The 57,671-nt window shown below is 45.0% G+C and carries 56 protein-coding genes and 1 pseudogene (1 of these 57 running past the window's edge); 34 read left to right on the top strand and 23 right to left on the bottom strand.

The features are described 5' to 3' along the window. Positions 1-155: 155 nt before the first annotated feature. Positions 156-920, bottom strand: coding sequence for a hypothetical protein (locus VC182_RS06635; RefSeq protein ID WP_323484892.1), 765 nt, complete (start codon positions 918-920; stop codon positions 156-158). Positions 921-1,028: 108 nt separating this feature from the next. On the opposite strand from VC182_RS06635, the gene VC182_RS06640 reads away from it, so the two are divergent. Then, complete coding sequence (locus tag VC182_RS06640; RefSeq protein ID WP_323484893.1) at positions 1,029-1,376, top strand: hypothetical protein; 348 nt, start codon at positions 1,029-1,031, stop codon at positions 1,374-1,376. Beyond that, positions 1,319-1,879 (top strand): hypothetical protein, encoded by a 561-nt coding sequence (locus VC182_RS06645; RefSeq protein ID WP_323484894.1) that lies wholly within the window; start codon positions 1,319-1,321, stop codon positions 1,877-1,879. Before VC182_RS06640 ends, VC182_RS06645 begins: the two co-directional genes overlap by 58 nt. A gap of 4 nt (positions 1,880-1,883) precedes the next feature. Here the strand turns inward: VC182_RS06645 and VC182_RS06650 are convergent, their stop codons facing one another. After that, positions 1,884-2,450 (bottom strand): site-specific integrase, encoded by a 567-nt coding sequence (locus VC182_RS06650; RefSeq protein WP_323484895.1) that lies wholly within the window; start codon positions 2,448-2,450, stop codon positions 1,884-1,886. A gap of 439 nt (positions 2,451-2,889) precedes the next feature. Next, positions 2,890-4,224, bottom strand: coding sequence for a VCBS repeat-containing protein (locus tag VC182_RS06655; protein ID WP_323484896.1), 1,335 nt, complete (start codon positions 4,222-4,224; stop codon positions 2,890-2,892). A 231-nt stretch (positions 4,225-4,455) separates the two neighbouring features. On the opposite strand from VC182_RS06655, the gene VC182_RS06660 reads away from it, so the two are divergent. Then, positions 4,456-4,653 carry a hypothetical protein gene (locus VC182_RS06660; protein ID WP_323484897.1) on the top strand — a complete coding sequence of 66 codons (198 nt, stop codon included), beginning with the start codon at positions 4,456-4,458 and terminating at the stop codon, positions 4,651-4,653. A gap of 178 nt (positions 4,654-4,831) precedes the next feature. On the opposite strand, the gene VC182_RS06665 is transcribed toward VC182_RS06660, so the two are convergent. The 4 genes from VC182_RS06665 to VC182_RS06680 all read right to left on the bottom strand — a co-directional run bounded on the left by VC182_RS06665 (position 4,832) and on the right by VC182_RS06680 (position 8,724). Beyond that, complete coding sequence (locus VC182_RS06665; protein WP_323484898.1) at positions 4,832-6,046, bottom strand: tyrosine-type recombinase/integrase; 1,215 nt, start codon at positions 6,044-6,046, stop codon at positions 4,832-4,834. Positions 6,047-6,434: 388 nt separating this feature from the next. After that, entirely contained in the window at positions 6,435-6,695 is a 261-nt protein-coding gene (locus VC182_RS06670) for a hypothetical protein (RefSeq protein WP_323484899.1), read from the bottom strand. 60 nt (positions 6,696-6,755) lie between these two features. Further along, positions 6,756-8,129 (bottom strand): autotransporter outer membrane beta-barrel domain-containing protein, encoded by a 1,374-nt coding sequence (locus VC182_RS06675; protein WP_323484900.1) that lies wholly within the window; start codon positions 8,127-8,129, stop codon positions 6,756-6,758. 154 nt (positions 8,130-8,283) lie between these two features. Next, positions 8,284-8,724 carry a DUF6641 family protein gene (locus VC182_RS06680; RefSeq protein ID WP_323484901.1) on the bottom strand — a complete coding sequence of 147 codons (441 nt, stop codon included), beginning with the start codon at positions 8,722-8,724 and terminating at the stop codon, positions 8,284-8,286. 144 nt (positions 8,725-8,868) lie between these two features. On the opposite strand from VC182_RS06680, the gene VC182_RS06685 reads away from it, so the two are divergent. From VC182_RS06685 to VC182_RS06695, 3 genes are all read left to right on the top strand, one after another. Next, positions 8,869-9,183, top strand: coding sequence for a hypothetical protein (locus tag VC182_RS06685; RefSeq protein WP_323484902.1), 315 nt, complete (start codon positions 8,869-8,871; stop codon positions 9,181-9,183). A 431-nt stretch (positions 9,184-9,614) separates the two neighbouring features. Continuing rightward, positions 9,615-10,004: a hypothetical protein gene (locus VC182_RS06690; protein ID WP_323484903.1), complete on the top strand. Its 390-nt coding sequence runs from the start codon at positions 9,615-9,617 to the stop codon at positions 10,002-10,004. Positions 10,005-10,237: 233 nt separating this feature from the next. Continuing rightward, the gene (locus VC182_RS06695; protein WP_323484904.1) at positions 10,238-10,915 is read left to right on the top strand and encodes a site-specific integrase; all 678 of its coding nucleotides are present in this window, start codon (positions 10,238-10,240) and stop codon (positions 10,913-10,915) included. A 124-nt stretch (positions 10,916-11,039) separates the two neighbouring features. Here VC182_RS06695 and VC182_RS06700 read toward each other — a convergent pair whose 3' ends face one another. The 9 genes from VC182_RS06700 to def all read right to left on the bottom strand — a co-directional run bounded on the left by VC182_RS06700 (position 11,040) and on the right by def (position 20,602). Continuing rightward, complete coding sequence (locus VC182_RS06700) at positions 11,040-11,726, bottom strand: hypothetical protein (RefSeq protein ID WP_323484905.1); 687 nt, start codon at positions 11,724-11,726, stop codon at positions 11,040-11,042. Between the two features lie 43 nt (positions 11,727-11,769). Next, positions 11,770-12,984, bottom strand: a complete 1,215-nt coding sequence (locus tag VC182_RS06705; RefSeq protein WP_323484906.1) for a tyrosine-type recombinase/integrase — start codon at positions 12,982-12,984, stop codon at positions 11,770-11,772. 338 nt (positions 12,985-13,322) lie between these two features. After that, positions 13,323-14,006: a response regulator gene (locus VC182_RS06710; RefSeq protein ID WP_323484907.1), complete on the bottom strand. Its 684-nt coding sequence runs from the start codon at positions 14,004-14,006 to the stop codon at positions 13,323-13,325. A gap of 2 nt (positions 14,007-14,008) precedes the next feature. Then, positions 14,009-16,318 (bottom strand): sensor histidine kinase, encoded by a 2,310-nt coding sequence (locus VC182_RS06715; RefSeq protein WP_323484908.1) that lies wholly within the window; start codon positions 16,316-16,318, stop codon positions 14,009-14,011. Further along, positions 16,315-16,896, bottom strand: a complete 582-nt coding sequence (locus VC182_RS06720) for a DUF4390 domain-containing protein (RefSeq protein WP_323484909.1) — start codon at positions 16,894-16,896, stop codon at positions 16,315-16,317. Before VC182_RS06720 ends, VC182_RS06715 begins: the two co-directional genes overlap by 4 nt. Then, positions 16,893-18,209 carry a 16S rRNA (cytosine(967)-C(5))-methyltransferase RsmB gene (rsmB, locus tag VC182_RS06725; RefSeq protein ID WP_323484910.1) on the bottom strand — a complete coding sequence of 439 codons (1,317 nt, stop codon included), beginning with the start codon at positions 18,207-18,209 and terminating at the stop codon, positions 16,893-16,895. Before rsmB ends, VC182_RS06720 begins: the two co-directional genes overlap by 4 nt. Position 18,210: 1 nt before the next feature. Then, positions 18,211-19,077 (bottom strand): zinc metalloprotease HtpX, encoded by an 867-nt coding sequence (htpX, locus tag VC182_RS06730; RefSeq protein WP_323484911.1) that lies wholly within the window; start codon positions 19,075-19,077, stop codon positions 18,211-18,213. 2 nt (positions 19,078-19,079) lie between these two features. After that, the gene (gene fmt, locus VC182_RS06735; protein WP_215321235.1) at positions 19,080-20,078 is read right to left on the bottom strand and encodes a methionyl-tRNA formyltransferase; all 999 of its coding nucleotides are present in this window, start codon (positions 20,076-20,078) and stop codon (positions 19,080-19,082) included. A gap of 8 nt (positions 20,079-20,086) precedes the next feature. After that, positions 20,087-20,602: a peptide deformylase gene (gene def, locus VC182_RS06740; RefSeq protein WP_215321236.1), complete on the bottom strand. Its 516-nt coding sequence runs from the start codon at positions 20,600-20,602 to the stop codon at positions 20,087-20,089. 71 nt (positions 20,603-20,673) lie between these two features. Between def and dprA the strand changes: the two genes are divergently transcribed. After that, positions 20,674-21,348 carry a DNA-processing protein DprA gene (gene dprA / locus VC182_RS06745; protein WP_215321237.1) on the top strand — a complete coding sequence of 225 codons (675 nt, stop codon included), beginning with the start codon at positions 20,674-20,676 and terminating at the stop codon, positions 21,346-21,348. A gap of 220 nt (positions 21,349-21,568) precedes the next feature. After that, entirely contained in the window at positions 21,569-24,241 is a 2,673-nt protein-coding gene (locus VC182_RS06750; protein ID WP_216190673.1) for a DNA topoisomerase III, read from the top strand. 59 nt (positions 24,242-24,300) lie between these two features. Here the strand turns inward: VC182_RS06750 and mnmC are convergent. The 7 genes and pseudogenes from mnmC to rpmH all read right to left on the bottom strand — a co-directional run. Next, positions 24,301-25,302 (bottom strand): annotated as a pseudogene (gene mnmC, locus VC182_RS06755) (FAD-dependent 5-carboxymethylaminomethyl-2-thiouridine(34) oxidoreductase MnmC); the annotation flags it as partial. 37 nt (positions 25,303-25,339) lie between these two features. Next, entirely contained in the window at positions 25,340-27,205 is a 1,866-nt protein-coding gene (locus VC182_RS06760; RefSeq protein WP_072582030.1) for a phosphoenolpyruvate carboxykinase (GTP), read from the bottom strand. Between the two features lie 90 nt (positions 27,206-27,295). Then, positions 27,296-28,657, bottom strand: a complete 1,362-nt coding sequence (gene mnmE / locus VC182_RS06765) for a tRNA uridine-5-carboxymethylaminomethyl(34) synthesis GTPase MnmE (RefSeq protein WP_323484965.1) — start codon at positions 28,655-28,657, stop codon at positions 27,296-27,298. A gap of 43 nt (positions 28,658-28,700) precedes the next feature. Further along, the gene (gene yidC / locus VC182_RS06770; RefSeq protein WP_323484912.1) at positions 28,701-30,368 is read right to left on the bottom strand and encodes a membrane protein insertase YidC; all 1,668 of its coding nucleotides are present in this window, start codon (positions 30,366-30,368) and stop codon (positions 28,701-28,703) included. 6 nt (positions 30,369-30,374) lie between these two features. Beyond that, on the bottom strand, positions 30,375-30,617 hold the full coding sequence (gene yidD / locus VC182_RS06775) for a membrane protein insertion efficiency factor YidD (protein WP_323484913.1): 243 nt from the start codon (positions 30,615-30,617) through the stop codon (positions 30,375-30,377). Then, positions 30,618-30,935, bottom strand: a complete 318-nt coding sequence (gene rnpA, locus VC182_RS06780; protein ID WP_323484914.1) for a ribonuclease P protein component — start codon at positions 30,933-30,935, stop codon at positions 30,618-30,620. A gap of 8 nt (positions 30,936-30,943) precedes the next feature. Next, positions 30,944-31,078, bottom strand: a complete 135-nt coding sequence (gene rpmH, locus VC182_RS06785) for a 50S ribosomal protein L34 (RefSeq protein WP_011903922.1) — start codon at positions 31,076-31,078, stop codon at positions 30,944-30,946. Positions 31,079-31,300: 222 nt separating this feature from the next. Between rpmH and dnaA the strand changes: the two genes are divergently transcribed. The 26 genes from dnaA to priA form a co-directional block, all read left to right on the top strand. Beyond that, positions 31,301-32,728 carry a chromosomal replication initiator protein DnaA gene (gene dnaA, locus VC182_RS06790; RefSeq protein WP_323484915.1) on the top strand — a complete coding sequence of 476 codons (1,428 nt, stop codon included), beginning with the start codon at positions 31,301-31,303 and terminating at the stop codon, positions 32,726-32,728. Positions 32,729-32,992: 264 nt separating this feature from the next. Continuing rightward, positions 32,993-34,108 carry a DNA polymerase III subunit beta gene (gene dnaN / locus VC182_RS06795; RefSeq protein WP_072582033.1) on the top strand — a complete coding sequence of 372 codons (1,116 nt, stop codon included), beginning with the start codon at positions 32,993-32,995 and terminating at the stop codon, positions 34,106-34,108. An 11-nt stretch (positions 34,109-34,119) separates the two neighbouring features. Beyond that, positions 34,120-36,618, top strand: a complete 2,499-nt coding sequence (gene gyrB, locus VC182_RS06800; protein ID WP_323484916.1) for a DNA topoisomerase (ATP-hydrolyzing) subunit B — start codon at positions 34,120-34,122, stop codon at positions 36,616-36,618. Between the two features lie 3 nt (positions 36,619-36,621). Continuing rightward, complete coding sequence (locus VC182_RS06805; protein WP_323484917.1) at positions 36,622-37,116, top strand: SET domain-containing protein; 495 nt, start codon at positions 36,622-36,624, stop codon at positions 37,114-37,116. Positions 37,117-37,127: 11 nt separating this feature from the next. Further along, complete coding sequence (locus VC182_RS06810) at positions 37,128-37,343, top strand: DUF3717 domain-containing protein (protein ID WP_323484918.1); 216 nt, start codon at positions 37,128-37,130, stop codon at positions 37,341-37,343. A 106-nt stretch (positions 37,344-37,449) separates the two neighbouring features. Beyond that, positions 37,450-38,217, top strand: coding sequence for an ABC transporter ATP-binding protein (locus VC182_RS06815; RefSeq protein WP_323484919.1), 768 nt, complete (start codon positions 37,450-37,452; stop codon positions 38,215-38,217). After that, positions 38,214-38,918, top strand: a complete 705-nt coding sequence (locus VC182_RS06820; RefSeq protein WP_215358808.1) for an ABC transporter ATP-binding protein — start codon at positions 38,214-38,216, stop codon at positions 38,916-38,918. The genes VC182_RS06815 and VC182_RS06820 overlap by 4 nt, the downstream gene beginning before the upstream one ends. A 22-nt stretch (positions 38,919-38,940) precedes the next feature. Then, on the top strand, positions 38,941-40,164 hold the full coding sequence (locus VC182_RS06825; protein ID WP_072582039.1) for an ABC transporter substrate-binding protein: 1,224 nt from the start codon (positions 38,941-38,943) through the stop codon (positions 40,162-40,164). 16 nt (positions 40,165-40,180) lie between these two features. Continuing rightward, a complete protein-coding gene (locus VC182_RS06830) occupies positions 40,181-41,101 on the top strand; it encodes a branched-chain amino acid ABC transporter permease (protein WP_072582040.1) in 921 nt (306 codons plus the stop codon). A 2-nt stretch (positions 41,102-41,103) separates the two neighbouring features. Further along, positions 41,104-42,033 carry a branched-chain amino acid ABC transporter permease gene (locus tag VC182_RS06835; protein ID WP_323484920.1) on the top strand — a complete coding sequence of 310 codons (930 nt, stop codon included), beginning with the start codon at positions 41,104-41,106 and terminating at the stop codon, positions 42,031-42,033. Positions 42,034-42,145: 112 nt separating this feature from the next. Then, on the top strand, positions 42,146-42,883 hold the full coding sequence (locus VC182_RS06840; RefSeq protein WP_323484921.1) for a TSUP family transporter: 738 nt from the start codon (positions 42,146-42,148) through the stop codon (positions 42,881-42,883). 106 nt (positions 42,884-42,989) lie between these two features. Next, positions 42,990-44,912 (top strand): tRNA uridine-5-carboxymethylaminomethyl(34) synthesis enzyme MnmG, encoded by a 1,923-nt coding sequence (mnmG, locus tag VC182_RS06845; RefSeq protein WP_323484922.1) that lies wholly within the window; start codon positions 42,990-42,992, stop codon positions 44,910-44,912. After that, complete coding sequence (gene rsmG / locus VC182_RS06850; RefSeq protein WP_323484923.1) at positions 44,905-45,573, top strand: 16S rRNA (guanine(527)-N(7))-methyltransferase RsmG; 669 nt, start codon at positions 44,905-44,907, stop codon at positions 45,571-45,573. Before mnmG ends, rsmG begins: the two co-directional genes overlap by 8 nt. Before the next feature lie 17 nt (positions 45,574-45,590). Then, positions 45,591-46,361, top strand: a complete 771-nt coding sequence (locus VC182_RS06855) for a ParA family protein (RefSeq protein ID WP_323484924.1) — start codon at positions 45,591-45,593, stop codon at positions 46,359-46,361. A gap of 23 nt (positions 46,362-46,384) precedes the next feature. Beyond that, positions 46,385-47,278 (top strand): ParB/RepB/Spo0J family partition protein, encoded by an 894-nt coding sequence (locus tag VC182_RS06860; RefSeq protein ID WP_323484925.1) that lies wholly within the window; start codon positions 46,385-46,387, stop codon positions 47,276-47,278. Positions 47,279-47,300: 22 nt separating this feature from the next. Further along, positions 47,301-47,789, top strand: a complete 489-nt coding sequence (locus tag VC182_RS06865) for an ATP synthase subunit I (protein ID WP_072582121.1) — start codon at positions 47,301-47,303, stop codon at positions 47,787-47,789. Between the two features lie 31 nt (positions 47,790-47,820). Beyond that, entirely contained in the window at positions 47,821-48,711 is an 891-nt protein-coding gene (atpB, locus tag VC182_RS06870; protein ID WP_072582047.1) for a F0F1 ATP synthase subunit A, read from the top strand. A gap of 42 nt (positions 48,712-48,753) precedes the next feature. Then, entirely contained in the window at positions 48,754-49,020 is a 267-nt protein-coding gene (gene atpE / locus VC182_RS06875; protein WP_028818346.1) for a F0F1 ATP synthase subunit C, read from the top strand. Between the two features lie 63 nt (positions 49,021-49,083). Further along, positions 49,084-49,554: a F0F1 ATP synthase subunit B gene (locus tag VC182_RS06880; RefSeq protein ID WP_323484926.1), complete on the top strand. Its 471-nt coding sequence runs from the start codon at positions 49,084-49,086 to the stop codon at positions 49,552-49,554. Position 49,555: 1 nt separating this feature from the next. Beyond that, positions 49,556-50,092, top strand: coding sequence for a F0F1 ATP synthase subunit delta (locus VC182_RS06885; RefSeq protein WP_323484927.1), 537 nt, complete (start codon positions 49,556-49,558; stop codon positions 50,090-50,092). A 45-nt stretch (positions 50,093-50,137) separates the two neighbouring features. Next, on the top strand, positions 50,138-51,679 hold the full coding sequence (gene atpA / locus VC182_RS06890) for a F0F1 ATP synthase subunit alpha (RefSeq protein WP_072582050.1): 1,542 nt from the start codon (positions 50,138-50,140) through the stop codon (positions 51,677-51,679). A 17-nt stretch (positions 51,680-51,696) separates the two neighbouring features. Then, the gene (atpG, locus tag VC182_RS06895) at positions 51,697-52,566 is read left to right on the top strand and encodes a F0F1 ATP synthase subunit gamma (protein ID WP_215321258.1); all 870 of its coding nucleotides are present in this window, start codon (positions 51,697-51,699) and stop codon (positions 52,564-52,566) included. Between the two features lie 55 nt (positions 52,567-52,621). After that, complete coding sequence (gene atpD, locus VC182_RS06900; RefSeq protein WP_072582052.1) at positions 52,622-54,022, top strand: F0F1 ATP synthase subunit beta; 1,401 nt, start codon at positions 52,622-52,624, stop codon at positions 54,020-54,022. A gap of 12 nt (positions 54,023-54,034) precedes the next feature. Next, entirely contained in the window at positions 54,035-54,451 is a 417-nt protein-coding gene (locus VC182_RS06905) for a F0F1 ATP synthase subunit epsilon (protein ID WP_323484928.1), read from the top strand. Positions 54,452-54,460: 9 nt separating this feature from the next. After that, positions 54,461-55,579, top strand: coding sequence for a uroporphyrinogen decarboxylase (gene hemE / locus VC182_RS06910; RefSeq protein ID WP_323484966.1), 1,119 nt, complete (start codon positions 54,461-54,463; stop codon positions 55,577-55,579). 265 nt (positions 55,580-55,844) lie between these two features. Further along, a protein-coding gene (gene priA / locus VC182_RS06915; RefSeq protein ID WP_323484929.1) for a replication restart helicase PriA crosses the window boundary here: on the top strand, positions 55,845-57,671 show its 5' portion. It continues 300 nt past the right edge of the window; the window shows 1,827 of its 2,127 coding nt (coding positions 1-1,827); the start codon lies at positions 55,845-55,847; its stop codon lies beyond the right edge, outside the window.

Raw genomic sequence — 57,671 nt, forward strand, 5'->3', positions numbered from 1 at the left:
CGTCTAAACAACTGGGTGCAAATAAGGACATAGTCCCTCCTATATAAGAATAAAAAAAGGGGGCTATGTCGCCATAGCCCCAAAGGTTAGTTAAACAAGTTCAGCTTCTGCTGCTTCTGTTTCAAATACATTGTTAAAAGCCTCAGTTACTTTAGCTACTCGCGCTTTTTAGCCTGTGCCAGCGTGTAATACGCTGCCAGCGCAGTATTCACAGCGCCGTCATGACGAACCACAGCGTTGACTTCAAATTCGCCTGTAGGCAAGTAAGTAGCCACAAACACCACTTGCTTGTCCACCCAGTCTGCATTGGCTTTAACTATCTCAGCGTCAAACTTCACCTTACTGATCACAGCTTCGCTTACCTCGGCTTTAACTAGCTCGGCTCGCTTAGTGGCTGACAAAGGCTTAGTGCCACCCATACGAATTTGCTCAACACCACCGTTTTCTTGCATAAAGACGATTAAGTCTTTTGCCCCAACCTCTTGACGCAAGGCTTCACGCAAAGCAATTGAGTAAGCAGATACACGACGACGATCTACGCCAAATACACACTTAACAACACGAGTCATATCGTGTGTTGTGGCGCCAAAGCTATTGGTATAGCCCTTGTCAGCGATAAATGCTTCCATCGCCTCTAACTTAACTTTACGCACTTCTTTATCAGCGTCTTGCTTCATAACTAGATAAAAGCTGTAAGCCTGCTTCAAAATGCTATACAAGCGATTATTAGACTGAGCAAGCTCAACTGTTTCCCAGCTGATGCGGGCTGACTCCAAAGACTTCAATTGCTCAAATGCGCTAGGCTGAGTAGCAGGTGTCGTGTTTGACACGACAACATTGCTAGGCACGCCAAGGGCGGCTAAGTTGATGGATGGGTTTACTGAGTTTGCTACAGTAGAATCAATGATCAAATTTGTCATGACTTGTTACCTTTCTTATTAGCGCTTCCGTATTTGCAATATGCTTTTGGTCGCGTTAAATAAGATGATCAAGCCAATCTGAGGCTTCTTTTTAGGGTTTTGAAGAAAATGGAACTACCTAAATCACCCGCAAAACCACCCATCAAGAAAACGCCCAAACCCAAGGCTGGTCAAGCACAGTTGTTCTTCAAAGGGTTGCCTGAGGATGTGCGCTTTAAGAGCCACAGCATTCCTGAGTCACTAGAAAGAGCTAAAGGAACGCTATACGAAACTTGGTTTAATGCCCTGCAGCTATCACCGCACTATCAATTACTTTGTGAAATTAATGAATTCCCCAGTGATGAAGCAAAACGCACATTTGAATTATTTGGCGACTTACGCAATGTCGTATTTGACACATGGTGGATAGAAGTGGGCTATGGCATCTTTGCAGAAAAAAGCCTTTTAATAAAGTAGCCGTAAACAATCAAACAGATGACTTTGGTGAGGATGTCAAAGTGCTGCATTTGGAAATTCCGCTCAATGTCTCGCCCAAAACATTGCGAGCGCAGTTTGATAATCTATTAGAACTACACCACCCACATTACAAAGACTTTGATCGCTGGCAAGCCAGCACAGCACCTGTGCGCATGGAGTCCCGCAAGCTCACCTCAGTCTCACTCAATATTTGCTTGGATGTTTATCGCTTGTTTCTCGAAAAATCTAAGCAAGGCGAAGCACTACTGTATGAAATAGGGGAAGAGCTGAGAATTAACCCCAAGCTCAATGTAATCCATTCAGATAGAGCTATTGAGGTCAACGAAAAACGCATAAAAATGTCTTCTGCAGTGAGCGAGTATTTAGAAAAAGCCAAGAACTTAACGGCGCACGCTACTGAAGGGCGATTTCCTTGCACAGACAATCATCCGTGGATAGAGCGACAAACCAGATCAGCACGCAAATCCCGCTACGGTGATTGAGTGCTCATATCAGTTCAACAGCCGCTCTTTTCATATCGTCGTTCACATCAATGTATTTCTGCGTTACAGCAATACTCTTATGTCCCGCTAAGCTAGCCAAAATACGCACAGAGATGCCCTTATTTGCCAAGGTCGTAATAAATTGCCTACGACCACTGTGGCTACTAGCACCCGCAATACCCGCTTTCTTATAAAGCCAAAAGAAGTGCTGGCATAAGGTATTGGGTGTCCAGCCCAAACGCTTAGATGTGTGGAATAAGGGAATATCAGGCATAGTGATATGTCGAGTTTTGAGATACACAGCTAATTCTTCTTTTAGCTTTGCTGGCAAGAATACCGTTCTGCCATCATTACCTTTAGTTTGCTGTGCACTTAAACGAATTTCACTTTTAATCGTGCCATCTTCATTTAATACATCCCCCATTTTTAATTGGGCAATTTCTTTAACGCGAAGTCCCGCCCAATATCCCATGAGCAACATTACGCGATTGCGTTCTGCATAAGTTGTGCTGCTGATATAGCGTAAGACTTGTTCTAATTCTGCTGTGGTGAGTGTTTTTGCTTGAGCCATTTTTGTCCTTTAGATAAATAAAACTGTGTATGCAGTTTGTATTCTTTTGCTCCAAAGGACGACCAAAATGTGTGATCAATAATCTTTCCAAGAATCAATGACTTAACATTTAGCTCCGCCAAAGAAAATAGCAATAATCTTTGGTAGGGCTAAATGTATTTATTAAATCTGTGGGATAAAGACGACAAAACATGGGGCACTAGTGTCGTGTTGCACACGACGGCTCAAATCAGCCCTATAGCGTTAAAACGGGGTTCTCAGCAGTAGAGCTATTCGGCGCGCCGAACTAACTGTTTTTAGACGGTTTTTGAGGGGGCTGTAGTGTCATGCTTAACACTACAGCCTTTATTAGCTAATTTTTTCAAAACAACAATGTAATATCCACCCCTCCAGCCAGTTCAAATGTGGCATGGGTTATTGCTTACAACATAGAGGTTTATTACATTCGCTCTGTATACCAAACACCATTAAGCAACTGAAGCATGTAAGGGTTTCCGTTATTTTGATAAACGATCGAACTACCTACAGCATAATTAATCGTCGTTGGGCTTGAAATGCCAGCCTGTATTGCCATATCCGTAAATCGTTGCTGTTTGTAAGAAACGAAAGCACCATTAATAAGCTGATATAACATTGCTTGATCATTGCTACCCGAGAAAAACACAGCAGGATAGCCGCCAATTGTAGAAGTGGAGGTGAAATACAAGTTTTCAAATTGACTATCAATAGTAGTGGAATAAGTGTACTGACCCGCACCCGTCCATAGCAATATTCTTTTTCCAGCAATATCTCCTGTAAATGCTGGGGTGCCATTTGCACCAAGCATATTGTAGATACCAATAAAATCTTTTTTGCCATCACCATTGACATCAATTGCAAGCATGTCGATCAAATCCGAACCTGTGGTGCTGTGACCATTTGAGTCCACCGGATTAACACCGGTATTAGACAATAAATTTAAATTACTATCAAACACCGCGATATTATTTCTGTAACCAGATACCGAGCTTGTGTTGCCAAAGAAGATGTCAATATTGCCATTGCTCTCATGACTAACAGCACATGCCGCAAAGAAATTTCCACCAGTGGCATTGAATAATGCGGTTTGATTGAGCGTAAAGGTATTGTTACGATTGTTTATGTAGATCCCACCAACGCTACCGCCAGGACCGCCGCCTACTAGAACATCAAGGAAACCATCACCATTAATATCATCAACGCATGCACCGTGGCTCATGGTTAATTCGGGCAGGTTGACCCTAGCGAAGGAAGTTCCGTTATTCCACAACACTACGCTGTGCTCAGGATATTCAGTGGCGCCATCATCAAAACCCGGAAAGAACACATCCATTTTTCCATCATTGTTGAAGTCGGCAATAAACACGTGCTGGCTTCCACCATAAGTATTGTTAGCGACCCAATTAGCGGTTTGATCCGTTAACGTACCATCTGTATTTTGAATCAAAATGGAGAATTTTGCTGTTGGCGCATCTACATTCCAACCCCCAATAACAACGTCATCCAATCCATCGCCATTTAAATCACCAACGGCTAGATTCTGAACCTGATTATTGGTTGTACCCTGACTCATAACTTGGGCAAGTGTTGTAACTGCTGGGGCTGAGGAGTTACCGCTGGAGCTCGAGGAAGTGCTGCTTGGGCTGGAGCTAGCCGCAGGAGAGGACCCACCCCCACCACCGCAGGCAACAATACCTGCACCAATGATTAATGCAATGATTGTAAGTAATATGCGCTTGCCCATAGAATTTCTCATAAGTTGGTTGATGTAACTGATTATTGAATTTGATACAAATTTTCATATATTAATAGCAATTTATTAGTTTTGTCTATAGGTAACATAAAGTTGTAGAAAATCATCCAGCCCCCATAGGAAGAGATCATTAGTACATCGTAAAAATTTAACTACTAACTTCGTAGCTTAATTTCGTAGGAAATTAGGAGTGCTGAAACTACAGTAACTACATGTCTACTTACTGTATGAAATGTGGAATTTGAGCAGCGCCTGCTGATGGTTAATTTGCTTGGCAATATTCGCCTACAAACCTCCAGCCATCTGCCAATTGGGCACTCATTTATCCCTTACGATATTTTGATTGCCGTCATTAAAAGCTATATTACTAATGAAGTGCTTACTGTAAAGGCACTGTTTGCTAGCTTGCCCTATAGCGATATGGGGCTTTGACATCACTTTCGCAGGCTAATTGAAACTGGCTGGATTGAGCTACACGCTACCGATATTGATGCGCGGGTTAAACAAGTAAAGCCCACAGAAAAACTTACCAGTCGCTTTGATAACCTTTGTGACTCCATAACACCCTTGCTGGCCTGTCGTGTTAAACACGACACTCCCGCCCCCTCATTTAAGCAAGCTTCTCCGCATTCATCATTGGGGTGATTTTGCTGTAATGCCGCTCAATCATATTCACGCTAGTTCCCATTTGCTTAGCAAGCGTATGAATATCAATACCACTTGCTAACGCAAAAGTAGCGTAGGTATGACGCAAGCTATACAGCGTTCGGTTTAAGCCACCACTATCCTTACGCATACTGCTTCGCACCATTAAGTTTCTAAATATATTTTCCATATTGCTTATCTGCGTGTTGTCAGGCAAACAAAATATGGCTTTGTCTAACTTAGCTTCAATTAGTCCATTTAAGTTTGTGTAGTCCAACTTATGCCAACACATTAGACGCTCAAATACTTTGATTACTTCGTGCTTAGCAATTAGATAGCGTGGACCAGTCTTGCCACTTACCCAAACACGCAAATATTTTTTATTACCAATCCAATGCCATTGCAAGTGCTTCCATCGCAAGCGTAGTGCTTCTGTGCCGTGTCGCACTCCTGTATTAACAAGAAACTCTATATAAGCAATACACAGCGTCCGCATTTGTCTTGTGCGTTCTGTATAGCTACTCTTTACCCAAGTCTCTGTATAACTTATCAACTCAATAATTTCTTCTTTACTAAAAGCTGGGCGAGGCTGACTACGCTTGCCTTTGCTGTCCAACATCGGCACAGCACGATTGTATGCAACATAGCCACGCTCTCTCGCTAAATTCACAACACGAATGTATGCACTTGCGTGATTGCGTTTCGTGCTTGCCATCGGCACTTTATTCATTTCAGTAATTCGCCACGCATCAAAATCTGCAAGCATCTCTGTCGTAATTTTTTCTACTTCGTAGGCGCCAAAAAAAGGAATGAGATATTTGTTGATTGCAAAAATGTAATCTCTATAACAACGACGACCAATGTTGTTATCCAATGCTCTACTCATATTTGCAATTTCATCTAATGCTATCTGCTTAAATGTTTTTGTTGTGATTGCCAAGCCAGCGTCTGTTTTTATTTTTACAGTTTCAATAATTGCAATCGCATTTATCTTTGCTTGCTCTATGTCGTCTGTATTTGTTGTAGTGCTGTGCCACTTGTTGTTCGCTAACTTAAATCGCACTTGCCACTGCACCGACTGCGGACGCTTATACAGCAAGGCTTTGCCGTCCATCAGCCTTACTTGTTTAATAGTATTTGCGTCAAACTGTGTTGTAAATAATTGTTGTAGTGAGGACATACACTTAAGTATGTTTTCAAATGCCAACTTGGACGACGATTAGTTTTTTATCGTCGCAAAAATCCCACGCAATACTCTGCGAACAAAATTATGTGTGTGATTTTTTTATTGAGTGCCGCAGATTTTTCTGCGAATTGAACGGCGCTGTGAAGAGGAGCTTTTGACTAATGTTTACAACTGTCAAACATCGAAAAATATTTTTTTCAATCCTCTGCTCTACCGACTGAGCTACCAGGCCAAGACTTGGAATTATAAATGAAAGTGTTCGTCAGCTTGGGAAAAGTGGAAAACTGTCCTTACTCTCGAAAAAATGCCTTAAATCCTTGATTCGCCGGGATGGCAAACCCTACTGCACGATAGTTGGTGAGATAGAGGATTAGTTAAGCCTCTACGGCTTTATAGTCCTGACCCTCTGTAGCTGTTGCTGTGCTTTAGCAACTTGCTGACGCTGTCGCTCTGCCTTAATGGCTTCCTGATCTCGCTTGACTTGTTGCTTAAGCGTATCTATACGCTGTTGCTGTGGCGTCAGTGGTTTTATAGATTTGATAGTTTCTACTTCTTTAATAAGCATCAATATATTTAGCTGGGTTGCTTTAAGCAAAAGCAGTTTTTTTATAGATGAAAAACCCTGCGTTTTAATAAACCCCATATTCAAGACAACAAAAAACCCGCCTGAGCGGGTTGATTGATTAGGACTAAATGAGCTGCTTTAGAAACCAACTGTGTAAGTAGCCATCACAGTAGTTGAAGCTGTAGCTTGGTACGCTTCTTGACGATAGATACCAGTTACACCTAAGCGCTGATTCTTCTCAACATCATAGTAAGCACCTAGTGTTGCTATTGGTCTTGTTTTAACAGGGTTAGGGTTGAAGTTCACTGGAGCAATTGCGCCAATTGATGCGTTGGTTGCGTTATATGAACCATTGGCAGTATTAGTATCCGTCTCCACACCAGCACTCGCAAACAAGGTGGTTTGTGGAATGCCTTTATATTGAGCGCCAACACCAGCTAATGCTGTTGTTGCGTTTGTATTAAGAGCTGAGTAAGTCAATGGAGCTGTGACCGTTGAAGATGTGCCTTCGGTATAGCCGCCCATATTGTTCTGTGTATAACGAATACCGACATAGGGTGAAACAATAACTTGGTCAGCAATGCCAAAGCCATACTTAGCAGTGATCTGTGCGCCTTGGCTGTTTAACTGGGATGAACCAGAGCCCGCTTCAGAAGCAGTAGAGCCTGTACCAACTACGCCACGATTAATGGTTGTGTTCTTTTGTCCATAAGCTACAGACGCTTTAACTTCTGTACCTGTGCCGTCTTGCTTTTCATTCCAAGCAGCGAACAAACCAAGCAATGGGGTGTTGTTACCCAAATTAACTGTTGAACCACCATTGTTAACGGATAAGTTTTGGTCAGCATAAGCGCCTACACGAACAGATGGCAATGCGCGATAAGCGGCAATCAAGAGTGCGCTAGTGTTATTCAAACCATTGGCAGCAGAAACAGCGGTATTACGACCACCACCAGATACGCACACATTGTTCTCACCAAAAACAGTACAGTCATAAGCAAAGCTATTGGCAAGAACAGCATTTTGTAATGTGTAAGTGCCTTGTAATGCTTGAGCTGTGTTGGCTACAGATGCTTGGGTATTAGCTACGGATGGGCCCGATGAAGTTGGGGCACCGACAGTACTTAGAGCCCAGTAATATGCTACGCTTGAATTAATAGAGAAAGGTGAAGAGCCATGGGTGAAGCCGTTATAGTAGACTGCTCCTCCTTGAATACCAGGAGCAGCAGTCGAGAAAACGGGCCCGCTATAGCCTCCACCATTGGGGTATCCAAGGCTGCCTCCCACCGCGATAGCCAGCGAACTAGCCAAAGTGGGGTTATTCCACCAAGGTGTGGCTTGTAGGGTTGAAGTTATCGAGCTATACGTTGAGGCGGTGGAAGATACGCTAACGGTATACGCTGTACCGCCGACGGTAACGGTAGTTGATTGCGCGCTAGCGTTTATCGAAAAAATACCTCCAGCAACGAATGCTGAAGCAAAGGCAATTTTTTTGATATTAAGTAATTTCATTGTTATTTTTGTCAGGCTGGTTGAACAGTTAGCTTTTAGGCTAATTTATAGCAGCCAAAATTATCCTTAATGAGCCCTTACTGACACAAGGCTTTTTAATATATGAAGTGTTTACATCACTATATATATAGCTTTTTTACAACACCCACCAACCTTACCGACCAAACCCCTTCCTCACAGCGCCACTCGCTAATTCAATTTGCGCATCAAGCTCTCCAGCTTCAACTGCGCTTTTGACCAACTCAAGCGCTTTAACTAGCTCAGCGGGATTACCAACCTCTACGCTATGTTTGCCTTTAGCAAGCTCTAGCGGACGACTACCGTATTTGACGCAGAAACACACCTTGCCAAGCTCGTTTTTGAACCACCACTCTCTCAATCTTTTGTTTACTTCTACGCTTTTACGCAAACCAGTTTCTTTGTCCTTTACTGTGCGGAACTTTTTAACAGCAAAGCTAGTGCCATCAATTTGACTTTTGGCTAACTGAATTTGTTCCCAAAGTTTATTGGACAGCTTATTGCGACGAAATACGACTGCTGGTATATGTGCTGGTTTTTTTGCTGTGCTAAGTTTTAATCCATCTAATGTACTCATATCAATCTCCTTTGTTAGTAAGCTCAATTACTGTAGTTTCGGAGTTGCTACGAGAACAACCTGAATTTGCCGTGCAATACCTAGTCATATGTAAGAAATGGACAGCAAATATTAAGGAATATTTGGTTGTTGATAAATATTTGTATGCGTAATGATGAACAAGCAGCAAATGAATGGTTAAAGCAAAACGGTATTGCAATAAGGCATATGGATAAGATGGACTTATGCTTACAGCAAGCACAGATAGTTGCGACAAACTTACTCAAACATCACGCAGAATGGTTAAACAGCGACGAACGCAATCTACTATCGACATATACAAAAACCGTGCAGATAAGAGCGAGACAGAACAAGGCTTGTAGGGCTATGGCTTACAAGGTGCTCAATTTGGGCAAACGGACGAACAGAAAACTATTTGGGCAATATAAGGCAACAAACGCAAATAAGTCATTGCGATAACAAAGGACAAAAACACGAAGTGGAATATAACGGCTAATGACTTCGTGCTCGTATAGCAATCGCTGTAAAGGTTGCGATACATATGAGCGAGCCGCAGAATTACTGTTTAGCAAATCAATGCGAAAACTGGTTGAGAGTTTTAATACATTCGTCTCTCGTTAAATTCTTTTACAGTTGTATGCGATGGAATCAGAACATTACATATAAACGACGACTATCAATGCTACTTTTATACAAGTCGCATATAGCCGTTGTTTGCTCCAAAATCAGTCAAACAACAAAACAAAAGCAAATCAATAATGAGTTGAAGAAAGTGTGGCGAGCGAAAGCGATAGCTTTAGCGAAGACACAGCAAGCAACGAAGTTCGCTTGCTTCTTACCAATAAAACATCTAATATTTATTACTATCTGATTATTTAATGGGACTTATTATGAAACGAATGAAATGCAAATATATATTTCCCATTTTGCTTGCACTAAGTTTAATGGCTTGCACCAAAACTGAAAAATGGGGTTATGAAATAAATCATCCAGCCGAACCGCGACCTACATCTGGACTAGCATTTACTGCTTATAAAGAAATAAAGAATGCTGAAGTGCAATACAAAAATAACCTTGTGAGCATTAAGGAAACTTATATTGCTACGGCACATTCAGTGATGTGGGGCAGCGGATTGAAAGATGACCCAATTGACGCGAAAACAAAAAATGAAATTATTGGTCCTTGTCAGTATGTAGATGATAAAAATTGGAAGTGCGGAAAATATCAGATGTTCAACGGTGAACTTAAAGATGAAAAAGGTAAGATGTTTAGGGAATAACTACTTGCCTCAAATCAAAGCTACAAGCACTTAAAGTAGAACGGCAAATAGCAACACAACTGAGAAAAAATCAAACAGCGTATAGACGCTATACGCAAGTCTACATATGTATTGCACATTCTGTAGTCTAAATCCCACATCGCCAATAAATAGCAATATGTAAGGAAATATGAAGAAGCTTTGGTTTAGCTTCTTAAACGACATAACCTACTGATTATTGGAAAGAATTTAATTTGACAGCATATACACACGAAACGGTCGCAGAAAGAAACAAAAGAAAATACATTAAACGCTTAGCAAACATTTGGTTAAAGAAGGAAAAAGTTATGACTAAGCAAGCAAAGGTTCTAAACAGCACAGAAATCCGTAAAGTACTTGATTACTGTTCAACAAGAAAACACTCACAACGCAATAGAGCGCTAGTGTTAATTATGTTTAATACGGGAATGCGTGTCAGCGAGGTAGCAAGTTTGAGAATTAAAGATGTTGTAGATTGCGAAGGCAACATTAAGAATGAAATACGCTTATTGGCAGAGAATACAAAGACTAATGAGGCAAGAACGGTATTTGTGAACGAGAAGTTACGAAAAGAGCTACAGCAATACGCAAAGGTATATGCCAACTCAAATCCAAGCAATAAGTTCTTCTATAGTCAAAAGAAGGATAGCGACGGCTTTACAGCAAATACGCTCACACAGCACTTCCACTATCTGTATAAGCGTGTTGGGTTGGATGGAGCAAGCTCACATTCCTCGCGTCGTACCTTCATAACCACGCTTGCAAACAAAGGTATCGGCATAAGAGTGATTATGGGATTAAGCGGACACAAAGCAATTAGTAGCGTGCAATGCTACATCGACTGTAATAGTGAGCTTATGAGAAACGCTGTGGAGAATTTGGCTGTGGTGTGATGGATTTGATGGTTTGCTTGGTTTTGATGGTTAGGCACACAGCCGAAAAACAAGCATATGCAAGGCATATGGCTATTGGGCTTTATGTGTAGGTTTTTCAGCTGTGTAGTCAGCCAAACCATCCTTACTCGCCTTGCTTCTTCAACTTAGCAAGCATTCCTTTTAACTTCTCTACTTGTTGTTGGTTTTGTTTTAACTCTGCTTCAATTTCTTCTGCTGTGCGTTCTTGCTTTACCAATTCTTCTAACGCTAATGCCATTACATCTAACTTCACTTGTGCTTTTGTTTTCCATCCGTGTAATTGCTGTAATCGTCCTTGTGCCAAATTATTCGCACTCTTACTTGTAATCAAGCGTGGCATACCATCACTGTCCAAACTTATATCGCTGTCAAAACTAAAATCAATGTCTCTGTCAAACCATACTGCCAATGTTTTGTCTTCGCTAATAATTTCTTGTAATTTTTCGTATGCTCTTTCAAACAAACCATCTGTTTTATTTTTCATATCGTCCATTACTTGCTTGCGATTGACAATAACCTTGCCAACTTTTGGATTGCGTCCGCTATAGCTATCTAAGCGTCCGTGCCACATTACTGCTTCTTGTAGCATTTGCTCATATTCTTTTACTGCACTTGGCACTTCTATTTTTCGCAACTCTTGTTGCTCTGCCCAACGCTTATCATTTAATTTTGCAAAGTCTTTGCCAACCGCATTTGCAAAATCACGCGGAGAAACTTCCAATCCTTTTTCCAACATACGCATAAGCTCTTTTATGCGTTTCTTGCGTGTTTCGTTATTAAAGCGTGGCATATTTACATATACAAAAAGTAAGCAGATAACCAATATTACATTGTTATGCCAATCTCTCTGCTGCCATTGTTGCCGTCATTTTGCTGTAGTGCCGTTCAATCATATTCACGCTTGTTCCCATTTGCCGTGCAAGCGTATGTATGTCTATTCCACTTGCTAACGCAAAAGTAGCGTAGGTATGACGCAAGCTATACAGCGTTCGGTTTAAGCCACCACTATCCTTACGCATACTTCTTCGCACCATTAAGTTTCTAAATATATTTTCCATATTGCTTATCTGCGTATTGTCAGGCAAACAGAAAATGGCTTTATCTAACTTAGCTTCAATTAGTCCATTTAAGTTTGTGTAGTCCAACTTATGCCAACACATTAGACGCTCAAATACTTTGATTACTTCGTGCTTAGCAATTAGATAGCGTGGACCAGTCTTGCCACTTACCCAAACACGCAAATATTTTTTATTACCAATCCAATGCCATTGCAAGTGCTTCCATCGCAAGCGTAGTGCTTCTGTGCCGTGTCGCACTCCTGTATTAACAAGAAACTCTATATAAGCAATACACAGCGTCCGCATTTGTCTTGTGCGTTCTGTATAGCTACTCTTTACCCAAGTCTCTGTATAACTTATCAACTCAATAATTTCTTCTTTACTAAAAGCTGGGCGAGGCTGACTACGCTTGCCTTTGCTGTCCAACATCGGCACAGCACGATTGTATGCAACATAGCCACGCTCTCTCGCTAAATTCACAACACGAATGTATGCACTTGCGTGATTGCGTTTCGTGCTTGCCATCGGCACTTTATTCATTTCAGTAATTCGCCACGCATCAAAATCTGCAAGCATCTCTGTCGTAATTTTTTCTACTTCGTAGGCGCCAAAAAAAGGAATGAGATATTTGTTGATTGCAAAAATGTAATCTCTATAACAACGACGACCAATGTTGTTATCCAATGCTCTACTCATATTTGCAATTTCATCTAATGCTATCTGCTTAAATGTTTTTGTTGTGATTGCCAAGCCAGCGTCTGTTTTTATTTTTACAGTTTCAATAATTGCAATCGCATTTATCTTTGCTTGCTCTATGTCGTCTGTATTTGTTGTAGTGCTGTGCCACTTGTTGTTCGCTAACTTAAATCGCACTTGCCACTGCACCGACTGCGGACGCTTATACAGCAAGGCTTTGCCGTCCATCAGCCTTACTTGTTTAATAGTATTTGCGTCAAACTGTGTTGTAAATAATTGTTGTAGTGAGGACATACACTTAAGTATGTTTTCAAATGCCAACTTGGACGACGATTAGTTTTTTATCGTCGCAAAAATCCCACGCAATACTCTGCGAACAAAATTATGTGTGTGATTTTTTTATTGAGTGCCGCAGATTTTTCTGCGAATTGAACGGCGCTGTGAAGAGGAGCTTTTGACTAATGTTTACAACTGTCAAACATCGAAAAATATTTTTTTCAATCCTCTGCTCTACCGACTGAGCTACCAGGCCAAGACTTCGAATTATAACGAATTGGCTTGGGGCGCCCTCAAATTTGCTTAGCCCCCTTGATTTCTGGGCTTAGCGGTATTTGCGCTAGTTGGGCGAGGGCCTAGCTTTCGCCCTTATTGCGCGATGTATCTATTCCCAAGGCTTTTAACTTGCGATACAAATGGGTTCGCTCTAGGCCTGTGTACTCTGAAATCTTGGTCATGCTACCGCCCATGATTTGCATTTGATGCTCAAAATACGCCTTCTCAAATAAATCTCTAGCCTCCCTCAAAGGGAGATCAAAGTACGTTTTTGCAATTCCACTAATGTACTCACCCTCGGCAGGTGGGGCAACCAACTCGGTTGTTGCTTGCTTTGGTGCGATAACGGAGCTAGCACTCGACTGAACGGCTCTAACCTGTTCTGGCTCTACATATTTAGGAGAGCTCTCCAGCGCTTTGCTGACTGTCTTTAAAAGCTTTTGTAGGGCAATCGGTTTTTCTAGAAAATTGAGGGCGCCAATTCGAGTAGCTTCAACAGCAGTGTCAATCGTTGCATGTCCCGACATCATCACTACTGGCATCGTGAGCTGGCCAGTATTGGACCATTCTTTTAATAATGTAATGCCATCAGTATCTGGCATCCAAATATCCAACAAGACCAAATCAGGGCGCATTTGTTCGCGAATAGTGCGTGCCTGTATAGCACTTTCTGCAGCATACACAGTATGACCTTCATCTGTGAGAATCTCATTGAGAAGCTCACGAATTCCCATCTCGTCATCAACAACCAAAATACTAGCCATGCTTATGCTGCCTCTTTTGCTAGATTCATAAACAATATTGACACTTTCGCACCAACCACTTCTTCACCCTGCGTACGGTTCCGAATTTCAATTCTGGCCGAGTGATCATCAATGATTTTCTTAACTACTGCCAAACCCAGACCCGTGCCTTTGCTCTTTGTTGTTACGTAAGGCTCAAAGGCTCTTGCCAATATCTTAGCTGGAAATCCAACCCCACTATCACTTATCGTTAATCGCACAGCATTTTGCGCTATGCCATTGTGTTCGCCATAAGGGACTAACTCTGTCTTAACCTCCACCGGATTACCGGGATGGGGACCCTCAAGAGTGGCATCTTGGGCATTTTGTAGCAAGTTATGGATTACCTGTCTTAGTTGTGTGGGATCCCCCATGATCTCTGGGCAATGAGGATCTAACTGAGTGCGCAATGGACTGCCCTCGTATAACCCCAAAATTTCAGAGGTGAGCGTATTGATAGAAACGGGCTTGAGTTGTGGGGTTGGCGTCTTCGCAAAATCCCTAAAATCATTCACCATTTCTTTCATAGCTTGCACCTGACCAATGATGGTTTCAGTGCTGCGATTAATCATTTCTTCTTGCTCTGGGCTCAACTTGCCTGCAAGCTTATGCTGCAATCTTTCTGCAGAAAGCTGAATAGGCGTTAGAGGATTTTTAATTTCGTGAGCAAGACGTCTAGCTACTTCACTCCAAGCGATAGATCTCTGTGCGCTCACCACATCAGTAATGTCATCAAAAACAACCATGCGTAAGTCGCCAGTTAGCTCTGTGCCACGCACGAACAGGGTCACACCTAATTCATTTTCAAATTCATTTGTAGTGTGCAGTTGAATTTGTTTTTGCCACACCGGCGCATTCATCGGCTCAGTCTTTTGTTCCGCGTCTCCCTCGCCCAGGACTGCGAGTTTCATAGTAGAAAAGCCTTCTTTGATGGCCCCTTCAAACTCCAATAGAGCTGGGCTGCTACCAAGGGGCTTTCCATCGAGTAGGGTAAGGTCTTGACCAAAAATACGATCTGCGCCCGCATTGCTAGAAACAACGTTGTAGTTTTTATCAAAAATGCATACGCCTGCCGTGAGGCTTCCCAATACGCGCTCTAAGAATGCTTTGGATTCTTGCAAAGAAGTTCGGGTGTCGGCCAACTGCCTAGTCATGACATTGAATTGCCGTGTAAGCATGCCAAGTTCATCGCCAGTATCGAGCTCTGGCTTGGGAGATAAATCTCCCTGTGCAACTGCCTGGGTGCCTCTCAGAAGCATTAGAAGGGGGCGTGCAAGCTGCCTACCCAACATCAAAGCCAAAGTAATGGCCACAAATACTGCAAAGAAAAGGGTAAGGGTTAAGGTTCCCACAAACATCTTGCGAAGGCCGGTACGCCCCAACGCTTTTTCTTGATATTCACTGTATGCAGACTCCACAGCAAAAATGTTTTTTGCCAACGGGGTAGGTATATAGCGCACTAGTTGTAAAAAATATTTGTCTTCGATCTCTTTGCCAGACTCAAATTTGTTGTGAATCGATTTTTTTCTTATAACGGGAACAATTGCCCTGACTCGATAACCGCGTTGGCCACCTTCTACTTCAATTTGGTCTAAAAAGGTCACTCCTTTCTTGCTAAATGCTTCTGCAACCACATCGGCGCTGGGCGCAGGAAAGTATTTTTTAGGCTTTAGCTCGCTAGTGAAAATCAAATTGCGCTGCATATTGAAGAGACTAACCTCTTGAATGCCAAATTGATTGCGAATTTTCATTACTGATGCAGCTACCTGCTCAGTAGTTGTGCCCGATGGAACTTGGACAATCTGCTCGGCGATGAAATTACCCTCGCCCAAAATTTCTTCTTGGGCCACTCGCAAAGTAACGCGCCCCAACTCTAAGCCCGAGTTCAGGGCTGTCTCCACTTTGACGTCAAACCAAGTCTCAATACTACGCGACACAAACTGTAATGAAACGCCATACAAAATTAAGCCCGGAACAATTCCGACTAAAGCAAAAATCATTGCTAACTTTGCAATCAAGCGCGTGCCAAAGTGCCCGCGATACCATCGCACGGCGATAACAGCCACCAAAATCAAAATAACCAGAGTTAAGCAAACCCCAATCACTACATTCGCGGCATAGAGCCAAATGAAGTAATTATCAAAAAATTCTGTATTGGATGAGGCAATCGCCAATAAAACTAAAAGTAATAAAGCAAAGGCGCCAATCACGCCTATCGTGATTGGAATTATTTTTTTACTCCAAGCCTTGGATGTAAAAAAGCCCGGGTCTAGCATGGCTGCTATCGATCTCATTGCTTAATTAAATTAGGGCCATTAGGAGAAAATAGGAAGCGATACCAATCGCTTGATACATTCCATTCGCGGTTATTGAGTGCGTTTACTTGAAATGGTTTTGGTAGCTTACTGAGATCTAAGCTCATTCGCATGCTGGCCGTATACGATTTACTGGGATCTAGTTGAGTGCCGTCAATGACTCGCCACCCACCAATACTCCCCACCGCCTGCAATGCCTCAGACATAGTTTTGGCAGAAAAGGTAAAGCCCTCTGAAGCAATTCGGTACTGCTGTGTCAATGGCTGATAAGAAAGCCGCGTCTGCCTTTGCACAAGCACAGACTTTTCATCAAACCAATACCAACGCGATCGCATTAAATCAAACTCCGTTTGGAAATAGAGGACGACGCCTTTTTGTACTGCGTCTTCCAGTCCGGGAGATAGCTCGATCTGAAAAGCTGCATTGAGAAGCCAGTCGTTATCCACCTTCTCCAACTCAAAGGATTTGATCTTGATTCCTTCGGCGCTAACGGTGGTTGAAAAAATACCCAACACCATCAAGAACAAAAAGAGGAATTGTTTAATTCTTCGGCTCATGGCCCATTTTTCTTAAACAAAGCATAGTAAAAACCGTCGTTTAGCTCACCAGGCAAAATCTGGCCCGGAGCGGCTAATCGTACCGCATTGGAGTGCTGCTCAGCAAACCAAACAGCCTGCTCCTCGCCCTCCTCTGGAAAGATTGAGCAAGTGACGTACAAAAGGGTGCCCTCCACTTGGAGCATCTTCCACGCCTGATTCAAAATGGCTCGCTGCCTTTCTTGCAAAGCCCTGATATCTGCTTCACGCCTTAAAAATGAAATATCAGGATGTCGCGACACTATTCCAGAAGCTGAGCAGGGTGCATCAAGAAGAATTTTGTCAAAAAGAACGCCATCCCACCAAGCCGCCTTGGAAGCATCGCCGCGTAACACGCGGACTTTGTCAGATTGCAAACGAAGGCGGTCTAGGTTGCCGCCAATTTTTCCAATGCGCTCGCCATCCAACTCCAGAGCCCGCATCGAACAATCTGCAAGCTCCAATAGATGCGCCGTTTTTCCACCGGGAGCTGCGCAGGCGTCCAACACCAACTCTCCGGTCTGGGGATTTAATAAGATCGCGGCCAGTTGTGCGCCCGCATCTTGCACAGACACAGCGCCAGTATAAAAACCTGGCAAGTCCGATACGGGAACCGCTTCAGGCAACAAGAGAGCGGAAGGCAACTGAACACCAACCAATTCATCTATTGGCTTTGATGAAATTCCGGCCTCAGATAATAAGGATTGATATTGCTCACGCGTATATTGCCTTTGGTTTACTCGCAAAATTAATGGCGCACGCTTGGCTTGTTGAAACAAAATGGATTGCCATGCTTTGGAGTAATTGCGCTTGAGGTTTGCTCGCCACCAAGCAGGGACATACATTGGAATTGGATCAGGCGGAAAATGCTTTTCGTCCGCTGGCGGTTGCACTACAAGGCTGACCTTGCGTAATACCGCATTCACCAAACCTTTGGCATACATGGTTTCGTCATATTCGCCACAGGCCTTCACTGCCTGATCCACAATCGTGTGGGCTGGATAGCCCTTGCTCTCGGCTGGATCTTGTAAAAATAAAGCAATCGCGACGCTGAGCAAATGATCCACTTCAGGAGGCGGAGTCTTTGGAATAAATTGCTTAATGAATTCATGAGAACGCACCCATTTACGAAGTGCATCAAAACTCAGGCTCTGCACGATCGGGCGCTCATAGGCCTCTAGCTCATCCAGAACTTCTGTAAGCGATCTTCCGCTGATGACCTCGCTTACCGCTTGTGCGGCAATCGTGATTGCTTCAGAGAGCGGGAGACTACGTGGTGTTTTTTGATCAGTCAAATTAATTTGCTCCGGGATATACCCCGTTTTTAGCCATACTCATTAAACGTACCACCCGCTCCTCAGTTGGTGGGTGGGTTGAAAATAGTTGCGCAAGACCGCCGGCACTCAAGGGATTGAGAATCATCATCTGTGCTGTTTCAGGATGTTGTTCAACCGCTTGAAACGGGATGCCTTGTGCATAGTTATGAATTTTTTCTAATGCCTGCGCTAGCGCCTCAGGATCAGCGCTTATTTCTGCACCACCGCGATCTGCCTCGTATTCTCTTGCGCGAGAAATGCTCATTTGAATCAGGCTTGCTGCGATCGGGGCCAAAATTGCCACCATCAAGCTAGCTATCGGATTGTTTGGTCTACCCTCAGAATCGCGCCCACCAAAGAACATGGCAAAGTTAGCCAATGCTGAAATGGCTCCCGCCATAGTGGCGGCGATAGTCGAAATCAAAATATCACGATGGCGAACGTGGGCAAGCTCATGTGCCATCACGCCGCGCAGTTCGCGATTCGAGAGAATTTTCAGAATGCCTGTTGTTGCGGCAACCGATGCATTGTCTGGATTGCGTCCTGTTGCGAAAGCATTAGGAGCATCTTCATTAATTAAAAATACTTTAGGCATCGGCAAGCCAGCCTTCTCCGACAACTCTTTAACGAGTCCGTAAAACTGGGGGGCAGATCTTTCATCAACCTGCTGTGCATTAGTCATCTTCAACACCATGGTGTCGGAAAACCAATAACTGAAAAAATTCATTCCAATGGCCAGTACTAGGGCCATCAACATGCCCTGTTCACCACCCAACATACCGCCAACCACAATAAAGAGTGCAGTAATTGCTGCCATCAAAACAGCAGTCTTTGCAAAATTAAACATTTCTACTCCTTTGTTTTAAAGCGCAACAATTTTTCACCAACACCAATCGGCTGCAAGCACGTTTTGGCATCTATTTTTTTACCGCCCGGTTTTTGCATCTCTAAGACCTCAAGCACCCCTTCACCACACTGTATATATGCGCCCTTATTACCAAACCCAAGGACCTCGCCTACAGTACCGGTGGCGATGACAGCCTTAGGGTCTGCAAGCCTTGAATCCCAAAACTTCACAGCCAGTCCATTGAGATTGCTGCTTGCCCCCGGGAAGGGATTAAAGGCCCGAATACGTTGGTCGATTTCTTTGGCGCTAAGGGCCCAATCGATCTCAGCCTCACTCTTCAGTATTTTTTCAGCGTAAGTAATGCCGTCTTTTTCTTGGGGTACTCGAGATAAATTTTTGTCTTGCTCTAAAGCATTTAAAACATCTACTATCGATTTTGAGCCAAGCTCTGCTAAGCGATCATGCAAGCTTGCGCTCGTTTCATCACGAGCAATTTCAAGTTCCGCGACTAAAACAGTGTCTCCGGTATCCAAACCAGCATCCATTTGCATAATGCAAACCCCCGTTTTGGGATCGCCAGATTCAATTGCTCGCTGAATTGGCGCTGCACCACGCCAACGGGGCAATAGAGAAGCATGAATATTAAAGCTGCCGTGTCTTCCCGCTCTCTCGCTAATATCCAAGACCTCTTGGGGCAAGATCAAACCATAGGCAACTACCACCATGACATCAAAGTCTATAGAGGATAAACGCTCATTAGCGGCTGCAGCTTGAGCCTGCTTTTGCGGATCAGTGCTGGTAATTCGCAATGTCTCTGGTTGCAGCACAGGAATATTTTTTTGCAAAGCAAACTCTTTAACTGGGCTTGCCTGAAGGTGCATACCTCTGCCGGCACGGCGATCAGGCTGCGTTAAAGCCAAAACAATTTCATGACCAGCATCGTAAATTGCGCGCATCGCTTGCGCAGCAAACTCAGGAGTTCCAGCAAAGACAATTTTCATTGGTGCGCTTAGCGCTGACCTACTAATTCTTTAGCGCGCTTCTTCATTTTTTGTGAAATACGAGTTCTTTTGAGTATGGATAAATACTCCACAAACACCTTGCCTTGCAAATGGTCTAACTCGTGCTGCAAACAAACTGCCAATAAACCATCGGCCTCTATTTCAAATTCTTTACCCTCAACATCTAATGCCTTCACTCGAATCTCGGATGGCCTCTCGACTTCGTCATAAAACTCTGGAACAGATAAACAACCTTCGCGCCAAGATTTTGTTTCAGAGCTTGCCCAAACAATTTCTGGGTTGATAAAAACCATCAATTCATTTTGTTCATCAGACACATCAATCACCACAATGCGCTCATGAATATCGACCTGCGTCGCAGCCAAGCCAACGCCGGGAGCGTCATACATAGTGTCTGCCATATCGGCGACAATTTTTTTAATGCGAGCGTCCACTTGCTCCACTGGTTTAGCAACCTTGTGCAAGCGCGGGTCTGGGTAACAAAGGACGGATAACAAAGCCATATAAGAATTATCCAACAGAGCTATCAGTCTGTCCTGATTGCCGCAATTCCCCCAAAGAACAAAATTGATTTATGCAAACTTCGCCGACACCCAATTCCATTCTCCAAGTCAACTGCCAGAGCCCCCATTACCCAAATCGCCTCCATGATTTATATGATCCCCCAGGGTCTCTTTATATCCATGGGGACATTCACCTTCTGAAGAGACCTATGATTGCGATCGTAGGCTCAAGAAACGCCAGCCCTGAAGGTTTAAAAAATGCATGCCTGTTTGCCCAAGCGCTATCGAAAGCGGGCGCCTTGATCGTTTCTGGCCTAGCAAAAGGGGTTGACAGTGCTGCCCATAGGTCTGCCATTGGGCTTGGGCCCAATCACTGCACTGCGGCAATATTAGGAACCGGCATAGATGTTGTCTACCCCCGGCAAAATATCGAACTATCTCGGGCCATCAGCCAGCAGGGCGTATTGGTGTCTGAGTTCCCTCTGGGGTCAGGGCCTAAGGCATGGCACTTTCCTAGAAGAAATCGCATCATTGCCGCTTTAGCGCTTGGCGTCGTTGTAATAGAGGCGGCTGAAAAGTCGGGCTCCCTTATCACTGCTCGCCTGGCCGCAGACCTTGGAAGAGAGGTTTTTGCCCTTCCTGGGCCCATCCACAGCGCAAATTCTGCCGGCTGCCATCTACTTATTCAGCAAGGTGCAAAACTAGCCTTTAGGCCAGACGATGTTCTTGAAGAGCTTTGTTTTTAATTAAAAACTGTCTTTAAATGACTTAAAGGGGGTTTGAACCCAAAACCGGGGGGTATAGGGCCGTCCAAAAGTGGCCAAAAATAGCGGTTTTTGGACTTTTCCCAATTTATCGGTTAATAATAAAAAAGGGTACGCAATTGGCCAAGTCCGATTTTGGTTTAAATTGGCCATCCGTTTTACCCAAAAAACATCATTTCTAGCTCAAATTTAGGCATAACGCGTGGCAACTAAAGCAACTACCAAAAAAAGCAGCCCAAAGACTACCGCTGGGGACCACCCTAAGGCACTTATCATTGCAGAGAAGCCTTCTGTTGCTAATGACATTGCTAAGGCCTTGGGTGGCTTTACAAAGTATGAAGATTATTTTGAGAGCGATGAATTCCTGATCTCTTCTGCGGTTGGCCATTTATTGGAAATTGCCGCCCCCGAAGAATTTGACGTAAAGCGTGGCAAATGGTCATTCGCCAACTTGCCAGTGGTGCCCCCTTATTTTGATTTACGTCCGATTGCAAAAACTGAGTCTCGACTCAAGGTTTTACAAAAGCTCATTAAGCGCAAAGATGTTACCGCCCTCATTAATGCTTGTGACGCAGGACGTGAGGGGGAATTAATTTTCCGCTTGATTGCGCAACACGCAAAGGCGTCGCAATCTATTCAGCGCTTATGGTTGCAATCGATGACTCCAGCCGCCATTCGCGAAGGTTTTACCAATTTACGCAGCGATGAAGATATGAAGCCCCTTGCTGATGCAGCTCGTTGTCGCTCAGAGGCAGACTGGTTGGTCGGCATCAATGGCACCCGCGCAATGACTGCCTTTAATAGTAAGAGCGGCGGCTTCTTCTTAACGACAGTGGGTCGCGTACAAACCCCAACACTTTCTATTGTGGTCGAGCGGGAAGAGCTCATTCGTAAGTTCATCTCTAAAGATTACTGGGAAGTGAAGGCTGAATTTATCGCTGCTGCTGGCGTATACGAAGGTCGCTGGTTTGACCCGAAATTTAAAAAGGATGTTGCAGAGCCAGATGCGCGCGAGAACCGCTTATGGAGTGAAGCCGCAGCTCAAAGTATTGTGGCTGCATGCCGAGGCAAAAAAGCAAATGTCACTGAAGAAGCTAAGCCCGCTACACAGCTTGCTCCTCAACTATTTGATTTAACCAGCTTGCAACGCGAGGCAAACGCGCGTTTTGGATTCTCTGCAAAAAATACATTGGGTCTTGCACAGGCTTTGTATGAGCGCCACAAAGTATTAACCTATCCACGTACCGACGCAAAAGCGCTTCCCGAAGACTACCTCGATACCGTTAAACAAACCATGGAAAACCTTGCCGAGCATTCGCAAGACTATCGTGCTTTTGCTAAACAAATTTTGAAGGGTGACCCGAAGGATCCTAAGGTCAAGTCTGGTTATGGTTGGGTAAAACCAAACAAACGAATTTTTGATAACTCTAAAATTTCTGATCACTTTGCAATCATTCCAACATTAGAAACACCTAAGACTTTAAGCGAGCCCGAAGCCAAGCTCTACGACTTGGTTGTGCGTCGCTTCTTAGCCGTGTTTTATCCTGCCGCAGAGTTCCGCGTGACCACACGCATTACCGAGGCGTCCGGACACCACTTTAAAACCGAAGGTCGTGTTCTTGTAAACCCTGGTTGGCTAACGGTTTATGGCAAATCCAATCAAGCAGACGATGAGCTCGTCCCGGTTCAAGAGGGTGAGGCAGTGCAAACTGAATCTATTGCAGCCGTGCCATTGAAAACCAAGCCTCCAGCACGCTACACAGAAGCAACCTTGCTCTCCGCAATGGAAAGCGCGGGTAAGTGGGTTGATGATGATGACATGCGCGAAGCGATGGCCGAAAAGGGATTGGGTACGCCAGCAACTCGAGCCGCCATTATCGAAGGTCTGCTCGCTGAAAAATACATGGTGCGAGAAGCTCGTGAGTTGATTCCAACAGCTAAAGCGTTCCAATTGATGACTTTGTTGCGCGGCTTAGATGTCGAAGAGTTAACCCGCCCAGATCTCACCGGCAGTTGGGAGAACAAACTTTCTCTCATCGAGCAGGGCAAGATGAATCGCGATACTTTCATGCAAGAGATCGCACAAATGACTCAGCGTATCGTCAAGCGTGCCAAAGAATATGACAGCGATACCATTCCGGGTGACTATGCCACTATGACCACGCCGTGCCCACACTGTAAGGGTCCGGTAAAAGAAAACTATCGTCGTTTTGCCTGTGAAAAGTGCGGCTTTACGATCAGCAAAACGCCTGGTGGACGCGCATTTGAATATCCAGAAGTTGAAGAGTTGTTGCGTGAAAAAACCATTGGACCGCTGCAAGGCTTCCGCAGCAAAATGGGGCGCCCATTTGCAGCCATTATTAAATTAAGCGAAATTCCGGAGGATGACAAAGATTATCCAAATGCGGGCTTCAAACTTGAGTTTGATTTTGGCAACACGCAAGATGATGAGACTGAAGCCGTCGATTTCACGGGCCGTCTGGCGCTAGGCGTTTGTCCAAAATGTTCAGGCGCAGTATATGAAGATGGCATGCGTTACGTTTGCGAAAACAATACTGGCCCCAATAAATCATGTGATTTCAAAACCGGAAAAGTGGTGTTGCAACAAGAGGTGTCACCAGAACAGGTTCAGAAATTGCTGAAAGAGGGTAAGACGGATCTTTTGACCAACTTTAAGTCAAACCGTACTGGGCGTGGCTTTAAGGCCTATTTAGCGCTAGATTCTGCTGGCAAAATTGGTTTTGAATTTGAGGCCAAAGCACCTAAAGCCGAAGGTGCTGCCCCAGCAAAAAAACGGGCAGGCGCTAGTGCGGCGACTAAGTCTGCAGCGAAACCTAAACGAGCAAGTAAAGCAAAGTCATCCTCTAGCAGTTGAGCTGCAATCAGCTTAGCCGCTAGAGCGGACCACAAAATTCCTCTCGACCCCAAGGCAGTAGCTAAAAATATTCCTGGGCGCTGTGTAAGCGCGCCGATGATTGGCAAACGATCTCCAGCCACACAACGCACACCAACAAAATCTCCAGACTTCATTAATGAAGAAAGATTGCCCTCTTCGTAATCTACTAAGCGCTTAGCTTGCTCACGATTGAAGTCGTCACTGATTTCTCTTGGCGAGAGATCATCCTCACCCTCATCAAAACTAGAACCAACAATCCATTGATAGCTACCATCATCAAGTTGCTTGGCTGGCAAACAATATCCATCTCCAGAGATGCCAACTTGGGGTAGTTTTTTGACCCAAAGGTCGCCTTCTTTTACCGTGAAAATACTCAACTGACCACGCACAGGCCTTAAGGGCAACCGAATGCCGATACTGCTCATGAGAGCTTTGGCCTCGATGGCGCAGGCCGCCACAACTTGACTTGCAGTTGCAATCAATTTGTTTGAGACATCAAATAAATGCCACTGATTGCCAAGCTTTTCTAAACGCGCGATGCGCGTATTCCACATACAAGTTAATCGCTGATGTTCTTGTAATAACTCTTTGCTTGTTTCATGTAAATTTAAGCCGGCGCCGCGCGGCAACCAAACACCGCTTTGCTCAATTCCACAAAGTTTTTTAGCTTCTTGGGCATCCATAGCAATCGCCATATCTTCATCAAGATCCAATGCGCGAAGATGTTCTATTGTTTCGGCGCGATCAAAAACCCTATCTTTTTTGGTCGGCTGAAATATCCCGTGCTGTCGCCAGACATGTTTCCAGCGAGCCTCTGCAAGCAAAAATGCAATACGCGTAAGTCGCAATAAACGAGGGGCGCCTTTGCCAATATGCGGATGTGCAATGGCATAAGCATGGCTTGAACAGGCGGCGGCTGGGGAGGGAGCGGTGTCAATAATACAAACAGCTTTGCCACGCTCAAGCAACTCATTTGCAATGGTTGCCCCACAAATGCCTGCCCCAATCACCACTATTTCATGGTGTTGGGGTTTGGTCATTTAAATAAATCTAAGATTAGTAGGTGCTACTAAAAACTTAAGCGTTTAAGCGTTTTTCAATCTTGGTACGCATCTCTGCTAATTCCTTAGGCAGACGATCGCCAAGATGCTCAAACAACTCTGTATGCAGCTTAAGTTCATTTTTCCAGTCATCTACCTTGGCGGTAATGACCTTTTCAAACTTCTCAAGAGAAAAGTCTAAACCCTTCCAATTTATATCGCCGTGCTCTGGAGAAATACCAAATACGGTTTCAACCCCTTTTGCAGTGCCCTCTGCGCGGCCCAAGATCCACGCCAGAACGCGCATATTTTCACCATAGCCAGGCCAAACAAACTTGCCGTCATCGCCTTTGCGGAACCAGTTCACGCAATAGATCTTGGGCAATACAGCGCCTTCAGCTTCAAGCTTCTTACCGATATTGAGCCAATGCTGGAAGTAGTCACTCATGTTGTAGCCAGCAAAAGCAATCATTGCGAATGGGTCTCGACGAACAACGCCAACCTGACCCGTAATGGCAGCAGTGGTCTCTGAGCCCATTGTTGCGGCCATATAAACGCCCTCTACCCAGTCGCGCGCTTCACTAACGAGAGGCACAGTAGTTGAACGGCGACCGCCGAACAAGAACGCATCAATCGGAACGCCTTCTGGATCATCCCACTTAGAATCAACGGCAGGATTGTTTGTGGCTGCCATTGTGAAGCGAGAGTTTGCATGAGCGGCTTTACGGCCAGCAGCACCATCAGCCGGAGTCCAATCCTTACCTTGCCAGTCAATCAAATGTGCGGGCGGTGTTTCTGTTAATCCTTCCCACCAAACATCACCATCATCAGTTAAACCAACGTTTGTAAAGATTACATCTTCGTTTAATGAATCGATGCAATTTGGATTTGTTTGACGATTTGTTCCCGGAGCGACGCCAAAATAACCAGACTCGGGGTTGATCGCAAATAAACGGGTTTTGCCTGTGACGGGATCTTTGCGTGGTTTGATCCATGCAATGTCGTCACCAATCGTTGTTACCTTCCAACCATCAAATCCTGCTGGCGGAATCATCATTGAGAAATTGGTTTTGCCACATGCAGATGGGAATGCTGCTGCTACGTGATATTTTTTTCCTTCGGGCGAAGTAACGCCCAAAATCAACATATGCTCAGCAAGCCATCCTTGCTCGCGCCCCATGTTAGAAGCAATGCGTAAGGCAAAGCATTTTTTACCCAGCAATGCATTGCCGCCGTAACCTGAACCAAAAGACCAGATTTCGCGGGTTTCTGGATAGTGAACGATATATTTAGTTTTGTTGTTTGGCCAAGCCATGTCCTTTTCGCCCGGGCTCAATGGCTTGCCAACTGTATGGATACAAGGAACAAACTCGCCGTCGGCACCAAGCTGATCAATTACCGCTTTACCCATGCGAGTCATCAACTTCATGTTGATCGCAACATAAGGGCTGTCAGACAACTCAACGCCAATGTGTGCAATTGGTGAGCCAATTGGGCCCATTGAAAATGGCACAACGTACATTGTTCTTCCGCGCATGGAGCCATCGAACAATGGGTGCAATGTTGCACGCATTTCTGCTGGGTTTACCCAGTTGTTAGTTGGGCCTGCATCCTCTTGTTTAGCCGAACAAATGTAGGTGCGGTCCTCAACACGCGCAACGTCATCCGGGTCAGATAAGGCTAAAAATGAATTTTTACGCTTGGCTGGATTGAGGCGCTTGAAAACGCCCGCCTTTACCAACAATTCACATAACTCGTCATACTCTGCCTGCGATCCATCGCACCAACGAATAGCATCAGGCTTGGTAAGAGCAGCCACCTCGCCAACCCACTCAACTAAACGCTTGTTTTTTACGTAAGCTGGCGCATTTACATTAATCTGGCCGCTGGTAGTTGAAGTCATATGTTTCCCTATGAAGGTTGAATTTTTTAATCCGACAATTTTATCATTTTGGGCAAATTTTTACCTCCACCCACACACAGCACAAACCCTTTACTTGCCAATACAGAACTGGCTGAAGATTTTCCCCAAAAGGTCGTCTGGAAGCAGTTTTCCAGTAACTTCACCCAAATGTCTTTGGGCCAAAGAGAGCTCTTCTGCAAATAATTCGAGAGAATTGTTGCCATTTGCAGCGAATTCTTCTGATTTTTCAATATGTTCGGCTGCACGCTCTATGCAGTCCAAATGTCTTCTACGAGCCAAAATAGCACCCTCCTGGGGTCCAGCCCAGCCCACAAGCTCCAAAATCTTCTGTTTTAGCCCCTCAATTCCCTCTCCGGTTTTGGCGGAAATCAGCAAAGATTCTCTGGACGCAGTTTTTGATGATTCTTGGAGCAAATCAGCCTTATTCACAAGCTCAAGCACAGCGCATTTGGGTGGTAATTCCCTCAAAATCTGGGTTTTTAGGTCGTCCTGTTGGGGGGGCGACTGAGCATCAGTCAAAAAAATCACTACGTCTGCCAAACGAATGGCATCCCAGGATCTTTCAATGCCCTTTGCCTCCACAACATCAGTTGTTTCGCGCAGACCAGCTGTATCAATAATGTGCATGGGCACGCCGTCAATGGTGATGCTTTCTTTAACCCGGTCTCGGGTTGTCCCAGCAATAGGAGTAACAATGGCCACCTCTTCACCGGCCAAGCGATTAAGCAAAGAGCTTTTCCCTACATTGGGTGCTCCAGCCAACACTAGCTGAATGCCGTCACGCAAAATTTTTCCCTGCTTAGCGCCAGCACGTAAAGCCTGTAACTTTTCTTTAACGGCGGTTAAGCGCTGGCGTGCCTGAGCGTTTTCTAGAAACTCAATTTCTTCTTCTGGGAAATCTAAAGTTGACTCAACCAAAATTCTGAGTTGAGTAATTTCTTCAATGAGATTGTTAATGTCATCAGAAAAAGCACCCTGCAAAGAACGCGCTGCACCGCGAACAGCTGCCTCGCTTTGCGCGTCTATTAAATCTGCAATAGCCTCAGCCTGGGTTAAATCAATCTTGTTGTTGAGATAGGCGCGCAGGGTAAATTCGCCAGGCTCCGCAATGACAAGCCCCTCGTCTTTGCCCAACTCAAGACAGCGCTTCATCACTAGCTCAAGAAGTTGTGGTCCACCATGACACTGAAGCTCTAAAACATCTTCACCCGTAAAAGAGGCTGGTCCAACAAAATAAATTGCAATGAGCTGATCAATGGCTTGGCCATTCTCATCACAGAGTGTTAATAAGTTTGCTTGTCTTGGGGAAAGATTTTTTTGAAACAGGGCGCTCGTCATCGCGCTTAAATTTTTCCCACTAATGCGAATAACTCCGACGCCCGCCTTGCCGGGCGCGGTTGCAACAGCAATGATGGGCAATTTTCTTGTCATCATTGCTGTTTATTTATTACAAGCGAGTTATGCTGCGCTCAAACTACTTAGCGGGCTTTTTTCCAAAAATCCGATTAATCTGCCATTGTTGAGTAATCGACAGGATATTGTTGGTGACCCAATACAACACCAAACCGGCAGGAAAAAAGAAGAACATGATTGAAAAGACGATCGGCATGTACATCATCACCTTCGCCTGAATTGGGTCTGGAGGCGTTGGGTTCAACTTCGTTTGCACAAACATCGAGACAGCCATGACGACTGGCAGAATGTAGTACGGATCAGGCACTGAGAGGTCGTGAATCCACAAAACCCATGGTGCACCGCGCATCTCAACTGATGACAGCAGCACCCAATACAAAGAAATAAACACGGGGATCTGAATCACAACTGGTAAACATCCACCCACCGGGTTAATCTTTTCCTTGCGATACATCTCCATCATGGCTTGATTGAGTTTTTGTGGTTCGCCCTTGTACTGCTCCTTCATAGCCGCCAAGCGTGGCTGAACTTCCTTCATGCGAGCCATAGACTTGTAACTTGCAGCAGACAAGGGGAAGAAAACCAGTTTGATCAAAATGGTTAATAAAATAATAGACCAGCCCCAGTTACCAGCAATATTGTGAATGTGCTCCAGCAACCAAAAAATAGGTTTGGCCAGAATAGTTAGATAGCCATAGTCTTTAAGCAGCTCCAGTCCAGGTGCTATGGTTTCCAACATGCGCTCTTCTTGTGGACCAACAAATAACTGCGCATTAGCGATTAATGTGGTTCCAGCTGGAATTGCGCCTAATTGTGTCTGCATTCCGACTCGGTACAAATCACTATCGATTTTTCCTGAGTAAATATCTCGCGGCAATTTGTCATCTGGAATCCATGCACTAGCGAAGTAGTGTTGAACCATAGCAACCCAGCCAGGCTGTCCAGCCGATATCTGTGCGGGTGCAGTAAATTTATTTTTCTCTATATCTGTAAATGGGACTTTTTTAAACTTATTCCCATCGGTATAAATTGCTGGCCCAGTAAAAGTGCTTGCAGAAAAAGCACCTCCAAAAGGTCCAATTTTTTGCTCCTGGGAGCCGTCTCGCACAATCTCTGTATACAAACTCAGTGGAGCTCCATTTGCTGCCACCTGTGTAACCCGATGCCCAACATAAACATCGTAACTTTGAGGATTCAGGAGAAATGTTTTTTCTAGTTTCACACCGTTACGCTCGGCGGAAAGAACCAAAAACGGTCTACCAGACTCGTCTTTACCTGAGCGGTCAAGCTTAAATGTGCTGGTATGGTTGGGCAAATCTGCATTACCAACAGCTACCAAACCTGAGCGAGCTACATAGGTGTGGGTAGGTGTATGTTGGAAAATTTCTACTGGTTTTTGATCTGCGGTTAGTTCTTTTAATAATTTCGCACCAACGACGTTTGCGCCCGCAGAACTTATCTCCAATGAAAGAAGTTCGTTAGACAAAACAAATTTTTCAGCGCTCTCGCCCGTTATTGTTTTGGAGTTGGGCGCCTGGGTAATAGGTGTGCCCGCTATTGCCGCTGGGGCATCAACCTTGAGTGGTGTCGCCTTATCGTTAGATGAAGCAACAACAGCTGGAGATCCGCCAAACAAGGATGGCTTGCCCTCATGAACCTGCCAATTGTTGTAGAGCATGAGACCCGACATCGAGAATACTGCCCAAAGAATTGTTTTTTTAAAGTCCATTTATATTCACTTAAGTTGGTGTTTTGTATCTTTTACAGCAGGATCATAACCGCCGTGTGACAAAGGGTTGCAGCGCAAAATACGCCACACCGTAAGACCAAAGCTTTTAATAAATCCGTAGTGACTAAAGCAGTCACATGCATATTGCGAACAGCTGGGAACGTACTTGCAGTGCATGCCTAAATACGGGCTTAAAGCGAGTTGATATATTTTTACCAACTTAATTGCCGCATTATTTAAGGCTCGCACCTAAATCAGCCCCGAAATTTGAGAGCGCAAAATTTCTTTTTCTTTATTTCTGAGTCTGCCTCGAGTTTCGCGACCAATTGGTTTTTTGAGCTTAACCACAACATCTTTGTTTAATGTACTGGCTTGAGCCATCCAAACCAATTCGCGAATCATCCGCTTTAGGCGGTTTCGATCAACCGCTCTTTTGGCTAGCTTCTTTGCTACTGCAACCCCCAAGTCAGGTTTAACGCCCCCTTGAGTGGATGCAAAATACATACCCCAATACAAACTTGTCTTGGGGCGTGTTTTTAGTAATTCAGAAATCCTTGCGCTATTCAATGGCTAAATTACACAGCCAAACGCTTGCGGCCTTTTGCACGACGAGCATTTAAAACTGCGCGTCCGCTTTTGGTTTTCATGCGAATACGGAAACCGTGTGTACGCTTACGACGGGTTACTGAGGGTTGGTAAGTTCTTTTCATGTTCGATCCCTGGAAAACCAAGTATTTTCCTTGTTGCAGAGCAAAAGGTCAATCCATCTTGATGAATATGTAGGTGTTTTTCTCTATTTTTATTTAAATTTCTCTTAAATCTTTAATTTAAATAGAGATTTTTCTATTATTCACAAGTTATCCACAGCTTTTCCACGTTTTTGTTGCTTGTGGATAACTTTGCAGCATCGCTACAATGGATCCTCCAAAAATATGAGCAACTTACACAATCCTCCCGCCTTGAATTCAATTAGCCCACTGGGGTTCTGGGATGATGCTATCGGCATTTTATCCCGCGAACTGTCGCCCCAACAGTTTAAAACATGGATTCAACCCCTTACTTTATTATCTTTTATTGAAAGTGATGACTCACTAACAATTGGAGCCCCCAATCGATTTAAGTTGGACTGGACCAAAAAGACATTTGCCGACCGCTTCCAAGAGCTGGCCTCCCAGTATTTTGGGCGCCCCATTAATGTCGGTTTTACACTCTCTGTCGAGGGTGGCGCAACCAATACTGCACCCCCCGTATCACTGGAAGAGCCCATTGAAAAAAATGTTTCTGCGGAGACACCGGAACCGAACATATTGGTAGAAGAGAGTGCTTTTGAGATTGAAGATCACTCAAAACTCAACCCGAACCTTACTTTTGAAACGTTTGTTACTGGCAAAGCCAATCAACTTGCTAGGGCAGCGTCGATTCAGGTGGCGCATAACCCTGGAACCTCTTACAACCCCATGTTCTTATATGGTGGGGTAGGTCTGGGTAAGACCCATTTAATTCATGCGATTGGCAACCACCTCTTAAAAGAGAAGCCAAACGCCCGTATTCGCTATATCCACGCCGAACAGTATGTTTCAGATGTGGTCCGCGCATACCAACAAAAGGCGTTTGACCGCTTTAAGCGCTACTACCACTCCTTAGACCTCTTACTTATTGATGATATTCAGTTTTTTAGCGGCAAATCCAGGACTCAGGAAGAGTTTTTCTACGCTTTTGAGGCTTTATTAAGCAACAAAGCCCAAGTCATTATTACTAGCGATACCTACCCCAAGGAAATGGCGGGTATTGATGATCGCCTTATTTCCCGCTTTGATTCTGGGCTAACGGTTGCCATTGAGCCGCCAGAACTAGAAATGCGTGTCGCTATTTTGATGAAAAAGGCAATTAGTGAAGGCATACCCATGAGTGAGGACGTTGCATTCTTTGTGGCCAAACACTTACGCTCAAACGTTCGGGAGCTAGAGGGGGCTTTGAGAAAGATTTTGGCGTTTGTTCGATTCCATGGTCGCGAAGTCACGATTGAGGTTGCCAGAACAGCCCTAAAAGACCTGCTTTCTATTCAAAATCGTCAAATTTCTGTCGAAAACATTCAAAAAGCGGTTGCTGATTTCTATAGCATTAAGGTTGCAGACATGTACTCCAAAAGGCGCCCGGCTAATATTGCTCGGCCCCGTCAAATTGCAATGTTTATGGCTAAAGAATTGACACAAAAAAGCTTGCCGGAGATTGGTGAATTATTTGGCGGTAGGGACCACACAACCGTCCTGCACGCTGTTCGCAAGATTGCAGATGAGCGGGCACATGATGGGCAGCTAAACCATGAGATTCACGTTATTGAGCAAACCTTAAAGGCGTAGTTTTTTGCTTGTGGATAAGGTTGTGGACAACCCTAGGGATAAGTTTGGGGATTGGATGTGGATAAATTGTGGAAAGGTTCAGCTTCATGCAAAAATAGGGTGTTGATAAAAAGTTATCCCCTTTTTATGCAGTGCTTATACAAGAGTTTTCCACAGGTTTTTTAGTCTTCAATGTGTTGTTTTATAAGGGGTTTTTGACTTATCCACGGAATTTCGAACCCTTATTACTATTACTACTAAGATATATACAAGGATTTAAAAGCAATGCAACTCGTTAACACTTCTCGCGATAGCCTACTAAAACCACTTCAGGTTGTTAGTGGAATTGTTGAACGCAGACACACGCTGCCAATTTTGGCAAATCTCTTATTTAAAAAAGTTGGAGAAAAAGTTTCATTCATCTCCACTGATATTGAAATTCAAATTACAACAAACGCCAATTTTGGTGTTGGTACAGAAGATGTAACAACAACTGTTGCCGCTAGAAAACTTTTAGATATTTTGCGTGCATTGCCAGAGGGTCCGGTATCTTTAAATCTTAAAGATAATAAGATGGTTGTTCAAAGTGGCAAAAGCCGCTTCTCTTTGCAAACACTTTCTGCAACTGAGTTTCCAGTGATGCAAAGTGTGGGTGAGGTAACCGCTGCTTGGAAGATGTCACAAAAGAGTTTTCGTCAACTCATTAGCCAAGTACATTTTTCAATGGCACAACAAGATATTCGTTATTACTTAAATGGGATGTTGTTGGTAATTGAGGGTAAAGAGGTGGTTGCGGTGGCAACAGATGGCCACCGCCTTGCTTACTCTCAGGTTGAGCTTGCAGAAGCCCCATCAGGCTCTGGTCAAAAACAAGAAATCATTATTCCTCGCAAAACAATTTTGGAGTGTCAACATTTACTCGAGGACTCTGATGAATCCTTAGAAATTAGCTTGACAGCTAATCAAGTGAAGTTTGCGTTTGGTGATATTGAGTTAATTTCGAAATTAGTTGAGGGTAAGTTCCCAGATTTCCAAAGGGTGATTCCGAAGGGGCATAAAAACTCACTCGTAGTTGGTCGTGATGCCCTTCAATCAGCACTCCAGCGTGCTGCTATTTTGACAACAGATAAATTTAAAGGTGTCCGTTTCTCTCTTTCTCCAAACCGCATAACAATCCAATCAACCAATGCTGAGCAAGAAGAGGCTCAAGAGGAGATTGAGACTGAGTATGCTGGTGATGCGGTAGAAATTGGATTTAACGTTAGCTATTTGTTGGATGTTTTATCAAACCTAAAGAGCGAAAAGATTCAAATTAGCTTAGGTGATGCAAATAGCAGTGCCGTAATTACTCTGCCTGGCTCAGAGAGTTTTAAGTATGTTGTGATGCCAATGCGTATTTAACTTAGAAAAAAATGACTGAAGAAAAAAAAGTAGTAGAGCAGTACGGCGCTGCATCGATTCAAATCCTAGAGGGTCTTGAGGCTGTTCGTAAACGTCCTGGTATGTATATCGGAGATACATCCGATGGCACGGGTCTGCACCACCTTGTATTTGAAGTTTTGGATAACTCTATTGACGAAGCTTTGGCTGGCTATTGTTCTGAAATCACAGTTGTTATCCAAACTGATAACTCTATTTCTATTGTCGATAATGGTCGTGGTGTCCCAACAGGGATTAAATACGACGATAAGCATGAGCCGAAACGCAGTGCCGCTGAAATTGTTATGACCGAGCTACATGCAGGCGGTAAGTTCGATCAAAATAGTTACAAAGTTTCTGGCGGTCTACATGGTGTGGGTGTTAGCTGTGTAAATGCGCTATCTAAATGGTTGAAGCTAACCATTCGTCGTGATGGTAAAGCTCATTACATGGAGTTTGCACGCGGCGTTATTCAAAATCGCAATATTGTTGATGAGAATGGCGTTTTAGTTTCCCCAATCACTGTTACTGGCGACACTGAGCTATCGGGAACCGAAGTTCACTTTTTGGCCGACGAGACAATTTTTGGAAATGTTGAGTTTCATTATGAAATTTTAGTTAAGCGTATTCGCGAGCTCTCATTCTTAAACAACGGCGTTCACATTAAACTGATTGATCAACGTACCGGTCAAGAAGAAGACTTTGCTTTCTCTGGTGGTGTAAAAGGGTTTGTTGAGTACATCAATCAAACTAAAAATGTACTGCACCCCAACATTTTTTATGCTGAAGGTAATCGCCCTTCAGACCTAGGCGGTCAAATTACTGCTGAAGTATCTATGCAATGGAATGACAGTTTTAGTGAGCAAGTACTTTGTTTTACTAACAACATTCCGCAGCGGGATGGTGGAACACACTTGACCGGCTTGCGTGCCGCAATGACGCGTGTCATTAATAAATACATTGATGAGCATGAAGTTGCCAAGAAAGCAAAAGTAGAAATTTCTGGTGATGACATGCGCGAGGGCTTGGCCTGTGTTTTGTCGGTGAAGGTTCCAGAACCAAAATTCTCCAGCCAAACAAAAGATAAATTAGTTTCTAGTGAGGTGCGTGGTCCAGTTGAAGAAATTGTTGCCGAAGCATTGAGTGCATATCTCCAAGAACGCCCAGCTGACGCGAAGATTCTGTGCGGTAAGATTGTTGATGCGGCCCGTGCTCGAGAAGCCGCACGCAAAGCGCGCGACATGACTAGACGTAAGGGTGTGTTAGATGGGCTTGGCCTGCCTGGTAAGTTGGCCGACTGCCAAGAAAAAGATCCAACAAAATCTGAACTCTTTATTGTCGAGGGAGACTCCGCGGGGGGCTCTGCCAAACAAGGACGTGATCGTCGCTTTCAAGCAATTCTTCCTTTAAAAGGAAAAATCCTTAACGTTGAAAAAGCACGTTTTGACAAAATGCTTGCCAGCCAAGAGGTGGTTACTTTAATTACCGTTCTGGGCACCGGCATTGGGATTGAAGAATATAAGGCGGATAAATTGCGTTATCACCGCATCATTATCATGACCGATGCGGACGTTGACGGCAGCCACATTCGCACCCTGCTGTTAACCTTCTTTTATAGACAGATGCCTGAGTTGATCGAGCGTGGTCATATCTATATTGCTCAACCACCTCTTTACAAAGTAAAGTTTGGCAAGAATGAGCAGTACATTAAAGACGACAACGAGCTAAATCAGTTGCTGTTAAAAATTGCACTTGAAACAGCATCCCTACAAACACCGTCAGGCGAAATTATTGAGGGTGAGGCGCTCAATGAGTTGGCAAAACACTATCAAGTGATTCAGTCGATTGTTGACCGCTTGTCTCGCACCATTGACGAAGATGCTCTGCGATCAATTGCTTCGGGAACACCATTAAATCTGGATACAGAAAAATCAGCAAATGAATCTGCTGATCGCTTAAGGCAAGCGCTTGCGGATTCTTTGAATCCTTTAGCTTTGCCACCAGAAATTATTGTTCAAAAGGAAGACCGTACTGAGCGCTTCCGTTTATTGTTATCGCGCCGCATTCATGGGAATCTGAAGCTCTCTTCCATTAACTCTGACTTTGTTCATGGTGATGATTACCAAAGCCTTGCAAATGCCGCAGCTGTTTTATCGGGCAAGGTTGTGGCAGGCTCCAAGGTTCGTCGTGGCGATCCAGATAAAAATCAAAAAGAGCAAACTATTGGTAACTTTAGGGCCGCCTTTGCTTGGTTGTTGTCTGAGGCAGAGCGTGTATTGAGTCGTCAACGCTATAAAGGTCTTGGCGAGATGAATCCATCGCAGCTGTGGGAAACCACTATGGATGCAAGCTCTAGAACACTCTTGCAGGTAAAAATTGAAGATGCCATTGCTGCGGACCAAGTCTTTACTACGCTCATGGGGGATGAGGTTGAGCCTCGTCGTGCATTTATTGAAAAAAACGCCCTTATTGCCCGCAACCTAGACGTTTAATTTATGACATCCAAAAAATTAAAACCACCCAAGGTGGACCGATCCTCTATTGTTGTGAAATCTTCGCCTATTCACGGAAAAGGCGTATTTGTTGTCAAACCCATTAAAAAGGGCCAGGCAATTATTGAATACAAAGGCGAGCGCATCAGTTGGAAGCTTGCAGAGAGGCGCCACCCCCATGACCCTAAAGACCCTAATCACACTTTTTACTTTTCATTAGAAGATGGTCGTGTGATTGATGCGAAATATGGCGGGAATGCTGCGCGCTGGATCAACCATTCATGTAAGCCAATCTGCGAAACCCGGGAAGACAGTTTTGATGGTGAGCCCCGCGTATTTATTTATGCAAAGCGCGCCCTTAAGGTTGGTGAGGAGTTATTTTATGACTACTCACTTGATGTTGAGGGCAAGATTACGAAGCAAATGAAAAAAGATTACGAATGTCGTTGTGGTGCAAAAAAATGTCGTGGCACCATGCTTGCAACCAAAGATAATTAAAAATAATTTTCATGTTGTTTGTAACAATCCAAGAATTAGAGGCTGCCATCAACTACTGGCGTAGCCAGTCCCCATCAGAGGGTGATGAGTTGCGGCTCTGCCCTGAAGCCTCGGCCTTAGCCAAACCATATGCGTTAATGATTGTGCAGGGCGCCCAAAGGGTCCCGGTCGATGTATTGGACGAATTGGCTCGTTCAGCAATTCAGCAATTTCAAAAACTGACCTAAAAATTTTTTAGCGCTACCGCTTTAATTGTTTAGGGTAATTGCTATATAAACCCATGCCATCTTCGGGTATCCTCGTATTCTTGCTCCCAAGTAGGGGGTAGAGGGTATGACATTGCAAGAAACAATATTAAAAACAATCGGACTGGGGAAATCCTTTAAGGGATTTTCTGCGGTCACTGATGTGAACCTAGATGTCGCTCGGGGAACCATCCACGCTTTGATTGGGCCTAATGGAGCCGGCAAGACGACTTGCTTCAATTTGCTGACTAAGTTTTTAGAGCCCAGCAGCGGTCAAATCTTATTTAACGGTTTTGATATCACCAAAGAGGCCCCCGCACAAATTGCAAGACGGGGCATTATTCGCTCCTTTCAGATTTCCGCTGTTTTTCCACATTTAACGGTTATTGAAAATGTTCGTGTTGCACTGCAGCGAGGATTGGGTACGGAGTTTCACTTCTGGAAGTCTGGAAACTCTTTAAATGAGCTTAATGAGCGCGCACTAGAGCTTCTACATGAGGTTGGTTTGGAAGGTTTTGCCGACGAGGAAACTCTCAATCTAGCTTATGGCCGTAAAAGGGCGCTTGAAATTGCAACAACTTTAGCTATGGAGCCAGAGTTAATGCTTTTGGATGAACCCACCCAGGGAATGGGCCACGAAGATGTTGAGCGCGTAACAGAGTTGATTGATCGCGTGGCCAAGGGCCGCACTATTCTGATGGTTGAGCACAATATGAAGGTGGTTTCTTCAATTGCAGATCGTATTACCGTTTTACAGCGTGGCTCCGTGCTGGCTGAGGGTTCTTATCATGAGGTTTCAAACAACCCACTGGTTGTTGAGGCTTATATGGGTAGCCATGGGGGAGACAACCTATGAGCACCATGGCGCTAGAGGTTAAAAATTTAGAGTCTTGGTATGGTGAATCTCACATTTTGCATGGCGTGAATTTTGCTGTGCGTGATGGCGAGGTTGTTACTTTACTTGGAAGAAATGGCGCCGGTAGAAGCACCATTCTGAAGACCATCTTAGGATTAACTAGTAAAAGAACTGGTTCTGTAGAGGTCTATGGGGCGGAAACTATCTCCATGCCCACTTATAAGATTGCTCGTTTGGGGGTTGGTTTTTGCCCAGAGGAAAGAGGTATTTTTGCTAGCTTGAGTACAGAGGAAAACCTTTTACTTTTGCCAGAGATTGCGCCCGGCGGCATGGGTTTGGATGAGATTTATGAAATGTTTCCAAATCTCTATGAAAGAAGAAATAGCCCTGGCACCCGCCTATCTGGTGGTGAGCAGCAAATGCTAGCGATGGCGCGAATTCTGAGAACCGGCGCCAAGCTATTGTTATTGGATGAGATTACTGAGGGGTTGGCGCCCGTGATTGTGCAAAAGCTTGGAGAAGTTGTCACCAGTTTGCGCAACAAAGGCTTCACGATTGTGTTGGTTGAGCAAAACTTCCGCTTTGCTGCGCCCTTAGCTGATCGTCATTATGTAGTTGAGCATGGAAACGTGGTTGAGGTGGTGCAACAAAGCGAGCTTGCCGAAAAAGCAACTTTATTAAATGAGTATCTTGGGGTTTAGTGGATTTCTATAGGAGACGGTAATGAAGTTAAAGCAAATAACCGCGTGTCTGGTTGCGGCGACCATGTTTGGTTCAAACCCAGTGTTTGCACAAAGCGGATCAAAAGTAAGTGGCGATGTTGTAAAGATTGGCGTCTTAACTGACCTTTCCGGAGTCTATTCCGACTTGGCGGGCCCGGGCGCAGTGATTGCGGCAAAAATGGCGATTGCTGATTTCTCAAAAGACGGCACCGTTATTGGAAAGAAGATTGAGCTCGTAAGCGCTGACCACCAGAACAAAGCTGACATTGCCGCCAACAAAGCGCGTGAATGGTATGACAAAGACGGCGTTGATGTAATTGTTGAATTAGTTTCCACCAACGTTGCCTTGGCTGTAATGGAGGTTGCCGAGCAAAAGAACAAGATCACTTTGGTTTCCGGCGCTGGATCAGTTGCAATTACTAATGAAAAATGTACTGCCAACAACGTGCATTGGACTTATGACACTTACGCCCTTTCAAATGGCACGGGTAAGGCAGTAGTAAAGCAGGGTAAAAAGAACTGGTACTTCATTACCGCTGACTATGCTTTCGGTGCAGCCCTTGAAAAAGATGCCACTGCTGTTGTGACCGCTAACGGCGGTAAAGTTTTAGGCACCAGCAAACACCCATTCCCCAATAGCGATTTCTCTTCCTATCTTTTAAAAGCGCAGGCTAGTGGCGCAGATGTGGTTGCTTTGGCAAATGCAGGCCAAGATACCATTAACACCGTTAAGCAAGCCTCTGAATTTGGTATCAACAAAAAACAAACCGTTGTTCCTTTATTGATGTTTATCTCCGACGTGCATTCTTTGGGTCTACCCACTGCACAAGGCATGTACCTCACAGAAGGTTTCTATTGGGATAAAGATGACAAGACCCGCGCATTTTCAAAGCGCTTCATCTTGCAGCATAAGCGTATGCCAACAATGGTTCAGGCTGGCGTTTACTCATCTGTTCTTGCTTATTTAAATGCAGTACAAAAAGCAGGTACCGATGACACTCAAGCTGTGATGAAGGCATTAAAGTCTACAAACATCGATGATGGTCTTTTCAAAGGCAAGATTCGTGCCGATGGTAAGTTTGAGCATGACATGTATTTGTTAGAAGTGAAGAAGCCGGCTGACTCTAAGAGCCCATGGGATTACTACTATGTTCGTGCAACCATTCCTGCTGCAGAAGCTACTTTGCCGCTTTCACAATCGAAGTGCAAGTTAGTTAACAAGTAATAAATAGAAATCAAGAATGTTTGAACTTCTCGGAATTACCCCTCAAGGGCTGGTAGCCCAGCTCTTGGTGGGGCTTATTAATGGCTCGTTCTACGCCATATTGAGTTTGGGATTGGCCATTATTTTTGGCCTTCTCAACATCATTAATTTTGCGCATGGTGCTCAGTACACTATGGGCGCTTTTATTGCCTGGATTGGTTTAACCCAGATTAGCCAATGGCTTGGGTTCCCTGACCTAACCATTAATTATTGGTTTGCTCTGATTGTTGTGCCATTGGTTTTGGCGGGATTTGGCTTAATTCTGGAGCGCACGATGTTGCGCCGCCTGTACCACCTTGATCACCTATATGGCTTGTTGCTGACTTTTGGTTTGGCTCTCATTATTGAGGGCATGTTCCGTCATTGGTATGGAATTTCTGGTGAGAGCTACCCGGCCCCGGAGTTATTGCAGGGAGCGATTCCATTAGAGTCGCTTGGCATCATCTTGCCAAAGTATCGCATATGGGTTGTGGTGATTTCTATGACGGTATGTTTCTCAACCTGGTATGTGATTGAGAGAACAAAGTTGGGTGCCTATTTGCGTGCTGGAACCGAAAACCCTAAATTACTACAAGCCTTTGGTATCAATGTCCCGCTGATGATTTCTTTGGCCTACGCCTATGGCGTTGGTCTAGCAGGTTTTGCTGGTGTATTAGCAGCCCCCATTTTCCAGGTGAACCCGTTGATGGGTTCCAACCTCATCATTGTTGTGTTTGCGGTGGTGGTGATTGGTGGTATGGGCTCGATTATGGGTGCCATCCTTACTGGTTTGGGCTTGGGTCTGGTTGAGGGCCTGACTAAGGTCTTTTATCCAGAGGCCTCCGGCGTTGTGATTTTTGTGATCATGGCAATTGTTCTTTTGATTCGCCCTGCTGGACTGTTTGGGCGGGAGAAATAAGCATGAGTCCAAAAACAAAATTGCTTTACGGCATCTTGGTTTTAATTGCCCTGTTATTGCCCTTCCAAGATTTTATTTATCTCGTGTTTGCAATGAAGGTGTTGTGCTTCGCCCTTTTTGCATGCGCATTCAATTTGCTTTTGGGTTTTACCGGGCTTCTATCTTTTGGTCATGCAGCATTTTTTGGAACTGCTGCTTACATTACCGCCTACTTCTGCAAAGAAGCGGGCCTCTCCCCTGAGTTAGGAATTGTGTTGGGCGTTGTTGGCTCTGGTGTTTTGGGATTCTTAATTGGATCGTTGGCCATTCGCAGACAAGGCATTTACTTTGCGATGGTGACTTTGGCTCTTTCGCAAATGGTTTACTTTTTAGCTGTTCAGCTTCCATTTACGGGTGGCGAAGATGGAATACAGGGTGTCCCCCGCGGCATGTTATTTGGCTTGATTGACCTAAAGGACGATGTTGCGATGTATTACTTTGTTTTGGCGGTTTTCTTATTTGGCTTTGCCGTCATCATGCGCGCAGTGCACTCCCCGTTTGGTCAAGTTCTTAAGGCAATTCGTGAGAATGAGCCTCGTGCAATTTCCTTGGGTTATGACGTTGATCGTTTTAAGTTGATGTCTTTTGTGCTTTCCGCCGCATTATCTGGTATGGCTGGATCCATGAAATCTTTGGTGTTCCAGTTAGCAACACTGACCGATGTTCACTGGCACATGTCCGGTGAGGTTGTGTTGATGACTTTGCTTGGTGGTATGGGAACCATTTTGGGTCCGGTAGTTGGCGCCGGAATTGTTGTTGGTTTGCAAAACTATCTTGCTAATATTGGTTCGTGGAGCACGATTGCAACTGGCTTTATTTTTGTTGTTTGTGTTTTGGCTTTCCGCCGCGGCGTTGTTGGTGAAGTTGCTGCGTACTATAAGAACAAGAACTGAGTTTTTGTTTTTCCTTTTATTATTTGGTTTTAGTGCAGCGCATTCGTTGCACCCATAATTAAAAGAGACTCTCATCGAATTTTCAATTTTCATCTGGCCGCTGCTTTTGGCAATGGCTTTCTTTGCTGGTCTGGTTGATGCCGTAGCCGGAGGTGGTGGCTTGATTCAGGTGCCCGCCCTGTTTGCTGCTTACCCCAATGTTCCACCCGCAACTTTGCTAGCGACGAATAAGGTTGCTGCGGTTGGTGGGACTTTTAATGCCGCACGTAAATTTTTGCGCCATGTGTCATTACCTTGGGCAATTGTTTTGCCAGCAATCGTGGCAGGCTTTGTTGGATCCCTTTTGGGTGCAAATGCCGTTAGCAATTTTCCAGCTGAGCCTTTGCGCAAAGCCTTGCCGTTTGTATTGTTGTTTCTGTTGCTGTATACCTGGTTTCAGCCCTCACTTGGTGAGGCACACGCCCCGAAAATTCTTGGGCGCCTTCAACAGATCAAGGGTGTAATTCTTGGTTTAACGATTGGTTTTTATGACGGCTTCTTTGGCCCCGGTACCGGCAGCTTTTTATTGTTTGGTTTTGTGCGCTTTTTTGGCTTTGATTTTCTCCATGCGTCTGCTGCAACAAAATTGGTAAATGTGGCAACCAATCTGGCAGCTATTTTGATGTTGGCTAGTCTCGGTCAAATTAACTGGCCTCTTGGGTTTGCAATGATGATTGCTAATATTGCAGGCAGTCAGTTTGGTAGTCGCTTGGCAATTAAGCATGGCAGCGCCTTTGTGAGAAAGGCCTTTTTGCTTATTGTTAGTGTGCTGATATTGAAGTCAGCCTGGAATGCTTATTTTATCAATTAAATCAAATACTTAGAGATATATCCATTGTTTTTATAAGATTTTTTGATCTTTTGTTTCACGTGAAACAAACAAAATGCTATGATCATCGCCCTATCTGAGGCAAATCATGCGTTATTCCAAAAGTTTCGATGTCATTGTGGTTGGCGGCGGTCACGCTGGGACTGAGGCCGCGCTTGCGTCGGCACGCATGGGCTGCGATACCCTATTAATTACTCATAGCATTGAAAATTTAGGCGCTATGAGTTGCAACCCCTCTATTGGCGGGATTGGCAAGGGACATTTGGTCAAAGAAATTGACGCCATGGGTGGCGCAATGGCTGCCGCGACAGATGAGGCTGGTATTCAGTTCCGCATCCTAAATTCTAGTAAAGGCCCCGCTGTTCGAGCTACTCGCGCTCAGGGTGACCGAGTTCTATATAAAGCGGCTATTCGCCGCCGTCTAGAAAATCAACCTAACCTAAGTCTTTTTCAAGCTGCCGTTGACGATTTATTGGTTAAGGGTGATGAGGTCCAGGGCGTAGTTACCCAAATGGGCTTGGAGTTTATTGCCAAAAAAGTGGTGCTGACGGCTGGTACCTTTTTGGATGGAAAGATCCATGTTGGCTTAAATAATTATGCTGGTGGGCGTGCCGGTGATCCTGCCGCAGTTTCTTTATCGGCTAGATTAAAGGAGTTGAAGCTTCCTCAGGGAAGGCTGAAAACCGGTACTCCACCTCGTATTGATGGTCGAACAATCGACTTCTCAGTCATGCTTGAGCAGCCTGGGGACTTGGATCCTGTACCAGTGTTTTCTTATTTGGGGCGTCCAGAGCAGCATCCTAAGCAGGTTCCTTGCTGGATTTCTCATACAAACGAAAAGACTCACGATATTATTCGAGGCGGTTTAGATCGTTCACCTATGTATACCGGTGTGATTGAGGGAGTTGGCCCCCGTTACTGCCCTTCTATTGAGGACAAGATTCATCGTTTTGCCTCCAGAAACAGTCACCAGATCTTCTTGGAGCCAGAGGGCCTAACAACTAACGAGTTTTACCCCAATGGGATTTCTACCAGCCTACCTTTTGATGTTCAGTGGGACTTAGTCCGCAGCATTCGGGGTATGGAGTCTGCGGTGATTGTTCGCCCTGGTTATGCAATTGAGTACGACTTCTTTGATCCACGCCAATTGCGCCATAGCCTTGAGACAAGGGCTATTGGCGGACTTTACTTCGCTGGTCAAATCAACGGCACCACGGGCTACGAAGAGGCTGCAGCGCAGGGTATGCTGGCGGGAATCAATGCTGGCTTGGCAGCGAAAGGCAAAGAGCCTTGGCTTCCAAAACGCAGCGAGTCCTATATTGGCGTTTTAGTTGACGATCTAATTACCCGTGGAGTTCAGGAGCCGTACCGCATGTTTACAAGCCGAGCAGAATATCGCCTGAGCTTACGCGAAGACAATGCAGATATGCGCCTAACCACAATTGGGCGCGAGCTTGGATTGGTGGACGACTATCGTTGGGAGGTGTTTTGCAGAAAACAGGAAGCTGTTTCACGTGAAACATCTCGCTTGCAAGATATTTGGGTTGGGCCAAAACATGAGGCTGCCCCCCTAGTTTCTCAGTTGCTAGGTCAAGACCTGTCTCATGAATGCAACTTAACGGAGTTATTGAGACGCCCAGGGGTTACTTATGAAGCAATTACTGCTTTGGGTGACGGAATGTGGGCTCCTGAAACTTTAGATGAGGATCTTGGCTTGGCGTCTCAAATTAGCGACCAGGTAGAAATCTCAGTTAAATACCAGGGTTATATTGATCGTCAGGCGACAGAAATCGCTCGTCAAGAACACAATGAATCATTCCCCTTATCGGAATCATTGGATTATTCCCAGGTTATTGGCTTATCTAAAGAGGTTCAGCAAAAGCTGAATTTGCATAAACCCGAAACATTGGGTCAGGCTGGCCGCATTTCAGGGGTAACGCCTGCTGCCCTTTCGCTTTTATTGGTGCACCTTAAAAAGGGCTTGGGCCGCACTCAAGAAACCCATGAGTGAGGGTTTGCTTGCCTTGGGGATTGAGGATCTTGGGTTGGAATTAAGCCCAAGCAATATCGCCGATTTAGAGTTGTTTTTGCAAGAAATGGGACGCTGGAACCAAGTTCATAATCTCACGGCAATCGAGGGTGAGAAAGACTCTATTCGACTGCATCTCATTGATTCTATTGCAGTTTTGCCAGTATTGAAGCGCTTCTTAAAGGGCTCGTCTCCTAAGATTGCTGACCTTGGTTCAGGAGGTGGGTTGCCGGCCATTCCAATTGCTATTGTTCAGCCAGATTGGCACCTTTCATTAATTGAAGCAATTCGGAAAAAGACGGCTTTTTTGCAGCATGTGCGCGGAAAACTGAAACTGAAAAACATTGAGGTGCTCTGTGAAAGAGTGGAAGATGCTGCAATGCAACAACCGGCACAGTTTGATGCAGTGATTTCTAGGGCGTTTACAAATCTCGCACGTTTTTTGGATTTGTCTTTGCCCTTCTTAAAGCCCGATGGCCTGGTATTTGCAATGAAGGCCAAGCGCGCTGACGACGAAATGAAAGATGTTTCCATGGACGATTGGCGCTTAGTTGCCGATGAGCCCCTTCACATCCCTAATTTAGCGGTGGAGCGACGCCTTTTGGTGTTGGCCCCCGTGAGAAAATCCACCCTCACCTCTTAAGTAAACCAAAAGTAGCCATGGCAAAAATTTTCTGTATCGCAAATCAAAAAGGTGGTGTTGGTAAGACCACTACCGCCGTTAATTTGGCGGCGGGTTTAGCAGGGCTACAACAGCGTGTTTTGTTGGTGGACCTTGATCCTCAGGGTAATGCCACGATGGGCTCCGGAGTAGAGAAGGCAGACTTAAACGCAAGCGTATATCAGGTATTAATTGGTATGACAGCAGTTAAAGAATGTGTGCAGCGTTGCGAAAGCTCTGGGTACGACGTGTTGCCGGCGAATCGTGATTTAGCGGGCGCTGAAATTGAATTGGTAGATCTAGATTTGCGCGAAGCACGTTTGAAAGATGCGCTTGCTCATGTGGCGAATGATTACGATTTTATTTTGATTGATTGCCCACCCGCTTTGTCTTTGCTAACGCTCAATGGCTTGTGCGCAGCAAATGGCGTGATTGTTCCAATGCAGTGTGAATATTTTGCATTGGAAGGTTTATCTGATTTAGTGAACACCATCAAACAAGTCCATGCAAACTTGAATCCCGATTTAGTGATCATTGGATTGCTGCGCGTCATGTTTGATTCACGCATGACTTTGCAACAACAGGTTTCTGATCAACTGCTTGAACACTTCGGCGACAAAGTATTTAAGACCATTATTCCGCGCAACGTCCGTCTTGCCGAGGCCCCGTCTTATGGCCTTCCTGGCGTTGCCTTCGATAAATCGTCGCGTGGTGCAAAAGCCTATTTAGAGTTTGGTGCTGAGATGGTTGAGCGCATCAAGCACATGTAATTTTTAGAAAGAAAATAAAGATCATGGTTGCCGTTAAGAAAAAAGGTTTAGGTAGAGGCCTTGAAGCGTTGCTTGGAGAGAAGACGCAGCAAGCAAATTCTTCCACTGAAATCAATCGTTTGCCATTAACTGCTTTGCAGGCAGGCAAATATCAGCCACGTCAAAAAATGGAAGCCGGTGCATTGCAAGAGTTGGCAGAAAGTATTCGCGAGCAAGGTGTTATGCAGCCCCTTTTGGTTCGCCTCGTGGCTCCCGGTAAGTACGAAATTATTGCGGGCGAAAGACGCTTTCGTGCGGCAACCATTGCGGGCTTAAAGGAGGTTCCTGTTTTAGTTTCTGGTGCCGATGATCAGGCTGCGGCAGCAATGGCCCTGGTAGAAAACATGCAGCGAGAGGATTTAAATCCTCTCGAAGAATCGCAGGGTTTAGCCAGATTGATTGAGGAGTTTGGCTTTACACATGAGCAGGCAGCAAAGGCGGTAGGCAAATCCCGAAGTGCCATTACGAACCTATTGCGCCTTGCACAGCTCGCAAAGCCAGTCCAAGCCATGCTGTTGGCTGGGGATATCGATATGGGGCATGCTCGTGCACTTTTACCCCTTCCAGGCTCTAGCCAGGTAGCTTTAGCCCAACGAATTTTCGCCCAGGGCCTTTCCGTTCGTGAAGCAGAGAGAATGACTGCCGCTTTGGTGATTGCTGGAGGGCAGGTTGGCGACAAAAAAGCCAAAAGTAAGCTCGGCACTTCCACGCCTAGTGCCGATCCAGACATGCAGCGTTTAACCCAGGAAATAGCAGATTTGATAGGTTTAAGCGCTCAATTTAAGCTCAAAGGCAAGGGTGGGGAGCTCATTCTCCGCTTTAGCCAATTCGACGAACTCGATTCCTTATTAAAAAAGTTGGGTATTGCTGCTGATTAGCGGCTTACTGGAAATAAATTTTGTGAACAAAAAGCAGCCATTGAGCACCTCTGAATGGGACGAGGTCGAGGAAGATTCCTTTAAAACACTCAGCAAAGAGGAAATGGATGCATTGCGTAAATTAAAACCACGCAGTTTTGCTTCTATCAATTCATGGTGGGTTGTCTTAAGTCAGGTGGCGATCACTATAGCAATTGCGGCTGCTTGCTATGTATTTTCAAGTCCAGCCGACAAAAACGTTTATACTTATTCGGCTTTAGTAGGCGGTTTGATTGGATTTTTGCCTTCCGCGTTGTTTTTGATGCGCATTGAGGCGGCAAAAAAGAGTGTCAAATCCAGCCCCGGCGGCTTTTTGGCGGCAGTAGTTTCTGGTGAATTTATAAAAATCCTAGCAACTATTGCTTTGTTCATAGGCTTTGCCCTAAAGCAGCCTGATTTGAATTGGATCCCGTTGCTTGTTACTTATTTGGCTACGCTTAAGTGTTATTTGTTAGCGTGGTTTTGGAAGTAACAAGACGCAAATAAACAAGGACAAGCAATAGATGTCTAGCGAAGTTAACGCAGCAGCAGAAGCGGCCCATCACGTGGCTAGCGAACCGCTTACACCCACTGCTTATATTGCAGAGCATTTACAAAACCTAAACAATATTGGTGGGGCACAGTCCTCCATTATTGATTTCAGCGTTATCAATTTAGACACAATGTTTTGGACCACCCTCATGGGCCTGGTCGCGGTTTTCCTGCTAGTGATCGCCGCTCGTAGAGCATCCCCAGGAGTTCCAGGCCGTTTTCAATGTTTGGTTGAAATGTTGGTTGAAATGGTTGAGACCCAATCAAAAGGCATTGTGCACGGTGATAGATCCTTTATTGCCCCGCTAGCGCTTTTCGTTTTCTGTTGGATCATTCTTTTAAATACGCTTGATTTGATCCCGGTTGACTGGGTCGTTGGTGTAAATCACTTTATTGGTAACTTTGGCGTTCATGTGCCTCACCATAAGATTGTTCCAACTACAGATTTGAACGCCACTTTAGGCTTATCGTTCTCAGTGCTGCTTTTGGTTTTCTTTTATAGCTTCAAGGTTAAAGGCGTCGGCGGCTTTATGCATGAGCTGATCTCTGCTCCATTTGGTGCCAAGTGGTATCTCATGCCCTTCAATCTTGTTTTGAATATCATCGAATATGTTGCTAAGGGCGTTTCTTTGGGAATGCGACTTTTTGGAAACATGTATGCGGGCGAGCTGATCTTTTTATTGATCGCCTTGTTAGGAAGTATTTGGACCTTTAATTTGGATTTATCGATGTTAGGCTTTGTTGGCAACGTGCTTGCTGGCTCTGCTTGGGCGATCTTCCATATCTTGGTCATTTTGTTACAAGCCTTTATTTTCATGATGTTGACCTTGGTTTACATTGGCCAAGCTCATAGTCACCATTAACCTTTTTATTTTTAACCTCACTTTCAATACTTAGGAGTAAACATGCAAGCATTCTTAGCCAACATTCAAGGACTAACCGCTATCGGTATCGGCCTCATCATCGGCCTCGGCGCTTTAGGAGCCTGTTTAGGCATTGGCCTCATGGGTGGCAAGTTCATTGAGGGCGCAGCCCGTCAACCAGAACTCATCAACGAATTGCAAACCAAGATGTTCCTTTTGGCTGGTTTGATCGATGCTGCGTTCTTGATCGGCGTCGGTGTTGCGATGTTGTTTGCTTTCGCAAACCCACTGCTCGCAGTTATTAAGTAATTGTTTTGGCGTGGATGACCAACAAGTCATCCAACTGTTCTCAACAATACTGAAAGGAATATCGTGAATCTGAACGCGACCCTATTCGCGCAAATGATCGTTTTCTTCGTTTTATGGTGGGTTGTTGCACGTTTTGTGTGGCCACCGCTAGTTAAGGCGTTAGATGAGCGTTCAAGCAAAATTGCCGATGGTTTAGCTGCTGCCGATCGTGGAAAAGAAGCACTCGCATTGGCCAGCAATGAAGCTGAGCAAGAATTATCTAAAGCACGCCAAGAAGGTGTGCAACGTGTTGCCGAAGCCGAAAAACGTGCACAAATGTCAGCCGAAGAAATTCGCGCTAACGCACAAGCTGAAGCTGCTCGAATCATTTCTCAAGCTCAACAAGATGCAGCTCAACAAGTTACTCGCGCACGTGAAGTATTGCGCGCAGAAGTTGCTGTTCTAGCTGTTAAAGGTGCCGAGCAAATTTTGCGTCGTGAGGTTGATGCAAAAGCTCACGGCCAGTTGCTTGATCAACTAAAGGCAGAACTTTGATATGGCTGAATTAGCCACTATTGCACGTCCTTATGCGGAAGCGCTTTTTCAAAGCGCCAAGCCGGCTGAGTTTGCAGGCTGTTTGGGGCAACTAAACGAATTGGCACAGCTTGCAGCTTTGCCAGAAGTTGCTGCTTTATCAAACAATCCAAAAGTATCCGCTGACGATTTGAGCAAGTTGCTTTCTGGCATGGTGAAAACCAAGCTAGACCCTAAGGTTGCTAGCTTTTTGAATCTTGTGAATCAAAACCACCGCTTAGCAGCTGTTCCTGAAATTGCCCATCAATTTGAAGCAATGAAGAACAAAAGCGAAGGCGCTGCAGAAGTAAATATTACTAGCGCATTCCCTTTAGAGGGTTCTGCGTTAAATGATTTGTTGTCAAGTTTGAAGAAGCGCTTTGGGGGTAAAGAATTGCGCCCAACTATCCAAATTGATCCAACATTGATTGGCGGAGTTCGCATTCAAGTTGGCGATGAAGTAATGGATAGTTCAGTTAAGGCCCAGTTAGCTCAAATGCAAGCAAGTCTTGGCGCATAAGTGATCCCTATTAAGAACATACGAAATAAGACCCAGGAGCAAGTAATGCAACTCAACCCTTCCGAGATCAGCGAGCTGATCAAAAGCCGAATTAGCGAATTGGGCGTTGACTCCCAAGTTCGCAACGAAGGCACTGTAATTTCAGTGACCGACGGTATTTGCCGCGTACATGGCTTGTCAGGCGTTATGCAGGGCGAAATGTTGGAATTTCCTAACAACACTATCGGCCTTGCATTAAACCTTGAGCGCGATTCTGTTGGTGCCGTAGTGTTGGGCGAATACACTCACATTAAAGAAGGCGACCCAGTCAAATGTACGGGCCGTATTTTGGAAGTTCCAGTTGGCCCAGAGTTGCTTGGTCGCGTTGTAAATGCACTCGGTCAGCCTATTGATGGCAAAGGCCCAATCAATACGAAGTTAACTGACTTTATCGAAAAAGTTGCTCCTGGCGTTATCGCACGTCAATCTGTTAGCCAGCCAGTTCAAACTGGTTTAAAGGCGATTGATGCGATGGTTCCAATTGGCCGTGGTCAGCGTGAGTTGATCATTGGTGACCGCCAAACTGGTAAGACAGCCGTTGCGGTTGACGCGATCATTAACCAAAAAGGTAAAGGCGTTTATTGCGTTTACGTTGCGATCGGTCAAAAAGCTTCTACTATTGCTAACGTTGTTCGCAAGCTCACAGAATTGGGCGCGATGGAGTACACCGTTGTTGTTGCGGCGAGTGCTTCTGAGTCTGCAGCGATGCAGTATCTCTCTGCATACGCAGGTTGCACAATGGGCGAGTACTTCCGTGATCGCGGCGAAGACGCTTTGATTGTTTACGATGACTTGACCAAGCAAGCCGTTGCTTATCGTCAAATCTCCTTGTTGCTCCGCCGCCCACCAGGCCGCGAAGCTTATCCTGGCGACGTTTTTTACCTCCACTCACGCTTGCTCGAGCGCGCTGCTCGTGTAAATGCTGAGTACGTTGAGAAGTTCACCAACGGCGCAGTAAAAGGCAAGACTGGTTCATTGACAGCATTGCCAATCATCGAAACTCAAGCTGGCGACGTTTCTGCATTCGTTCCAACTAACGTAATTTCGATTACTGACGGTCAGATCTTCTTGGAAACTGACTTGTTCAACGCTGGTGTACGTCCTGCGATTAACGCCGGTATTTCTGTTTCCCGCGTTGGTGGTGCTGCACAAACTAAAGTGATTAAGAAGTTATCTGGCGGTATTCGTACTGACTTGGCGCAATATCGTGAATTGGCAGCGTTTGCTCAGTTCGCATCTGACCTTGACGAAGCAACCCGCAAGCAGCTCGAGCGCGGTCGTCGCGTTACGGAATTGTGTAAGCAAGCTCAGTACAAGCCACTCCAAGTCTGGGAAATGGCCGCTTCACTTTATGCTGTTAATAACGGCTACTTCGATGATCTCGAGGTAAAGAACGTATTGCCATTCGAAAAAGGCTTGCAAGATCATTTGAAATCTAAATTCGCTGACTTAGTTGCGCGTATTGAAGAAACCAAGGATTTGAGTAAAGATGACGAAGCTGCATTGCGCGCTGCTATTGAGGATTACAAGCGTTCTGCCTCTTTCTAAGAGGGCTCGCATAAATCATGGCAAGCACAAAAGAGATACGATCTAAGATCAAGAGCGTGCAAAACACGCGCAAGATCACGAAGGCAATGGAAATGGTCGCCGCATCCAAGATGCGTCGCGCCCAAGAGCGCATGCGTAATGCGCGTCCATACGCTGAAAAAATTCGTGAGATTGTTGCCAATCTATCAAAAGCTAATCCTGAGTTCCGCCCTGCTTACATGGCAACTCGTGAGGTGAAGAAAGTTGGCACGATTTTGGTTACTACAGACAAAGGCCTGTGCGGTGGTTTAAATACCAACGTCTTGCGTTTGATTGCTAACCAAGTGCGCGATTTGCAAGAAAAAAATGTTGAGATTGCGTACACCGCAATTGGTTCAAAAGGTTTGCAATTTTTGAATCGCTCAAAAGCAAAATTGATTTCTCAAACAATTCAAATTGGCGATACACCACATATGGATGTTTTGATTGGCGCAATTGTTGCCCAATTAGAAGCGTTTGAGCGTGGCGAGATTGATGCCGTTTATTTGGCATTTACCCGCTTTGTAAATGCAATGAAACAAGAGCCTGTTTTAGAAAAACTCTTACCTTTGGAGCCAGAAGCTTTGACTCCACAAGAGAAAACAGGCAATTCTTGGGATTACATCTACGAACCTGACGCAGAGTCTATTTTGAATGGCCTGCTTAAGCGTTACGTTGAGGCAATGATTTATCAGGCAGTTGCTGAAAACATGGCTTCTGAGCAGTCTGCACGTATGGTCTCTATGAAGGCCGCTTCAGATAATGCGAAGAACGTCATTGGCGAATTGCAATTGGAATACAACAAAACACGACAGGCTGCTATTACTAAAGAGTTGTCAGAAATTGTTGGCGGAGCGGCTGCGGTTTAAGCGGTCAGCGTTTAGGAATACGAAAGAATTCAGGAATTAAAAGCGGAGAAATGCGATGAGTAACGGAAATATCGTGCAATGTATCGGTCCAGTGGTGGACATTCAGTTCCCACGCGACAAAATGCCAAACATTTATGATGCTTTGACATTAGTTGATAGCGGTGAAAAATCATTTGCTGAAAAAGGTTTGACCTTTGAAGTTCAGCAACAAATTGGTGACGGCGTAGTTCGCGCTATTGCCATGGGCGCAAGCGATGGTTTGCGTCGTGGCATGGAAGTGAAATCTACTGGCGGTCCAATTTCTGTGCCTGTTGGCCCAGCAACACTTGGGCGCATTATGGACGTTTTAGGTCGCCCAATTGATGACGCAGGTCCGATTGCAACTGAAGAGCGTCGTGCTATTCACCAGCCAGCACCGAAGTTTGATGAGCTTTCACCTTCTGTGGACTTGTTAGAAACTGGTATTAAGGTTATTGACTTAGTTTGCCCGTTTGCTAAAGGCGGTAAGGTTGGCTTGTTCGGTGGTGCGGGTGTTGGTAAGACCGTGAACATGATGGAGTTGATTAACAACATCGCTAAGCAACACTCAGGTTTATCAGTGTTCGCCGGTGTTGGTGAGCGTACTCGTGAAGGTAATGACTTCTACCACGAGATGAAAGAATCTAACGTTATCGACAAAGTAGCGATGGTGTTTGGTCAGATGAATGAACCTCCTGGCAACCGTTTGCGCGTTGCGTTAACTGGTTTGACAATGGCCGAAGCGTTCCGTGACGAAGGCCGTGACATTTTGTTCTTCGTTGACAATATTTATCGCTACACATTGGCCGGTACTGAAGTTTCTGCGTTACTCGGTCGTATGCCTTCTGCTGTGGGTTACCAGCCTACATTGGCTGAAGAGATGGGCAAATTGCAAGAGCGTATTACTTCTACCAAGACTGGTTCCGTTACCTCTATTCAGGCCGTTTACGTTCCTGCGGATGACTTGACCGATCCGTCACCAGCTACAACCTTCTTGCACCTTGACTCCACAGTTGTGTTGTCACGTGATATTGCTGCATTGGGTATTTATCCAGCGGTTGATCCATTGGATTCCACTAGCCGTCAGCTCGACCCACAAGTAGTTGGTCAAGAGCACTACGAAGTAGCTCGTGAAGTACAGATGACATTACAGCGTTACAAAGAGTTGCGCGACATTATTGCTATTTTGGGTATGGATGAGTTGTCACCTGAAGATAAGTTATCTGTATCACGTGCTCGTAAGATTCAGCGTTTCTTGTCACAGCCTTTCCACGTTGCTGAAGTGTTTACTGGTTCACCAGGCAAATACGTTCCATTGAAAGAAACTATTCGTGGTTTCAAAATGATCTGCAGCGGCGAATTGGATCACTTGCCTGAGCAAGCGTTCTACATGGTGGGTTCAATTGATGAAGCCATCGAGAAAGCCAAGAAGCTTTAATCTAGGGAAATTATGTCAACCATACGCGTCGATGTAGTGAGTACTGAGCAGTCTATTTTCAGCGGGGAAGCCAAGTTTGTTGCACTTCCTGGCGAAAGTGGGGAGCTCGGCATTTTGCGCGGCCACACTCCTTTGATTACACGTATTCGTCCAGGCTCAGTTCGTATTGAAAAAGCTGATGGTGATGAAGAGTTTGTTTTCGTAGCAGGTGGCTATTTAGAAGTTCAGCCAGATCGCGTTACTGTTTTAGCGGATACCGCTATTCGCGGACATGATCTTGATGAAGCTAAAGCGATTGAAGCTAAGAAACGTGCTGAAGAAGCGATGCAAAACCGTGGCACTGACTTTGATTTGGCTTTGGCCCAATCTGAGTTTGCAATGGCGGCTGCACAGCTGGCTGCAATTGCACGTTTCCGTCGTAAAAAGTAATAGCTGGTCATCTCCTTGCTGTTAAATGATCGGTTTTTAAAGGCCTGCCTGGGCGAAGCGGTTGATCAAACACCGCTTTGGCTCATGCGTCAAGCCGGTCGATATCTTCCCGAGTACAACGCTACTCGCGCCAGAGCTGGAAGTTTTTTAGGGCTCGCAAAAAATCCTGCATACGCTACTGAAGTAACCCTTCAACCTTTAGATCGCTATCCATTGGATGCGGCGATTTTATTCTCCGATATTTTGACTATCCCTGATGCCATGGGATTGGGCTTGAAATTTACCGCTGGCGAAGGCCCAAGCTTTGAACATCCTCTTCGCACTGAAGAGGCGGTTATGAAATTACGCGTTGCTGACATGGATCAGCTCAAATATGTATTTGATGCGGTTTCAGAAATTCGGAAAGCATTGATACAGGATGGCAAGCAGCGTGTTCCATTAATTGGTTTCTCGGGAAGCCCGTGGACATTGGCGTGCTATATGGTTGATGGTTCAAGTGCCGATGATTTTCGTCATGCCAAAACGATGATGTTTAGTCGTCCTGACTTGATGCAGCATATCCTTGATATTAATGCTCAGTCAGTGGCAGCCTATTTGATAGAGCAAGTTAAAGCAGGCGCTCAAGCTTTGATGATTTTTGATACTTGGGGTGGAATGCTGCCAGATGGCTGGTATCAAAAAATGTCTCTGGCCTCAATGCAAAAAGTGATTTCTTTATTGCCACGCGAACATGAAGGCAGAAAAATTCCAGTAATCATGTTTACCAAAGGCGGCGGGATTTGGTTGAACGATATGGCGCAAGTTGGTGCTGATGTTATTGCCATTGATTGGACAATGTCGCTGAGTCGCGCACGCAAACAATTGCTGGCATTGAACAAGCCATTAGCATTGCAAGGTAATTTAGACCCGCTTATTCTGTTCTCAGAGCCAAAACAAATTGCGCAGCAAGCAAACCTCCTGCTTGAGGATTTGGCGAGTGCTCCAGCCCTTAAATCGGGCTTACATCCTCTAGACGGACATGTCTTTAACCTAGGGCATGGGATTTCTCAATTTACCCCTCCTGAAAGTGTTACGGCTCTCGCCGAAGCGGTCATTGAGCGCTCAAGGGCTCTCAGGACAAAGTCGTAATACTGAGTGATTGCTAACTTGCCGCTAGGATTTTTGGCGAAAGTTATGCACAGATAGCGGGAAAATTCGAAATTCAGTGAGATTGCGAATAAAGATGAAAATTCACTTTCGAATATCTTTGTAAGTTACTGATTTATATAAATAATTACTAAAAAGCTTTAAAAGGGTGCAGAATCCGAAAGCTGATAAATTAGCTTATAAATCAGAATCCTCGGATGATATCCACAGACTTATCCACAAGCAAACTAGAGATTTGAAGTAAATCATGCCCCCTCCAATCGTTGTCCAAGTTGTTGTTGATAAGCCCCTTGCCCAGGGCTTTGACTACTTGTGGGACGAAGAGGCATTAGGGTGCGACCCACAAGTGGGGGTAATAGTTGAGGTTCCCTTTGGGCACAGCTCACTGGTGGGATTGGTAATTAAAGTAAGTGCTCACTCGGATTATGAACTAGATAAATTAAAAGGGGTAAGCAAGATTGCGCCCCTTCCCCCCTTGGACCCTGCAATATTGAAGTTAATGAACTTTGCCAGCCAGTATTACATTCATGCGCTAGGCGAGACCATTATTCCCACCATTCCACAGATGTGGAAAAAGCCTGATGATTGGGAAAAGATCCCCAAGAAATTAGCTGCAGATCAAGAAAAGCAAAAGAAAAAAAACAAGCTAGAGGCCGTTGAGGGATTTGTTGATGAGGCCCAGCTGAACGATGGTCAAAAACTCGCCTTAGAAAAATTACGCACTATTCCTTCGGGAGAATTCAAAGCAATACTGTTGCAGGGACAAACTGGTAGTGGAAAGACTGCTGTATTTTTAAATTGGTTGAGTGGTATTTTGGAGGATGCGAGTGCACAAGTATTGCTCTTGGTCCCTGAAATTAATTTAACGCCACAGTTGGAGCGCAGAGTGCGCGCTTATTTTCCAGATAAAAAAATGGTGGTGCTTCATAGCGGTGTCAGTGAGAAAGTAAGAGGCATTGCTTGGTATGAGGCGATGACTGGTCAGGCCCAAATTATTTTGGGAACAAGATTGGCTGCATTAACCCCCCTTCCTAATCTACGCGCCATTGTTGTGGATGAAGAGCATGATCCATCTTATAAACAGCAAGATGGTATTCGTTACTCTGCAAGGGATCTTGCGATATGGCGTGCCCACGACCTTAAGATACCGATCTTATTGGCCTCTGCTACACCATCGCTTGAGACTTGGATGGCTGCCAGGGCTGGTCGTTATGAATATATTCGCCTAGATCAGCGCGCTCAAGGCGCAAGTTTGCCAAAAGTGCATTTGATCAATACGCGCGATCCACAAACGCAATTTAGTCCGGGTGATATAGAGAAGCCAAAATCCAAAAGCCTGATTACTAAAACCCTTGCGAATGCGGTTAGTCAGAATCTAGAAAATAAGCAGCAAAGCTTAATACTGATCAACCGACGAGGTTATGCTCCAGTGCTTAGCTGTGGCGCTTGCTCATGGCTCTCAAGATGCGAGCAATGCAGCTCCTATATGGTGCTGCATAAAGCTGGAGCATTAAGCAGGAAATCAGTTTTAAGTTGCCACCATTGCGGCTTGGTTAAATTGATTCCAAACCATTGCCCTGATTGTGGCAATGCCGACTTGAAGACCTTGGGACAGGGAACTCAAAAGATTGAAGATGCTATTGAGGAGATGTGGCTGGCTGCAAGAGTGCTGCGAGTCGATACAGACTCCAGCAGAAAGAGTAAGGGTGCCGAAGAGCTCTTTCAGGAAATTCACGAAGGCAATGTCGATATTGTGGTTGGGACCCAGATGATTGCCAAGGGGCACGATTACCAAAATATTGGCTTAGTAGCTGTATTGGATGCTGACAGCAGATTGTTTTCTCAAGATTTTAGGGCTGCAGAGCGATTATTTGCACAGCTAGTTCAGGTTGCAGGACGGGCTGGGCGATCCAATAAGGATGGTGAAGCAGGCGGCGCTATTTATATTGAAACCCAGTTCCCAGAATCTGCGGTTTTTCAGTTTTTACTGCGCCATGACGTAGATGGGTTTTTAAGCTTTACGGCCAATGAAAGAAAAGAAGCGGGTTTGCCGCCATTTGCCTATCAGGCTCTC

The organism is Polynucleobacter sp. AP-Nickl1-40-C4, from assembly GCF_035012665.1.
Taxonomy (GTDB): domain Bacteria; phylum Pseudomonadota; class Gammaproteobacteria; order Burkholderiales; family Burkholderiaceae; genus Polynucleobacter.

Coding starts and splice junctions, on each gene's coding strand:
- VC182_RS06640 (WP_323484893.1), top strand. CDS start 1,029: ATGGAACTACCTAAATCACCCGCAAAACCACCCATCAAGAAAACGCCC.
- dnaA (WP_323484915.1), top strand. CDS start 31,301: ATGAGCAACTTACACAATCCTCCCGCCTTGAATTCAATTAGCCCACTG.
- gyrB (WP_323484916.1), top strand. CDS start 34,120: ATGACTGAAGAAAAAAAAGTAGTAGAGCAGTACGGCGCTGCATCGATT.
- VC182_RS06825 (WP_072582039.1), top strand. CDS start 38,941: ATGAAGTTAAAGCAAATAACCGCGTGTCTGGTTGCGGCGACCATGTTT.
- VC182_RS06715 (WP_323484908.1), bottom strand. CDS start 16,318: ATGAGATCGATAGCAGCCATGCTAGACCCGGGCTTTTTTACATCCAAG.
- VC182_RS06670 (WP_323484899.1), bottom strand. CDS start 6,695: ATGGGGTTTATTAAAACGCAGGGTTTTTCATCTATAAAAAAACTGCTT.
- atpE (WP_028818346.1), top strand. CDS start 48,754: ATGCAAGCATTCTTAGCCAACATTCAAGGACTAACCGCTATCGGTATC.
- VC182_RS06840 (WP_323484921.1), top strand. CDS start 42,146: ATGGCTTTCTTTGCTGGTCTGGTTGATGCCGTAGCCGGAGGTGGTGGC.
- VC182_RS06645 (WP_323484894.1), top strand. CDS start 1,319: ATGGTGGATAGAAGTGGGCTATGGCATCTTTGCAGAAAAAAGCCTTTT.
- VC182_RS06680 (WP_323484901.1), bottom strand. CDS start 8,724: ATGAGTACATTAGATGGATTAAAACTTAGCACAGCAAAAAAACCAGCA.
- VC182_RS06830 (WP_072582040.1), top strand. CDS start 40,181: ATGTTTGAACTTCTCGGAATTACCCCTCAAGGGCTGGTAGCCCAGCTC.
- dprA (WP_215321237.1), top strand. CDS start 20,674: ATGCAAACTTCGCCGACACCCAATTCCATTCTCCAAGTCAACTGCCAG.
- VC182_RS06720 (WP_323484909.1), bottom strand. CDS start 16,896: ATGAGCCGAAGAATTAAACAATTCCTCTTTTTGTTCTTGATGGTGTTG.
- atpA (WP_072582050.1), top strand. CDS start 50,138: ATGCAACTCAACCCTTCCGAGATCAGCGAGCTGATCAAAAGCCGAATT.
- fmt (WP_215321235.1), bottom strand. CDS start 20,078: ATGAAAATTGTCTTTGCTGGAACTCCTGAGTTTGCTGCGCAAGCGATG.
- VC182_RS06835 (WP_323484920.1), top strand. CDS start 41,104: ATGAGTCCAAAAACAAAATTGCTTTACGGCATCTTGGTTTTAATTGCC.
- VC182_RS06665 (WP_323484898.1), bottom strand. CDS start 6,046: ATGTCCTCACTACAACAATTATTTACAACACAGTTTGACGCAAATACT.
- VC182_RS06905 (WP_323484928.1), top strand. CDS start 54,035: ATGTCAACCATACGCGTCGATGTAGTGAGTACTGAGCAGTCTATTTTC.
- rpmH (WP_011903922.1), bottom strand. CDS start 31,078: ATGAAAAGAACTTACCAACCCTCAGTAACCCGTCGTAAGCGTACACAC.
- VC182_RS06705 (WP_323484906.1), bottom strand. CDS start 12,984: ATGTCCTCACTACAACAATTATTTACAACACAGTTTGACGCAAATACT.
- rsmG (WP_323484923.1), top strand. CDS start 44,905: ATGAGTGAGGGTTTGCTTGCCTTGGGGATTGAGGATCTTGGGTTGGAA.
- mnmE (WP_323484965.1), bottom strand. CDS start 28,657: ATGACAAGAAAATTGCCCATCATTGCTGTTGCAACCGCGCCCGGCAAG.
- VC182_RS06805 (WP_323484917.1), top strand. CDS start 36,622: ATGACATCCAAAAAATTAAAACCACCCAAGGTGGACCGATCCTCTATT.
- atpD (WP_072582052.1), top strand. CDS start 52,622: ATGAGTAACGGAAATATCGTGCAATGTATCGGTCCAGTGGTGGACATT.
- mnmG (WP_323484922.1), top strand. CDS start 42,990: ATGCGTTATTCCAAAAGTTTCGATGTCATTGTGGTTGGCGGCGGTCAC.
- VC182_RS06885 (WP_323484927.1), top strand. CDS start 49,556: ATGGCTGAATTAGCCACTATTGCACGTCCTTATGCGGAAGCGCTTTTT.
- VC182_RS06655 (WP_323484896.1), bottom strand. CDS start 4,224: ATGAGAAATTCTATGGGCAAGCGCATATTACTTACAATCATTGCATTA.
- dnaN (WP_072582033.1), top strand. CDS start 32,993: ATGCAACTCGTTAACACTTCTCGCGATAGCCTACTAAAACCACTTCAG.
- VC182_RS06675 (WP_323484900.1), bottom strand. CDS start 8,129: ATGAAATTACTTAATATCAAAAAAATTGCCTTTGCTTCAGCATTCGTT.
- atpG (WP_215321258.1), top strand. CDS start 51,697: ATGGCAAGCACAAAAGAGATACGATCTAAGATCAAGAGCGTGCAAAAC.
- VC182_RS06860 (WP_323484925.1), top strand. CDS start 46,385: ATGGTTGCCGTTAAGAAAAAAGGTTTAGGTAGAGGCCTTGAAGCGTTG.
- VC182_RS06855 (WP_323484924.1), top strand. CDS start 45,591: ATGGCAAAAATTTTCTGTATCGCAAATCAAAAAGGTGGTGTTGGTAAG.
- VC182_RS06635 (WP_323484892.1), bottom strand. CDS start 920: ATGACAAATTTGATCATTGATTCTACTGTAGCAAACTCAGTAAACCCA.
- VC182_RS06685 (WP_323484902.1), top strand. CDS start 8,869: ATGCGTAATGATGAACAAGCAGCAAATGAATGGTTAAAGCAAAACGGT.
- VC182_RS06710 (WP_323484907.1), bottom strand. CDS start 14,006: ATGGCTAGTATTTTGGTTGTTGATGACGAGATGGGAATTCGTGAGCTT.
- VC182_RS06760 (WP_072582030.1), bottom strand. CDS start 27,205: ATGACTTCAACTACCAGCGGCCAGATTAATGTAAATGCGCCAGCTTAC.
- htpX (WP_323484911.1), bottom strand. CDS start 19,077: ATGTTTAATTTTGCAAAGACTGCTGTTTTGATGGCAGCAATTACTGCA.
- def (WP_215321236.1), bottom strand. CDS start 20,602: ATGGCTTTGTTATCCGTCCTTTGTTACCCAGACCCGCGCTTGCACAAG.
- VC182_RS06690 (WP_323484903.1), top strand. CDS start 9,615: ATGAAACGAATGAAATGCAAATATATATTTCCCATTTTGCTTGCACTA.
- VC182_RS06815 (WP_323484919.1), top strand. CDS start 37,450: ATGACATTGCAAGAAACAATATTAAAAACAATCGGACTGGGGAAATCC.
- yidC (WP_323484912.1), bottom strand. CDS start 30,368: ATGGACTTTAAAAAAACAATTCTTTGGGCAGTATTCTCGATGTCGGGT.
- VC182_RS06820 (WP_215358808.1), top strand. CDS start 38,214: ATGAGCACCATGGCGCTAGAGGTTAAAAATTTAGAGTCTTGGTATGGT.
- VC182_RS06650 (WP_323484895.1), bottom strand. CDS start 2,450: ATGGCTCAAGCAAAAACACTCACCACAGCAGAATTAGAACAAGTCTTA.
- VC182_RS06700 (WP_323484905.1), bottom strand. CDS start 11,726: ATGCCACGCTTTAATAACGAAACACGCAAGAAACGCATAAAAGAGCTT.
- atpB (WP_072582047.1), top strand. CDS start 47,821: ATGTCTAGCGAAGTTAACGCAGCAGCAGAAGCGGCCCATCACGTGGCT.
- VC182_RS06810 (WP_323484918.1), top strand. CDS start 37,128: ATGTTGTTTGTAACAATCCAAGAATTAGAGGCTGCCATCAACTACTGG.